This window comes from Litoreibacter janthinus (genome assembly GCF_900111945.1).
In the GTDB taxonomy this organism is placed as follows: domain Bacteria; phylum Pseudomonadota; class Alphaproteobacteria; order Rhodobacterales; family Rhodobacteraceae; genus Litoreibacter; species Litoreibacter janthinus.
Genome location: NZ_FOYO01000001.1, coordinates 1,835,579 through 1,891,097, shown reverse-complemented (window position 1 = coordinate 1,891,097; position 55,519 = coordinate 1,835,579). Strand labels below are relative to the sequence as shown.

Annotated in this window: 61 protein-coding genes and 1 tRNA gene (2 of these 62 cut by a window edge); 28 read left to right on the top strand and 34 right to left on the bottom strand. The window is 56.7% G+C overall.

What is annotated here, in order from left to right:
* The 4 genes in view from BM352_RS09525 to BM352_RS09510 are tightly spaced (at most 23 nt apart) and all read left to right on the top strand, a layout consistent with a single transcriptional unit that may run on beyond the window.
* Window positions 1-1,064 carry the 3' portion of an NAD(P)/FAD-dependent oxidoreductase gene (locus BM352_RS09525; protein ID WP_090215949.1) on the top strand. The gene continues 337 nt to the left of window position 1, outside the view, so the window shows 1,064 of its 1,401 coding nt (coding positions 338-1,401); its start codon lies off the left edge, out of view; the stop codon is at window positions 1,062-1,064.
* A complete protein-coding gene (locus BM352_RS09520) occupies window positions 1,061-2,164 on the top strand; it encodes an NAD(P)/FAD-dependent oxidoreductase (RefSeq protein ID WP_090215946.1) in 1,104 nt (367 codons plus the stop codon). Before BM352_RS09525 ends, BM352_RS09520 begins: the two co-directional genes overlap by 4 nt.
* Window positions 2,161-2,937 (top strand): SDR family NAD(P)-dependent oxidoreductase, encoded by a 777-nt coding sequence (locus tag BM352_RS09515; RefSeq protein ID WP_090215943.1) that lies wholly within the window; start codon window positions 2,161-2,163, stop codon window positions 2,935-2,937. The genes BM352_RS09520 and BM352_RS09515 overlap by 4 nt, the downstream gene beginning before the upstream one ends.
* 23 nt (window positions 2,938-2,960) lie before the next feature.
* Window positions 2,961-3,902: a hypothetical protein gene (locus BM352_RS09510; protein WP_090215940.1), complete on the top strand. Its 942-nt coding sequence runs from the start codon at window positions 2,961-2,963 to the stop codon at window positions 3,900-3,902.
* On the opposite strand, the gene BM352_RS09505 is transcribed toward BM352_RS09510, so the two are convergent.
* The 6 genes from BM352_RS09505 to BM352_RS09480 are packed head-to-tail and all read right to left on the bottom strand — an operon-like array spanning window position 3,899 to window position 11,064.
* Window positions 3,899-5,563, bottom strand: coding sequence for a sulfatase-like hydrolase/transferase (locus BM352_RS09505; protein ID WP_090215937.1), 1,665 nt, complete (start codon window positions 5,561-5,563; stop codon window positions 3,899-3,901). The two genes, BM352_RS09510 and BM352_RS09505, sit on opposite strands and share 4 nt — an antisense overlap.
* Window positions 5,563-7,116 carry a tripartite tricarboxylate transporter permease gene (locus BM352_RS09500; protein ID WP_090215933.1) on the bottom strand — a complete coding sequence of 518 codons (1,554 nt, stop codon included), beginning with the start codon at window positions 7,114-7,116 and terminating at the stop codon, window positions 5,563-5,565. The genes BM352_RS09505 and BM352_RS09500 overlap by 1 nt, the downstream gene beginning before the upstream one ends.
* A 9-nt stretch (window positions 7,117-7,125) precedes the next feature.
* Entirely contained in the window at window positions 7,126-7,554 is a 429-nt protein-coding gene (locus tag BM352_RS09495; protein ID WP_175500656.1) for a tripartite tricarboxylate transporter TctB family protein, read from the bottom strand.
* Window positions 7,555-7,613: 59 nt separating this feature from the next.
* A complete protein-coding gene (locus BM352_RS09490) occupies window positions 7,614-8,561 on the bottom strand; it encodes a Bug family tripartite tricarboxylate transporter substrate binding protein (protein WP_090215924.1) in 948 nt (315 codons plus the stop codon).
* Window positions 8,562-8,590: 29 nt separating this feature from the next.
* Window positions 8,591-9,547 carry an MBL fold metallo-hydrolase gene (locus BM352_RS09485; protein ID WP_217642999.1) on the bottom strand — a complete coding sequence of 319 codons (957 nt, stop codon included), beginning with the start codon at window positions 9,545-9,547 and terminating at the stop codon, window positions 8,591-8,593.
* Entirely contained in the window at window positions 9,544-11,064 is a 1,521-nt protein-coding gene (locus BM352_RS09480) for an FAD-binding oxidoreductase (protein ID WP_090215921.1), read from the bottom strand. Before BM352_RS09480 ends, BM352_RS09485 begins: the two co-directional genes overlap by 4 nt.
* An 88-nt stretch (window positions 11,065-11,152) precedes the next feature.
* On the opposite strand from BM352_RS09480, the gene BM352_RS09475 reads away from it, so the two are divergent.
* The 4 genes from BM352_RS09475 (at window position 11,153) to BM352_RS09460 (ending at window position 14,798) form a co-directional block, all read left to right on the top strand.
* Window positions 11,153-11,818: a GntR family transcriptional regulator gene (locus BM352_RS09475; protein WP_090215917.1), complete on the top strand. Its 666-nt coding sequence runs from the start codon at window positions 11,153-11,155 to the stop codon at window positions 11,816-11,818.
* A 179-nt stretch (window positions 11,819-11,997) separates the two neighbouring features.
* Entirely contained in the window at window positions 11,998-12,291 is a 294-nt protein-coding gene (locus tag BM352_RS09470) for a helix-turn-helix domain-containing protein (RefSeq protein ID WP_245780952.1), read from the top strand.
* 199 nt (window positions 12,292-12,490) lie between these two features.
* Window positions 12,491-13,666 (top strand): hypothetical protein, encoded by a 1,176-nt coding sequence (locus tag BM352_RS09465; RefSeq protein ID WP_090215912.1) that lies wholly within the window; start codon window positions 12,491-12,493, stop codon window positions 13,664-13,666.
* A gap of 244 nt (window positions 13,667-13,910) precedes the next feature.
* Window positions 13,911-14,798: a GIY-YIG nuclease family protein gene (locus tag BM352_RS09460; protein ID WP_090215908.1), complete on the top strand. Its 888-nt coding sequence runs from the start codon at window positions 13,911-13,913 to the stop codon at window positions 14,796-14,798.
* 304 nt (window positions 14,799-15,102) lie between these two features.
* On the opposite strand, the gene BM352_RS09455 is transcribed toward BM352_RS09460, so the two are convergent.
* The 8 genes from BM352_RS09455 to BM352_RS09420 all read right to left on the bottom strand — a co-directional run bounded on the left by BM352_RS09455 (window position 15,103) and on the right by BM352_RS09420 (window position 24,887).
* Window positions 15,103-16,488, bottom strand: coding sequence for an FAD-binding oxidoreductase (locus tag BM352_RS09455; RefSeq protein ID WP_090215905.1), 1,386 nt, complete (start codon window positions 16,486-16,488; stop codon window positions 15,103-15,105).
* Window positions 16,489-16,539: 51 nt separating this feature from the next.
* Entirely contained in the window at window positions 16,540-18,063 is a 1,524-nt protein-coding gene (locus tag BM352_RS09450; RefSeq protein ID WP_090215902.1) for a malonate--CoA ligase, read from the bottom strand.
* A gap of 11 nt (window positions 18,064-18,074) precedes the next feature.
* Window positions 18,075-19,364, bottom strand: coding sequence for a malonyl-CoA decarboxylase (locus BM352_RS09445; protein WP_090215898.1), 1,290 nt, complete (start codon window positions 19,362-19,364; stop codon window positions 18,075-18,077).
* 99 nt (window positions 19,365-19,463) lie between these two features.
* The gene (locus tag BM352_RS09440) at window positions 19,464-19,991 is read right to left on the bottom strand and encodes a TRAP transporter small permease (protein WP_090215895.1); all 528 of its coding nucleotides are present in this window, start codon (window positions 19,989-19,991) and stop codon (window positions 19,464-19,466) included.
* A gap of 57 nt (window positions 19,992-20,048) precedes the next feature.
* Window positions 20,049-21,023, bottom strand: coding sequence for a TRAP transporter substrate-binding protein (locus BM352_RS09435; protein ID WP_090215892.1), 975 nt, complete (start codon window positions 21,021-21,023; stop codon window positions 20,049-20,051).
* Window positions 21,024-21,046: 23 nt separating this feature from the next.
* Window positions 21,047-22,330: a TRAP transporter large permease gene (locus tag BM352_RS09430; RefSeq protein WP_090215889.1), complete on the bottom strand. Its 1,284-nt coding sequence runs from the start codon at window positions 22,328-22,330 to the stop codon at window positions 21,047-21,049.
* 4 nt (window positions 22,331-22,334) lie between these two features.
* Complete coding sequence (locus tag BM352_RS09425) at window positions 22,335-23,864, bottom strand: amidase (RefSeq protein ID WP_090215886.1); 1,530 nt, start codon at window positions 23,862-23,864, stop codon at window positions 22,335-22,337.
* A gap of 117 nt (window positions 23,865-23,981) precedes the next feature.
* Window positions 23,982-24,887, bottom strand: a complete 906-nt coding sequence (locus BM352_RS09420; protein WP_090220058.1) for a LysR substrate-binding domain-containing protein — start codon at window positions 24,885-24,887, stop codon at window positions 23,982-23,984.
* Between the two features lie 256 nt (window positions 24,888-25,143).
* On the opposite strand from BM352_RS09420, the gene BM352_RS09415 reads away from it, so the two are divergent.
* A complete protein-coding gene (locus BM352_RS09415; RefSeq protein WP_090215883.1) occupies window positions 25,144-25,350 on the top strand; it encodes a hypothetical protein in 207 nt (68 codons plus the stop codon).
* A 122-nt stretch (window positions 25,351-25,472) separates the two neighbouring features.
* Here BM352_RS09415 and BM352_RS09410 read toward each other — a convergent pair whose 3' ends face one another.
* From BM352_RS09410 to BM352_RS09385, 7 genes are all read right to left on the bottom strand, one after another.
* Window positions 25,473-26,594 carry a site-specific integrase gene (locus BM352_RS09410; protein ID WP_245780951.1) on the bottom strand — a complete coding sequence of 374 codons (1,122 nt, stop codon included), beginning with the start codon at window positions 26,592-26,594 and terminating at the stop codon, window positions 25,473-25,475.
* The gene (locus BM352_RS09405) at window positions 26,548-26,973 is read right to left on the bottom strand and encodes a helix-turn-helix domain-containing protein (protein ID WP_139229814.1); all 426 of its coding nucleotides are present in this window, start codon (window positions 26,971-26,973) and stop codon (window positions 26,548-26,550) included. Before BM352_RS09405 ends, BM352_RS09410 begins: the two co-directional genes overlap by 47 nt.
* Window positions 26,966-27,175, bottom strand: coding sequence for a helix-turn-helix transcriptional regulator (locus BM352_RS09400; RefSeq protein WP_090215873.1), 210 nt, complete (start codon window positions 27,173-27,175; stop codon window positions 26,966-26,968). Before BM352_RS09400 ends, BM352_RS09405 begins: the two co-directional genes overlap by 8 nt.
* 126 nt (window positions 27,176-27,301) lie before the next feature.
* A complete protein-coding gene (locus BM352_RS09395; protein WP_090215869.1) occupies window positions 27,302-28,258 on the bottom strand; it encodes a hypothetical protein in 957 nt (318 codons plus the stop codon).
* Window positions 28,255-29,145, bottom strand: a complete 891-nt coding sequence (locus tag BM352_RS09390) for a tyrosine-type recombinase/integrase (RefSeq protein WP_245780950.1) — start codon at window positions 29,143-29,145, stop codon at window positions 28,255-28,257. The genes BM352_RS09395 and BM352_RS09390 overlap by 4 nt, the downstream gene beginning before the upstream one ends.
* The gene (locus BM352_RS19130) at window positions 29,066-29,323 is read right to left on the bottom strand and encodes an integrase arm-type DNA-binding domain-containing protein (RefSeq protein ID WP_245780949.1); all 258 of its coding nucleotides are present in this window, start codon (window positions 29,321-29,323) and stop codon (window positions 29,066-29,068) included. The genes BM352_RS09390 and BM352_RS19130 overlap by 80 nt, the downstream gene beginning before the upstream one ends.
* Before the next feature lie 281 nt (window positions 29,324-29,604).
* A tRNA-Thr gene (locus BM352_RS09385) sits at window positions 29,605-29,680 on the bottom strand.
* 146 nt (window positions 29,681-29,826) lie between these two features.
* On the opposite strand from BM352_RS09385, the gene BM352_RS09380 reads away from it, so the two are divergent.
* Window positions 29,827-30,699: a hypothetical protein gene (locus BM352_RS09380; protein ID WP_090215865.1), complete on the top strand. Its 873-nt coding sequence runs from the start codon at window positions 29,827-29,829 to the stop codon at window positions 30,697-30,699.
* A 4-nt stretch (window positions 30,700-30,703) separates the two neighbouring features.
* Here the strand turns inward: BM352_RS09380 and BM352_RS09375 are convergent, their stop codons facing one another.
* The gene (locus BM352_RS09375; RefSeq protein ID WP_090215861.1) at window positions 30,704-30,964 is read right to left on the bottom strand and encodes a DUF2312 domain-containing protein; all 261 of its coding nucleotides are present in this window, start codon (window positions 30,962-30,964) and stop codon (window positions 30,704-30,706) included.
* Window positions 30,965-31,101: 137 nt separating this feature from the next.
* Here BM352_RS09375 and BM352_RS09370 point away from each other — a divergent pair, with 137 nt between their 5' ends.
* On the top strand, window positions 31,102-31,317 hold the full coding sequence (locus BM352_RS09370) for a hypothetical protein (RefSeq protein ID WP_090215857.1): 216 nt from the start codon (window positions 31,102-31,104) through the stop codon (window positions 31,315-31,317).
* Window positions 31,318-31,328: 11 nt separating this feature from the next.
* Here the strand turns inward: BM352_RS09370 and BM352_RS09365 are convergent, their stop codons facing one another.
* Window positions 31,329-32,066: an SDR family NAD(P)-dependent oxidoreductase gene (locus BM352_RS09365; RefSeq protein ID WP_090215854.1), complete on the bottom strand. Its 738-nt coding sequence runs from the start codon at window positions 32,064-32,066 to the stop codon at window positions 31,329-31,331.
* Between BM352_RS09365 and BM352_RS09360 the strand changes: the two genes are divergently transcribed.
* The gene (locus BM352_RS09360) at window positions 32,025-33,038 is read left to right on the top strand and encodes an NAD(P)-dependent oxidoreductase (RefSeq protein WP_090220054.1); all 1,014 of its coding nucleotides are present in this window, start codon (window positions 32,025-32,027) and stop codon (window positions 33,036-33,038) included. The genes BM352_RS09365 and BM352_RS09360 overlap by 42 nt on opposite strands.
* Here BM352_RS09360 and BM352_RS09355 read toward each other — a convergent pair.
* Together BM352_RS09355 and BM352_RS09350 are read right to left on the bottom strand one after the other, a co-directional pair.
* The gene (locus BM352_RS09355) at window positions 33,035-35,146 is read right to left on the bottom strand and encodes a 3-hydroxyacyl-CoA dehydrogenase NAD-binding domain-containing protein (RefSeq protein ID WP_090215851.1); all 2,112 of its coding nucleotides are present in this window, start codon (window positions 35,144-35,146) and stop codon (window positions 33,035-33,037) included. The genes BM352_RS09360 and BM352_RS09355 overlap by 4 nt on opposite strands.
* Complete coding sequence (locus BM352_RS09350; protein WP_217642996.1) at window positions 35,143-36,168, bottom strand: phosphotransferase family protein; 1,026 nt, start codon at window positions 36,166-36,168, stop codon at window positions 35,143-35,145. Before BM352_RS09350 ends, BM352_RS09355 begins: the two co-directional genes overlap by 4 nt.
* A 102-nt stretch (window positions 36,169-36,270) precedes the next feature.
* Between BM352_RS09350 and BM352_RS09345 the strand changes: the two genes are divergently transcribed.
* Genes BM352_RS09345 through BM352_RS09310 form a run of 8 tightly spaced genes read left to right on the top strand, consistent with a single transcriptional unit; the run spans window position 36,271 to window position 41,697 of the window.
* Window positions 36,271-37,491, top strand: a complete 1,221-nt coding sequence (locus BM352_RS09345) for an acyl-CoA dehydrogenase family protein (RefSeq protein ID WP_090215843.1) — start codon at window positions 36,271-36,273, stop codon at window positions 37,489-37,491.
* Complete coding sequence (locus BM352_RS09340) at window positions 37,491-38,198, top strand: dienelactone hydrolase family protein (protein WP_090215840.1); 708 nt, start codon at window positions 37,491-37,493, stop codon at window positions 38,196-38,198. The genes BM352_RS09345 and BM352_RS09340 overlap by 1 nt, the downstream gene beginning before the upstream one ends.
* A gap of 32 nt (window positions 38,199-38,230) precedes the next feature.
* On the top strand, window positions 38,231-38,641 hold the full coding sequence (locus BM352_RS09335; RefSeq protein WP_090215836.1) for a protein tyrosine phosphatase family protein: 411 nt from the start codon (window positions 38,231-38,233) through the stop codon (window positions 38,639-38,641).
* A 3-nt stretch (window positions 38,642-38,644) separates the two neighbouring features.
* Window positions 38,645-38,977, top strand: coding sequence for an SH3-like domain-containing protein (locus tag BM352_RS19235; RefSeq protein WP_281245112.1), 333 nt, complete (start codon window positions 38,645-38,647; stop codon window positions 38,975-38,977).
* A complete protein-coding gene (locus tag BM352_RS19230; RefSeq protein ID WP_281245111.1) occupies window positions 38,974-39,252 on the top strand; it encodes an SH3-like domain-containing protein in 279 nt (92 codons plus the stop codon). Before BM352_RS19235 ends, BM352_RS19230 begins: the two co-directional genes overlap by 4 nt.
* Window positions 39,242-39,883, top strand: coding sequence for a nitrile hydratase subunit alpha (nthA, locus tag BM352_RS09320; RefSeq protein WP_090215833.1), 642 nt, complete (start codon window positions 39,242-39,244; stop codon window positions 39,881-39,883). The genes BM352_RS19230 and nthA overlap by 11 nt, the downstream gene beginning before the upstream one ends.
* Window positions 39,883-40,746 (top strand): DMT family transporter, encoded by an 864-nt coding sequence (locus BM352_RS09315; RefSeq protein WP_090215830.1) that lies wholly within the window; start codon window positions 39,883-39,885, stop codon window positions 40,744-40,746. Before nthA ends, BM352_RS09315 begins: the two co-directional genes overlap by 1 nt.
* Window positions 40,747-40,749: 3 nt before the next feature.
* The gene (locus BM352_RS09310; RefSeq protein WP_090215825.1) at window positions 40,750-41,697 is read left to right on the top strand and encodes a lysophospholipid acyltransferase family protein; all 948 of its coding nucleotides are present in this window, start codon (window positions 40,750-40,752) and stop codon (window positions 41,695-41,697) included.
* Here the strand turns inward: BM352_RS09310 and BM352_RS09305 are convergent.
* The 3 genes from BM352_RS09305 to acnA form a co-directional block, all read right to left on the bottom strand.
* Window positions 41,649-42,353, bottom strand: coding sequence for a DUF1223 domain-containing protein (locus tag BM352_RS09305; RefSeq protein WP_090215821.1), 705 nt, complete (start codon window positions 42,351-42,353; stop codon window positions 41,649-41,651). The genes BM352_RS09310 and BM352_RS09305 overlap by 49 nt on opposite strands.
* An 85-nt stretch (window positions 42,354-42,438) precedes the next feature.
* A complete protein-coding gene (locus BM352_RS09300; RefSeq protein ID WP_090215817.1) occupies window positions 42,439-42,885 on the bottom strand; it encodes a methyltransferase family protein in 447 nt (148 codons plus the stop codon).
* A gap of 104 nt (window positions 42,886-42,989) precedes the next feature.
* Window positions 42,990-45,758 carry an aconitate hydratase AcnA gene (acnA, locus tag BM352_RS09295; protein WP_090215812.1) on the bottom strand — a complete coding sequence of 923 codons (2,769 nt, stop codon included), beginning with the start codon at window positions 45,756-45,758 and terminating at the stop codon, window positions 42,990-42,992.
* A 165-nt stretch (window positions 45,759-45,923) separates the two neighbouring features.
* On the opposite strand from acnA, the gene ccmA reads away from it, so the two are divergent.
* From ccmA to ccmD, 4 genes are all read left to right on the top strand, one after another.
* Complete coding sequence (gene ccmA, locus BM352_RS09290) at window positions 45,924-46,553, top strand: heme ABC exporter ATP-binding protein CcmA (RefSeq protein WP_090215809.1); 630 nt, start codon at window positions 45,924-45,926, stop codon at window positions 46,551-46,553.
* Complete coding sequence (gene ccmB / locus BM352_RS09285; RefSeq protein WP_090215805.1) at window positions 46,550-47,206, top strand: heme exporter protein CcmB; 657 nt, start codon at window positions 46,550-46,552, stop codon at window positions 47,204-47,206. Before ccmA ends, ccmB begins: the two co-directional genes overlap by 4 nt.
* A gap of 80 nt (window positions 47,207-47,286) precedes the next feature.
* Window positions 47,287-48,015 carry a heme ABC transporter permease gene (locus BM352_RS09280; protein WP_090215801.1) on the top strand — a complete coding sequence of 243 codons (729 nt, stop codon included), beginning with the start codon at window positions 47,287-47,289 and terminating at the stop codon, window positions 48,013-48,015.
* A 36-nt stretch (window positions 48,016-48,051) separates the two neighbouring features.
* Window positions 48,052-48,225 carry a heme exporter protein CcmD gene (ccmD, locus tag BM352_RS09275; RefSeq protein WP_090215799.1) on the top strand — a complete coding sequence of 58 codons (174 nt, stop codon included), beginning with the start codon at window positions 48,052-48,054 and terminating at the stop codon, window positions 48,223-48,225.
* On the opposite strand, the gene BM352_RS09270 is transcribed toward ccmD, so the two are convergent.
* The 3 genes from BM352_RS09270 to BM352_RS09260 form a co-directional block, all read right to left on the bottom strand.
* Window positions 48,222-48,719 carry a MarR family winged helix-turn-helix transcriptional regulator gene (locus tag BM352_RS09270; protein WP_090215796.1) on the bottom strand — a complete coding sequence of 166 codons (498 nt, stop codon included), beginning with the start codon at window positions 48,717-48,719 and terminating at the stop codon, window positions 48,222-48,224. The genes ccmD and BM352_RS09270 overlap by 4 nt on opposite strands.
* Before the next feature lie 93 nt (window positions 48,720-48,812).
* Window positions 48,813-49,091: a succinate dehydrogenase assembly factor 2 gene (locus BM352_RS09265; protein WP_090215793.1), complete on the bottom strand. Its 279-nt coding sequence runs from the start codon at window positions 49,089-49,091 to the stop codon at window positions 48,813-48,815.
* A complete protein-coding gene (locus tag BM352_RS09260) occupies window positions 49,088-49,480 on the bottom strand; it encodes a helix-turn-helix domain-containing protein (RefSeq protein ID WP_090215790.1) in 393 nt (130 codons plus the stop codon). Before BM352_RS09260 ends, BM352_RS09265 begins: the two co-directional genes overlap by 4 nt.
* A 92-nt stretch (window positions 49,481-49,572) precedes the next feature.
* Between BM352_RS09260 and BM352_RS09255 the strand changes: the two genes are divergently transcribed.
* On the top strand, window positions 49,573-50,775 hold the full coding sequence (locus tag BM352_RS09255; RefSeq protein WP_090215786.1) for a pyridoxal phosphate-dependent aminotransferase: 1,203 nt from the start codon (window positions 49,573-49,575) through the stop codon (window positions 50,773-50,775).
* Window positions 50,776-50,933: 158 nt separating this feature from the next.
* Window positions 50,934-51,821 carry a sulfotransferase domain-containing protein gene (locus tag BM352_RS09250; protein WP_175500654.1) on the top strand — a complete coding sequence of 296 codons (888 nt, stop codon included), beginning with the start codon at window positions 50,934-50,936 and terminating at the stop codon, window positions 51,819-51,821.
* Window positions 51,822-51,849: 28 nt separating this feature from the next.
* On the opposite strand, the gene BM352_RS09245 is transcribed toward BM352_RS09250, so the two are convergent.
* On the bottom strand, window positions 51,850-52,443 hold the full coding sequence (locus BM352_RS09245; protein ID WP_090215780.1) for a DedA family protein: 594 nt from the start codon (window positions 52,441-52,443) through the stop codon (window positions 51,850-51,852).
* Complete coding sequence (locus BM352_RS09240) at window positions 52,440-52,847, bottom strand: hypothetical protein (RefSeq protein ID WP_139229813.1); 408 nt, start codon at window positions 52,845-52,847, stop codon at window positions 52,440-52,442. The genes BM352_RS09245 and BM352_RS09240 overlap by 4 nt, the downstream gene beginning before the upstream one ends.
* 184 nt (window positions 52,848-53,031) lie before the next feature.
* On the opposite strand from BM352_RS09240, the gene BM352_RS09235 reads away from it, so the two are divergent.
* The gene (locus BM352_RS09235) at window positions 53,032-53,439 is read left to right on the top strand and encodes a hypothetical protein (protein ID WP_090215773.1); all 408 of its coding nucleotides are present in this window, start codon (window positions 53,032-53,034) and stop codon (window positions 53,437-53,439) included.
* Complete coding sequence (locus BM352_RS09230) at window positions 53,436-54,377, top strand: hypothetical protein (RefSeq protein ID WP_090215768.1); 942 nt, start codon at window positions 53,436-53,438, stop codon at window positions 54,375-54,377. The genes BM352_RS09235 and BM352_RS09230 overlap by 4 nt, the downstream gene beginning before the upstream one ends.
* Window positions 54,378-54,379: 2 nt before the next feature.
* Here BM352_RS09230 and BM352_RS09225 read toward each other — a convergent pair whose 3' ends face one another.
* On the bottom strand, window positions 54,380-55,519 hold the 3' portion of the coding sequence (locus BM352_RS09225; protein WP_090215764.1) for an MATE family efflux transporter. 210 nt of this gene lie beyond the right edge of the window; only the last 1,140 of its 1,350 coding nucleotides appear in the window; the start codon falls outside the window, past its right edge; its stop codon occupies window positions 54,380-54,382.

The window sequence follows — 55,519 nt, the reverse complement described above, 5'->3', positions numbered from 1 at the left end:
TTGCGACGGGGGCGCGCGAATATGTACAACCTATCCCCGGCTGGACGACACCCGGTGTGATTGGTTTGGCTGGGGCGACGTCGCTGTTCAAGCAGACGCTTTCCCTGCCCGGCAAGCGCACCGTTGTTAGCGGGACTGGCCCCTTGGTATTCTTTGTCGCCAGCGAAATTCGCCGTTTGGGCGGTGAGGTCGCGTCTGTCGTCACGCCAAACACCCGCACCGATTGGGTCCGCGCTGCGCCGTCGATGATGAGGCAACCCAAGCTGCTGGCCCGCGGCGCGGTCTGGATGGCGGACCTAATGCTTGCACGTGTCCCGATTATGTGGGGCCATGCGGTGTCTGAGGTTGCGGGCCAAGACCACGTCGTCGGCATCAAGACGGTCAATCTGAAACGTGGCGTAGCGGGCCCGGATTTTGCTACCGATAGCCTGTGCCTTGGCAATGGTTTGATCGCACAGATCGAGGCCGCGCAAATGCTGGGCGCGGCAATCCGCTATGATCCGTCCTTGGGCGGCTGGGTTCCTGTTGCAGACCCGGACGGGGCGACCAAGGTGGACGGTCTCTATCTATGCGGCGACGGCTGCGGGATTCGCGGCGCTGCGGCTGCCGCCTTACAGGGGACGTTGGCGGGTGCTCGTGTCGCCCGTGACTTGGGCTTCTCCGCGCCCTCACCGTCTGTGCGCCCCTGGCAGCGGGCCGAACGGTTTGGTCGCGCGATGACCGCGCTTAGCATTCCACGTGCCGACGCGCAGGCCCTGACCACGCAAGACACCATCGTGTGCCGATGCGAAAGCCTAAGTCGCGGGGACATCAGCGCCGAAGTAACAACCGGCGCCACAAGCACCAACGCCGTCAAATCCGGTAAGCGTGCGGGCATGGGCCCCTGTGGCGGCAAATATTGCCAAACGGCGATTGCCGCACTGATCGCCGCGCAAACCGGAAAACCAATCTTTGACGTCCCGCCCCCGACACCGCGCCCCCCCTTACGACCCATCCCACTTGGTCAAGCGGCAGGCAACTTTGACTATGACGATCTGCCCATTCCGAAACCGGCTCCACTATGACCCTCGACACCAAATATGACATCGCAATCATCGGCGGCGGGATCATGGGCTGTGCAACGGCACTGCGTGTTGCCGAAGGGGGAATGTCGGCAATTGTTCTGGATAAGGGCGACCTTGGTCAGGGCGCATCCGGCGTCAACGCTGGCACCCTCAGCCTGCAAATCAAACGCGTGAAACTGATGCCCTATGCGTTGAAAGGCCATCACCTGTGGGAACAGATGGGCGATGCCGTGGGATTTCAAAAGACCGGCGGCTACACTCTGGCCTTCAATGTCCGCGAAGCCGAAATGCTGTACGAACGTCAGACGCTCAAGGCGCAGGCCGGTGCGCCGATCGAATTTGTGTCCAACAATCGTCTGCGCGCAGCGGAACCAAACTTGACCGAGAAAGTTGTCGCGGCAAGTTTTTGTCCCGAAGACGGCTACGCAAACTCATCCCTCACCGGTCAGTATTATCGCGGACGTCTGCGCGATGCAGGGCTTCCTTACCGCGAGGGCTGCGTGGTCACAGCGATTGACCGTGACGCAGGTTTCAAACTGACCACCCCACACGGCACCGTCCGCGCGACGCGCATTTTGTTGGCCGCTGGTGCGTGGTTGAAACCCCTTGCCGCCCTTTTTGATGTGGAACTGCCCGTGAACGCACGAGTGAACACAGTCTCTGTCACCGAACGCATGCCCCCCTTGATGAGCGGTGTGGTCGGACATGCGACCGGACTTCTGACCATGAAGCAGAAGGCAAACGGGACGGTCCTGATCGGGGGCGGCTGGCAGGGGCGCGGCACACCGCAAGACGGGCGCGGCACGGTCGACGCCGACACCGTTCGCCCCAATCTTGCCTTGGCGCAATACGCTGTCCCCGCCCTTTCTGCTGCCCGCGTTACTCGCAGCTGGACAGGGTTCGAGGCCAATGTGCCAGACTTCTATCCACTGGCCGGCGCACTCCCAGGCATACCGGATGCCTTCGTTCTGGGCTGCGTGCGCGGCGGTTACACCATCGGCCCGTATATCAGCCAGTTGATGGGCGATCACATACTGGGCCGAGAGCCCGAAATGCCTCTGTTCGATCCGGGGCGCGATTTTGAAAAGGACACGATATGACGCAAGATCCAAGCAGATTGGACGGAAAACTAGCCGTAATCACTGGCGGCGGCAGCGGCATCGGAGAGGCGACGGCGCATGTTTTTGCCCAGGCAGGCGCCACGGTTGTCGTCGCCGGACGCCGATTGGAGCCGCTTGAAGAAGTCGCCAAAGCCGTTGGTGGCCACGCTATTGCCTGCGATGTGTCCGATCAGGCGGATGTGCGAAAGCTATTCGCCAAAGCCAAAGAGATCACAGGTAGCGTCGACGTGTTGCTGAACAACGCAGGCGGACCCGGCCCGATTGCGCCGGTGGCCGAGGTCGATATGGCTGACTGGGTTACCTGCATGAACATCAACCTCGTCGGGGCGATGTATTGCCTACAAGAAGCGGCCAAGATTATGTCTGCCCAAGGGTCAGGATCTATCATCAATATGTCCTCACTTATGGGCATTCAGGGCTACCCGATGCGGTCCGCCTATGTCGCTTCGAAATTTGCGCTGATCGGGATTACAGAAACCATGGCCCGCGAACTTGGCCCCGTTGGCGTGCGCGTGAATGCTCTGATGCCCGGTGCAGTTTCCGGCGAAAACATGGACCGTATTTTGGCCCGCCGCGCCGAGGCAGAGGGCCGTTCAGTGGCAGAGATCGAGCGCGAAAACTATACGGATGTCGCCGCCCTGCAACGCTGGGTTGGCCCTGAAGAAGTCGGGCGTGCGGCGCTATACTATGCCTGTGACCTAAGCTCCGCCATAACAGGCGACAAAATGAAAGTGGATTGCGGCCGTTTTTGACGCCGCCCGAGGAGGATCAAGCAATGAACGTTCAGACCCTGACACTGCCCCTGCCCCACGATTGGTTTGCAGCCCAAACCGCGCTGCCCAAGACCCGCTTTCGTATGTCCAAGTTGATGGAGCGCGGCAGCGCAATGCACGGTCTCGCCGCTCGCGCTGCACAGGTTGACGAAGCGCTTGATGTTTCCACCTCGGACAGCACGCTCGACAGCGCGCAGCGCTTGTTCGACAGCTACTTTTTGGTGCAACGCGCGGCGGGAGCGCCCGTTGCCATACTGCGTGCTGCCATGGCACGGGCCCTACCGGTTTGCGTCGCCGACATTGAAACCGGCGCGGACCTGAGCGACGCACAGCTTGAAACTCTCGCGCGGGGTCTGCACCGTCTGGCCGACTGGGCGCTGGTTCCTACCGACATGCCTGAATATACACCGCCCAAAACGCCCACTGATCCCCTGTTTCGTTGGAAACAACAGCACCAGTTGTTCTTCCTGATCATCCACGGAATGCTCTATTTGCTGCATGTATTGGAAGAGGCGCTTGACCGCGAACATGCCCCCGTAACACAAGCAATCCTCACCGACTTCGCCGACCTTATGGAAGCGTCGACCGTTGCGTTCCACCTCACTGCGGACTTTTCAACCGAAGCCTATGAAACTCGCATCCGCCCCGACATGATTGCCCATGACCCGCATTTCTCGGGGCTTTTCTACGCCGATCACAAAGAGCTTGTGACCAGCCTTAGGGTTCTCAAACGCGTTCCAGACGACTTCGAAGAAGAACTGACTAGAATTAGCGATGCGATTTCCGAAACTTACGATGCCCACGCACGTGTGTGCCTACGATTTGTCGGTGAAACAGCCAGCCTTGCGTCCAAGGACGACAGCCGCGTTGCCGCCGAAAGCATACGAGGAAAATACGTCAAACGTACCAAGGTCATCGCAGGACTTGCCAAGCCGCGCGGCTAACTGCCCCCGATAGGCGGAGCTTTGCGATTGCGGTATTTCTCGGTGAGGTCGGCGTCCGCGTCACCTTCACCGTAGGCTCCCAGTATCACCCCTTTGGTGCTGCGTTGAGATCGGTTCTGGATCAGGGCGTCATTGGTGATCGTTGTGCGCTGGGACGGGCGGCGCGCCCATGTGTCTAGCACTGATGATAGTCGCGTCCTCACGTGCTGATGCTCAGCGCTTTCGCCCAGATCAACCAGTTCATCGGGGTCTTCTTTGAGATCAAATAGTATGGAGCGGATGCCTCCGCCAAATTCGATCAGCTTGTAACGATCGTCGGTGACCATGAACAACCGTGCTTCAGCTGTGTCTAAGTCAAGCCGCTTTGCCAGGGGCGTCATCGAATAATCGTATTCACAAAAGGCATATTCACGCGTTTGACCTTGCCCGCGCAACAGCGGCAAAAGGGATTTCCCTTCAAGCACATGATCAAGGTTCGCCATTTTGCCCCCCGCCACCTCAACAAAGGTAGGTGCAAGATCGATCAACTGGACCAATGCATCGGACGCGGTGCCGCGTAGAGCGTCCGCTTCAGCCGACGGATCATAAACAATCATCGGCACTCGGACTGATGTGTCATGACAAAACGTCTTTTCGCCAAGCCAGTGATCTCCCAGATAATCACCGTGATCAGACGTGACGACAATCATTGTGTCTTTCATCCGGCCCGTTTCCTCGAGCCAGTCGAACAGAACCCCCATCTGGTCATCGCATTGTTTGATCAGGCCCATATAGGCCCCGAGAACCTTGTCGCGCACGTGGTCTTGGGAAAAGGCCTGCCCGACGGGTGCCTTCATCATCCCGCCAAACACCGGATGGGTTGTTTCGCGTTCTGCGGTGGCGCGGACAACGGGCAGGAAATGCTCTGGCCCGAACATGCCGTGATAAGGCGCAGGTACAATATAGGGCCAATGGGGCTTGATATAGGACAGATGACAACACCACGGCGCATCTCCTTGCCTTTCGATAAATTCAATCCCCCGGCGCGTCAGATAAGGGGTCTCGCTGTCTTGCTCAGCAATATTTGCAGGTTTGTCGCTGTTCTCCATGAACCAGCCCGACAGTACATTGCCCGTTCCGTCATTTGCGGAATTTGCATGGTCATGCCACGGGTTGTCCCCCTCGTATCCTTTGCTGCGTAAGTAGTCGTTGTACTTGAGAGCCCCGCCGTCGTCGTAGAACCCGTCCGGTCCCTCTGGCCGCATCCCGTCATCGCGTTCAAACACGTCAAAGCCGCATTCGGACACTCGTGCGCCAATAATGCTGTCCGGTTCAAGGCCAAGCTGAGCCATGCCTTCTGCATCGGCCTTCATATGGGTTTTGCCGACCAACCAGCAGCCCATCCCCAACTTTCGCAAATGGTCGCCCATCGTCCGCTCCCCGACCTTTAGCGGGACGTTGTTCCATGACGCACCGTGGCTGTGCACATAACGCCCAGTGTAGGTCGACATGCGCGACGGGCCACACAGCGGCGACTGAATATAGGCACGATCAAACCGCACGCCCTTGGCTGCCAGTTTGTCGATGTTAGGTGTCTGCAAATGCGGATGACCGTAACAGCTTAGATAATCCCATCGTAGCTGGTCGAACATGATGAAAAGGATATTTTTCGGGACTGACATTACGGGTTTTTTTGATCCAGGGTTTCGCCATCAGGCACGCCCAGATTGGTCGTGCCCGCCACCTCATTTGTACGCTTCGAAAGAAACCAGAAGACCGACACCACCGACAAGACCAAAAGCGCAACAGCGACAGGGCTTGTGTAAATGTTCAGCAAATTACCGTTCAGCAAAGCGATCGCTTGCGATAGCGATTTTTCAAATTGTGGCCCGAGGAAGAAGGCGATGATGAAGATGACCATCGAGTAGCCAAAGCTGTGCATCAGCAAGCCGAATACGGCGAAAATCAGCATGACGGTTACACCAAAAAGCCCGTTTGTCGCCATCGACACCCCGACAAAACACAGCAGCAGTGCAGAGGAAAAGATCACAGCTTCAGGTGCGGAAACGACTTTAACCCAAAGCCGCAGTCCCGCCTGCCCAACCCAAAGGTTTATGAAGTTCGCCATGATCATCGCACCGAACAGACCATAGACCAACCGACCTTGGTTCTGGAAAAGGAGCGGGCCGGGCTGCATCCCGTGGATCATGAATGCGCTGATGATCAGCGCGGCAGTGACGCTCCCTGGAATACCAAGGGTTAACAACGGAATCATGTTAGCACCAACCACAGCGGAATTGGCGGACTCGGTTGCTGCAATGCCATGCAGATTGCCCTTGCCGAAACTTGCCGGCTCTTTTGACGCGGCCTTAGTCATCGCATAGGACATGAAAGCGGCAGCGGTTGATCCAATGCCCGGCAAAGCGCCGAGAATGGTGCCAATCGTGGCCCCGCGCAACATCGTATAGCGACAGGCCCAATACTCGGCCCAAGAGACGCGGCGATCTTCAAGCTTGCCCGTATCTGGGACCAAAATACCTTGTCCCTCGATCCTGCGCCCTTCAGCCATCCGCCGCAGAATTTCCGAAATCGCAAGCATTCCGATCGCAACAGACGGCAGAGCCAACCCGTCAAACAGATCCCAAAAGCCAAAGATTAGGCGCGGGGTGAAATGTTCTGGGTCGGTTCCAATGAAGGAAATCATCAAGCCCAATGCGGCGGCAATGACCCCTTTGATCAAAGACTCGCCCATCAATCCGGAGATGATCGAGAATGCAAAAATCATCAGCGCCACGATCTCTACCGGCCCCATCTTGAGCGCCAAAATGGCCAGCGGTGCGGCAACTGTAATCAGAACAATATCGCTGAACGTGTCGCCCGTAATCGACGAAAACAGCGCCATCTTTGTGGCCTTCAGGGGTTTGCCCTGCTGCGCCAACGGATAGCCATCCATGGCAGTTGCTGCGGCGTCAGGCGTACCAGGCGTATTCATCAAAATCGCAGGCACCGCCCCCCCGACAAGCCCGCCTTTGTTGACGCCAACCAGAAAAGCGATGGCGGGCAAAGGATCAAGCCCGAAGGTGAAAGGAATGGCAATCGCCATCGCCATCACAGGTCCGATCCCTGGTACGGCTCCGACAAACTGTCCAAGCACAACACCGAACACCACGAACAATAGATTGAAGGGTGTGAATACATCCCCAAAACCTGCCAGAATTATTGAAAGATCGACCATAGTGGCGTCCTATCCGGGCAAGGCCCGTTCAAGAAGTTGCGTGACAAGAAACCAGATCGCAGCGGGCATGAGAACAACCCCTACCCCCAACCAAAGCGGGCGACGCTCGCCAATCATCAACATCAGGACCAGCGCCAAAACGGGGGCCACATAGAGGAATCCGACCAAAGACATCGTATAAATGGCTCCGCCAAGTATCGCGACATAAGCAGTTGTTTTTAAGAAGAACCGGGCATCAGGTGCCGCATGGTTCGTCGGGCGAAGGACCAAAAGACCACCGCATATCGCCAAGACCCATGCGACGATATTGGGCATGGTCTTTGGAGACAAGTTGCCGCCCTGCGGGTCTTCTACATATTCAGGGATGACGAGGAAAAACATTGCTAACCCGAAAACAAGAAAGAACGCACCTGATAGCCGGTCAGTCATATTGCTCATGCTCGGGCCTCCCCACCCTTGAAAAATGCCCCACCACTGATGTGGCGGGGCATCCATATTCAGTTGGCGAAAAGCCGTTCGGCGTTTTCCAGACCGTCGACCATCATCTGACGCGCCCCGTTTGGACCCATGTTGATCGGATCACCCTGCACCGCGTTGCGCACGATTTCCGCGATCTCGGGTGACTGAACAGCCTCATCAATTGCGGCGGCAATAGCTGCGGAAGCAGCAGGATCGCTACCTGCTTTCATTGCCAAAAAGAACACCGCATCGACGTAAGCATCCACACCGGATTCAATGAATGTCAGTGTTTCCGGCGCATAGCTCAGGCGCGCCTGATTGGCGCTTGCGATAACCTTCATGTCGCCAGATTCAAGATAAGGTGCATGCTCACCAGAAGCAAAGCCAGCCAGAACCTGACCACCGAGGATTAGCCGAATAACTTCGGCGCCACCGTCAGCAGTCACCAAGTTGAAGTCTACGCCGGAAACCTTTGTCGTTGCTTTCATCATCAGCACCTGAGGAGGCGCCATTGTCGCCAGCGGCATGTCTCCTTGTTCCTTGGCATAGGCGATCATTTCCTCCAACGTATCGAAAGGAGCATCTGCACTGGCCACCAGTGCCAGTTCGGCCTTAGCGATCGTGCCTAGATAATCGAAGCTGTCGATATCGAAGGGCAGCTCGTCACCACGCTGAACCAGTTGCACCAACACGGGAATACCCACGCCCATGCCGATGGTCTGATTATCCACCGGGCGCTGAGACAGGCTGGTGAACATTGCCACACCGCCACCACCCGGGCGATTCTCAACGATCACATTCCAGCCGGTTTGGTCTTTTATCACTTCGGCCAGCACCCGACCCATTGTGTCGGTCGACCCCCCGGCCCCAAAGCCGATCTCGATTGTAACAGGTCCATTTGGCTCCCAGTCTTGCGCCGCTACAGGTGCGCTGAATGCGATAAGTGCCGCAGCACCTACTGCCTTGAGTGTTGAAGTAAATTTCATTGGTTTTCCTCCCCATTTATCGTCTGTAGTTATTGGTTGTTTTCGATAGCCAACCGCTCCACCGCGCCTGAGCGCAGGGTTTCGATTTGTGCCAAAAGTCCTTCTGGATCGATCATCGCGTTGGGCTCTCCCTCGGAGCGCGCGGCCATCGCCTGGCGGTCCTCGTCAAGGCCATTGGAAAATCCATGCGTGGTTAAATGAACGTCGATGCCCATGTCCTGCGCTTCCGTCAGCGTACGCACACGATCAAGGCTCTCGATAAAGGCCTCTACCTGAGGCGGCCCTTCGATAGCATTTAAGCCTAATCCGCCAATCGTAATTGCGCGGTAAGTCTCATCGCCGTCCGCGACATCATACATGTAAGACGCAGTCCCCCACGTATGACCGGGCGTTTCTACAACCGTAAAGCCATTGTCCCCCAACGTGATGGTATCTCCATCTGCCACAACCATTTCCGGTTCGATCATGTCCCAAGCGCGCGGGCCAGTCTGTGATGCCTGAGACGACTCAACAGCCTCGTCCCAGCCCCCTTGCGTCATGACGAACGTCGCGTTTGGCAAAAGTGGCTTGAGCGCCGCAGCACCCGCCACATGATCAAAATGCCCATGGGTCATTAGTACGTATTTGATATCCGCCAGATCGGTGCCCGTCTTAGCGATATTATCCAGCAGCATCGGAGTGAAAGGACCATAGAGGGTGTCAATCAGGACCGTGCCGTCATCCGTATGCACCAACCAAGCTGACACCCAACAGATGCCCACATAATCGACATTGTCAAAGGGTGCCCAAGGCTCAACGAACTGGGCGTCCGGCGTGCTGAGCCAGCGCCCTAAATCCGGCGGCATCTGACCTGTGCGCCCAAATTCCACGAACCGCGAAAGGATCTGATCCGACGGGCATCCATCGAACAGCGCTTGCGCACTGGCAGGCATTGCCAGCCCGATCGCGAGTGCTGCACCAACTACTTTGGTGAAAGAATCTTTCATGATTTCTCCTTTGGTATGAACTTTCCCGGATTCATTAGGTCGTCTGGATCCAGCGCCTGTTTGATCTTGCGCATCACGTCTAGTTGGCTGGCTTGTTTGAGGTTGCGCATTACGTCCAGTTTGCTTTGGCCGATCCCGTGTTCGGCGGAAAACGATCCGTTCAAGCGCATCAAAAGCGCGAAAGCCTGTTCCTTTGCGCGGGTCAACGGTAAATCAGTCCAGTTCTTACCTTCCGCCGCACTCAGTGCGTAATGCAGGTTTCCGTCCCCCAGATGTCCGACGGTCAGCGGCACAAATCCCATGTCCGCCACCGCGGCATCCATGGTCGTGACAAACTCTGCGACCGACGCCAATGGCAGCGCGATGTCCATATGATAGGCGGGACCATTTGCCGTAATCGCCTCGAGGATGGCCTCCCGCATAGTCCATAAATCAATCCGTTGCTGTTCGGATTGCGCGATCATAGCGTCAAGGACGGTGCCCTCTTCCATCAATGCTTCAAGTCCTTCAAAGACCAGACCTTGCAAGCGCGTTTCGCCATCGTCGCCGCCTTTGGCATCATCCGGACGCGATGACGCGACCTCGAAAAACAACCCCGTTTCTGCTGGCACGCCTAACGGTCGGCGTGTCTTCGGAAACTCCCGACAGATCACCTCAACAGCCGCCGCTGGCATATACTCATACGCTTCGACTGCGCCGCCCGTTCGATCCTGCAAGGCGTTCAGAACTGTTGGTGCATCCGCAATGGACGCCAAAGACAGAAACCCTGTCGTGCGAACGCTTGGCATAGGGGAGAGCTTGAACACCGCAGCCGTGATAATGCCCAGAGTTCCTTCCGCCCCAATCAACAGATCCTTCAGATCATAACCGGTGTTGTCCTTGCGCAGCCCTGTAAGCCCATCAATGATCGACCCGTCTGGCAAGACGGCTTCAATCCCGATGCACAACTCACGCGTTGTTCCGTATTTCACAACGTTAGACCCACCAGCGTTTGTCGAAAGCACGCCACCGATCATGGCGCTTCCTTGCGCGCCAAAAGTCAGCGGAAACGCAAGACCGTGTTCGCGAGCCTGTTCCTGCGCGGTCTGCAAGACAACACCTGCTTCGAGCGTGATACTACGTGCGCCAACATCCACTGCGCGGACCGCGTTCATCCGCTCAAGTGATACAACGACGCTGTCACCATTCCCAGTTGGGACACCGCCACCGCAAAGTCCCGTCCGTCCGCCAGTGGGTACCATTGGGGTACCGTGATTATGGCACAGCTTTACAATTGCAGCGACCTGCGCTGTGCTCTCAGGCCGCACAACTGCGATCGGTGTTCCTGCAAATTGCCCCGTCCAATCTTTGCAGTAAGGCGCAGCCGCAACTGCATCGCCCATCAAGACCTGTGACGCGCCAACAATCTCTTTGAGGCCCGTCAGCATTTCCCCCGGCTGAATTATAGTCGAGCCAGTTGCCGCATACACATCCCACATTGTCCTAAAATCCGCTCCCAAAGATTCTTGAACTACCATGTTACATTCCCCCTCGACCGGTCAACAAAAATCTACCATGGTAGGATACCAAGCAAGGAAGCGTATTTAGATCAACGTCCGCAGGTACATGACCCAACACTCAACAAAAAAATCCGTAACCGAGTTGACCGCAGAAAAGATCCGCGAAGCGATCATCCTCGGGGCGTTTCCGCTTGGCACAAAATTGTCCGAGCAAAAGCTGGCCGATCTGTATCAAGTCAGCAGGTCCCCCGTCCGCGAAGCATTGGTGCTGCTGCAAATTGAAGGTCTTGTGCGGGTTTTTCCCAAACGTGGGTCATTTGTATTTTTGCCCGACGAATGCGTAATCCGAGACCTTTGTGAACATCGCAGCATTCTGGAAGTCGCCTGTTTAGAGTTGGCAGTTAGAACCAACCACGCAGGCCTCTTGACCGGCATGCAGGACGGAATAAGCCACATGCAGGACGCCATAAAAGACGGTGACACAAAGCACTATTCTCGCGGCGACCTGATGTTTCACCGCTCCGTCGTTGCAAACAGCGGCAACAGCTCGATGATCAAGTCGTATGAAACCACGATTGGACCGCTCATGGCGCTGCGAAGCCATTTGTTCACCATCAGCGGGATCAGCCTTGAACGGTCCATGCAGGAACACACCGAGATGCTTGAAGCCTGCACCGCTAGAGATGTGGCTAAAGCGCAGGCAATTTGCACACAGCATATTTACCATCTCGCCGAGCATTTTCACGAATTACAGCCTACCGCAGCATTGTGAAATGCAGTGGACCACTGTTCTGCTTGGCACTCAGGTTGTGGCTAAAGTGGGAACGGCATCAAAAGTAGATAGGTAGGGGTTCTCACCCTAAACTGTGTTCCCTCAATAAAATCTATGACACTATAGGCTTAGCTTCGCGTGGAGGTAGCGCAAATTTTGGTAAGAGTTATCTACAAGGGATGTCGCTTCGGCACTTGCGTGCTCTTGTTGCGTTATCAGACTTAAAACTGGTCGCACGGGTGTCTGAAGCGCTTGGGGTGACGCAGCCATCTGTGTCGAAACAAATTGCCGAGTTAGAAAAGATCGTGGGTGAGCCTGTCGTTACGCGAGATCGCAATAGGCTATATCTGACACCGATTGGAACGCGGCTCGCTGAACATGGGGCGTGGTGGAGAAAACGCACTAACCGACGAGGGCATTGGGCTTACTTTGCATTGTCAGAGTCTTGGCTTAGTTCTTCCGTTCCCAAATGATGAGTAAGAAATAAAAACGCCCGTTCTGCTCGATTATGCCTTCCGGCCCTTTCCGGACATTGACCGAGCCCTCGCGCGCTGCAGAGCAGCTTTCGCTTAGCAGACATTGACATGGTTCGTGACTAAAGCTTCACGCTAACGTAAACTTGGCGCAGCGTTTTCAATTGGATGATTTTTCGACGGCATTGGAGGAGTAACAATGGCTGACCCAGTAGAGGAAGCATTAGACCTCATTGCCAGCAAGTCGGCGTTACAGGGAGAGGAAAACGCAGACTTAAGAGCAAGGCTGATAGAAAAAGCCTACCATCAGCGTAGTCTTGACAGAGAATTTGAGATCTCAGTCCGCAAGCAGGATTTTGCGGAAAAAACGTTTTGGCAAAATACACCACTTGTCGTCGCACTAACCGGAGTGATTGCAGTCGGAGCAAATTTCGCTGCCGGCTATTTTCGCGCTGAACAAGACCTCACCGGGCTATTGACGAAGGTGGAATTTGAGGCCGCATTGGCTTCGAACGCTGCGACTGAAGCTCTTGCTAGAGACAATGAGAGGGAACTCCTAAAGGCAGAGTTGCAAGACAATCTAGCTGATGCCGCGGCGGCTCGAAACGAGCGCTTAAAAGAGGTTGAATTTCAGTATTCTGTTCTTAGCCAACTTGTTGACGAACCGAACGAAAAAACCAGAGCGAGATTGCTGTTGTTCTATATAAGGGCTGGAGCACTGAAGGGGCTAGATGTAGAGCAGCTGTCGGCAATGGCGGAGACCTCCATCCGAAATACCGGCGGAGACCCAAGCGCTCCAATGGGCGTTCCATCGAGACAAGCAATATCTACCGCAGCGGATGCAACAACACGTATTCAGTTTTCTGGAAGCAGTGGACAAACGGGATTCTGTACCGCCGTAAACATCTCGGCAGACTATGTTCTTGCTCCGAGTATTTGCGACAACAATTATCTGGGTGGATCGCATCCCTTTTCTGCGGCCCTAGCAGAAGGCGACGACTTTGTGCGCCTTAAGAAAGTGTGGAATGACGATGCCACTGCTCTATCGATATTGAAGCGAGAAATTGCAGGCGGCGAACCGGTATCATTGGTTTGGAATTCGATACGCGTACCGTCTATAGGCGAAGCCATTTACTTTGTTGCCTGGGATAATCAAACCGGTGGTAAGCTATCTCGGACCTGCTCTGTCACCGGTTTTGATACCGACCAATTTAGCCTTACACATGACTGTGATACTGGCCCGGGAGTGGCAGGCGCGCTGTTGCTGGCAGTGTCTGACGACGCACCAGTGGGAGTGCAACTAGGCCAGAATAGCGAGGGTGGATACGGCGCTAGTTTGGGTTCAATACGTGACCAACTAGCTCAGTTCTTCTAGCGGCCCTAAGCCGCCATTTACCGCGTCATGCTCCGCCGCATCGCAGCTTCACCAAACCAGACTTTCGCCGCGATCGCAAAATCAGGCAGTAGGTTAACCGAAGTCTGCGAGACGCAACTGTCCTTTGTTTGCACTCGCTATGCTCTTGAGTAAAGCTAACGAAAAATAAGCGTAGTTGTCTACAATTGGCCAATTGAGCTGTTCACTTGACCAATTCACAGAGCCCAAAAAGGAATTTAGTTGAATGAGAAATGAGGCCGATGCGGGGTTGTTCGACGATCTAGTCGCAAAGAAGCTTGGTCACTATGTGTACGCTCTTTTTGATCCCGCAACAGGTCAACCATTCTATGTGGGCAAAGGCGGCGGTCGCAAAGGCCTCGGGAACCGCCGGATTTTTGATCATTTCGATGAGGCTCGCAGCAACAGCGGCAAAGAACGAAACAAGATAGCGAAGATACAACAGATATGGAAAACTGCGGGCGATGTTCCATGGAAGATCGTTCGTTCGGGACTGGGAAGCGACCACGAGGCGCTTCTAGTTGAAAGTGCATTGATTGATATGTTGCGCGAGATGAAGGTTCCATTGACCAATAAGCAATCTGGTCACAGGTCAGCTGAGAGTGGGATGAAATCTCGTGCAGAATTGCGGGCTTGGTGTGCCCCTAAACTCGATCTTTTAAGTTTTCCGCCTTCTTTGATGAACCGTCCAATTTTCATTTTTAATATCGCGAAAGGCGTATCTGATCGGCTGTCAAGATATCCTGATGATGGTCCTGACCTGTACACCGAAGCCACCTGCCAGTTCTGGAAAGTTGCCGAGAAATACCGGTCTCTTGAGGGAGCACTAGCCGTCGGGTGCATAAATGGCATCACTAGAACGGCGCTTGAGATCGAAAGGTGGAAGCAAGTACCCGACAAAAGATGGGAGTTAATTCCACACAGTGCCGCGGAAAGAGCGCCAGATCTTGCCGCTCTGACGTTTAAGAACGTCTCTGTAATCGTCGATCACTGCAAAGGATTCTGGCAGCGAGGAAACTACTTGGTAGTTCGTGTTGCTGACAGTACCGATATCGGCGTGCTTCGGGGCAGCACCAACCGCACGATTTCGCTTCTTTCCAACGTGAGCAAATAGTCTGACCTGCACCGGCACGGCGAGTATTAGGCTCGGCCGGCTACCGCAACCACTCACGGCCCTTAGCGGACATCGGTGGCCTTTGCACCGAATGGCAGCTTCGAGCCCTAATCCACCTATGCCGTGCGGCGCATGAATGGTTGAGAACTGCGCATTGCTGACATTCGCTGAGAGCACAGATTTTGCGTGGTTTGGATCGCTCGCCTGGCGGAACAGGCGTTCAGAAGCTGCAAAGATTGGCTATTCTGGATGCTGTCAAGAAAACAACCGCCCTGCCGATCTCAACCACTCTCCCTATGATGTGTCAGTTGATATCGACGGTTTTCCCTGGATTCATGATATTGTCAGGGTCCACCGCACGCTTCAGCGTCGCCATTAGCGCATAGGCTGCGCCGTGTTCTTCGGCCATATATTTCTTCTTGCCCGTACCGACGCCATGCTCACCGGTTACGGTCCCGCCAAAAGACAATGCGACTCGGTTTACATCAGATGCAAGCCGCTTGGCTTTTGTCAGTTCTTCGGGATCGTTGGGGTCAAACAGGATCAGCAGGTGAAAATTACCGTCCCCAACATGCCCAACGATTGGTGCTATCAAACCAGCCTCGTTGATAATCTCCTTGGTGCGTGCGATGCAGTCCGCCAGCGCCGAGATGGGGACACAGCAATCAGTAACAACGCTCTCGCAGCCTTTGCGAAGTGACTTCCCCGCGTAATAGGCGTTATGTCGCGCCGCCCACAGGCGACCGCGATCCTCGGCCTTTGTCGCCCACGCGAAGCCCGAAACGCCGAATTCCTCACCGACACCTTCGAAAAGCTCCACCTGTTCCTTCACGCTGGCGTCTGAACCATGAAATTCCAGGAAAAGGTGGGGTTTTTCCGGCAGATTCAGATCCGGATTGAAGATGTTCATCCCCTTCATCTGGATCTCATCCAGCAATTCAATTCGGGCCATTGGAATACCCATCTGGATGGCCATGATGACGCTATTCACGGCGTCGTCGACCGTTTCAAATCCGCAGGTGGCGGCAAGTATCGTGTCAGGTTTGCCGAACAGGCGCACTGTCAGCCGTGTAATGATCCCAAGCGTGCCTTCTGAGCCAACAAAGAGATGCGTAAGATCATATCCGGCCGAGGATTTCCGCGCCCGCGATCCGGTCTCGATCACCGTGCCGTCGGGCAACACAACCTCTAGCGCCAAGACATTCTCGCGCATGGTGCCATAGCGCACGGTGTTGGTGCCGGACGCGCGCGTTGCGGCCATTCCGCCAAGCGTCGCATCCGCGCCAGGGTCGACGGTGAACATCAGCCCGGTGGCGCGCAGTTCCTCGTTCAGCTGTGTGCGTGAAACCCCAGGCTGCACAACCGCGTCCAGATCGCTTTCATGGATTTCAAGGATCTTGTTCATCCGGCTGGTATCAACGCTGATCCCTCCATGGGTCGGGATGACGTGACCCTCCAGTGATGTGCCGATACCGAACGGCACAACCGGCACCTTATGTTGCGCGCAGATCTTGACGATCGCCGAAACCTCGTCAGTGCTTTCCGGAAACGCGACTGCGTCCGGCAAAGCGGGTTCGGAATAGGCCTCATCCCTGCCGTGGATTTCCCGGATGGAATCGCCGGTGGACAGGCGATCTCCTAACAGGTCTTTCAAGGCGGCAATTGCCAAAGCGGTATTGTGCTGTGTCATACCAATTCCCTATTTCTCTTTCTAATGTTCCATCTGCGTTTTCGGCGCGATTTATTGGAATACTCCGTCATAAGCCTCGCGCAGCGCGTTTTTCTGCACTTTGCCCATGGCGTTCCGTGGCAGGGCTTCGACAAACTCGATGCTCTTGGGTTGTTTGAAGCGGGCCAGATTATCTTTGATCATGTTGGAGACGTCTTGCGCTGAAATCTCAACACCATCCTGGGCGACAATGACTGCCACGACGGCTTCGCCAAAATCCTTGTGCGGGACACCAATGACCGCGCTTTCAACGACGCCCGGCAGATCGTCGATCACCAGCTCGATCTCTTTGGGATAGATGTTGTAGCCGCCCGAGATGATCAGGTCTTTTCCGCGTCCTACGATATGAACATAGCCGTTTGCGTCGATGCGCCCAAGATCACCGGTGATGAAAAAACCATTGTCGCGCAACTCTTCCGCAGTTTTATCAGGCATCTTCCAGTAGCCTGCAAATACGTTGGGCCCGCGCACTTCCAACACGCCAGTTTCGCCCTGCGGCAAGGGCGCGCCGGTTGCCGGGTCGGTGACGATCAACTCAACCCCTGGCAATGGGAACCCCACCGTTCCGGCCCGCCTATCGCCGTCATATGGGTTCGAGGTATTCATGTTGGTTTCGGTCATCCCGTAGCGTTCCAGAATCGCATGTCCGGTCACATTGCGCCAGCGACTATGGGTTTCGGCCAGCAATGGAGCCGAGCCGGATACGAACAGGCGCATGTTGGCCGACGCCTTGCGCAGCCCTTCGGTTTCAAGAAGGCGCACATAGAAGGTCGGCACGCCCATCAGAACCGTGGCTTCTGGCATGTAATCAAGGATGTCATCGGCGTCGAACTTTGACATGAAAATGCAGGACGACCCGGCAATAAGCGTGATATTTGTGGCGACGAACAAGCCATGCGTGTGAAAGATCGGCAAAGCGTGGATCAGGACGTCATCCGCACTGAAGTGCCAGCTTTCCTTTAGAGTTTGGGCATTCGACGCCAGCGCCTGATGCGTCAGCATGGCCCCTTTAGACCGCCCCGTCGTACCCGAGGTATAGAGGATCGCGGCCAAATCGTCGGGCCCGCGTGGGACGGGGGTGAACCCGGGGGCTGCTGCATCGCGTCGCTCTGGCAGCGACCCACCTTCATCGGCGCCGATGGTCAGCACTTCGGCCACACCAGCGTCTTTTGCAACGGCTGACAGCTCATCCTCGCATTTTGAATCGCAGACAAAAATCCGCGGTTCCGCATCGGTCAGGAAATAGGTGATCTCGGCGGCAGTATAGGCCGTGTTGAGGGGTAAAAACACGGCTCCTGCAAGAACTGTTGCAATGTAAAGCTCCAACATTGCCTGCGTCTTTGGAGCCTGCACGGCCACTCGGTCGCCGGGCTTTACACCTGAAGCCACCAAGGCCTGCGCCATGCGTTCGGCGTTGGCAAAAAACGCCTTGTACGAGACCTCTTCGCCGGTCTGATGATTGCGCAGGAACAGATTGTTTTCTGCGCGCAGGCTAGCTGCACGCAATTTCTCGGCCAAGTGGTTTCCGTGATACATGGGTCGTCCTTTTACCCTTTGCTCAGTGCGATGATAATGGGTGATGCCGAAACATCGTGATGACTTGCGTAGACCTGATGGTTCTGTTCGATCGTCTCACCGTCATAGAGATAGTTGACCATCACACCCCACGAATTGGCGATGCCGCGCGGGCTTTGATCGGCGCCCGGATGAACGCGCAACAGGGTGGCCCCGTTGCCCAGATGGAAATGAGCCACGGGGTCAGCCGCCGTGCCCGACGCCCTTTTGGCTTCGGTCAGAAAGCGCGCAGCCAGCTTGGTGACGAAGTCATCCTGCGGCAGGTCGTTTTCGCCAAGCTCGCTTAGCGTCGCCTTGTCGGAATCGCTAAGCAAAGCGTCGCCATTCTGCAAGGATTGCTCCGCCCATTTCCTAAGGCCCGGCACCGGCGACAGCGTGACGAACGTCTCTAGGTTCGGGCGCAATTTTTGCAGCTCCGCGACAACCTGTTTGATCAGGAAGTTGCCGAAAGACACTCCGCGCAGCCCCGCGTGGCAATTGGAGATCGAATAAAAGGTTGCAACCGTGGCGGTGTCGAGATCGGTCTGCTTGCGATCGACCGCAAGGATTGGCCCTATTGCATTCGGAACCTCGATAAGCAAAGCGACTTCAACAAAGATCAGTGGATCGTCTGGCATCGCGGGGTGGAAAAAGGCGAAGAGCATCCGGTCAGGATCCCCGACGCGCTGGCGCAAATCATCCCAGTCGGCGATTTCGTGGACTGCCTCGTATGTGATGATCTTTTCCAGAATTTGTGCCGAAGTTGACCAATTGATCTGCCGCATCTCCAGAAAGCCGCGGTTGAACCAAGACTTAAAGAGGTGCTGAAAGTCCGAGTCCAACCCGCGCAGCTGTGAGTTCTGTTTTGCATGCACGAGCAAATCAGCCCGCATCGCGACCAATTCAGCAGTTGCGCCGGGGACCCGGTTGATGGTGCGGATCAACTCTTGAGTTTGGGGTTCTGCCACGAAATGCAGTGCGCGTGCAGCGTCGATGTCTCCGGGGGTCCAATTGGCGACGGCTGCGCTCAGCGCTGAATCGTCGGGTCCGAATTCCCGGCTGACAGCGAAAAAGAAGGCCGCCTTTTCTGCGACGTCTGCCGCCGCGTAAATGTCGAGAATTTGACGCGATATCTTCAGTCCCTCAGCCTCGCTTACATCGCGGACCAGGGAACGACACAGCGATATCAGGCTGGCTGCGGTATCTTCTACTGCTTGTGTCCGGCTGCGACCCGCCCCTGCGATCCTTGCAAGGATCTCGCTTAGAAAGCTCTGCTGCGTCATCGAGGCCAGTCCTCTGAATGAGTCAAGTTCGGATCAAGGGGCCACACGGCACCTGACAATCACTCCAAACGTGTTCTAGTTCTTGATTAATCAAATCGTTCAATCGAGCTGAGCGCCCGTTTTATCCAAAACGTCATCGCCAGCCCAACGGGCGAAAAGATGGATGAGAATGATGATCATGGACAGGGGTACGGCCAGTGAGATCCACACCATTGGTATCCCAAGGGTATCAGCTGTCAGCCCCGATTGGCGCGCGAGGTAGCCCTTTGCGAAACCGCCCCGCAGGCCGATGAAGCAGAAATAAACCACCGGCAAGACAAAGATCAGCACCGCCGCGCTTTGGATCGCCTCCGTGAGAAACCCAAGGTAATGTGGGCGTTTGGGAAAGACGCTGTCCATCAGAACAGCATCCGAGCGTGTCTTAAAGGACAGGGTCGCACCAAGCAATCCGGTCCAGACCATTGCATAGCGGGCGACATCTTCAGTCCAGACGGGGGGAGAAGAGAAGACATAACGCGCGATAATCTGCACGACGACCGTCAGGAACATCACACTGACCGCAAACACAGCCACGCGACGCATGATCAAGTGCAGGCGGTCGCTGGTGCTGATGATGAATTGTTGCATTTGACTTCCCCGGTTATGCAAGAGGCGGGCCACGTCGTGCGGCCCGCGCATATCGTTCTAGCGGTTCTCGTCAGAGAGTTTCTTCCACAGAGCCGTGTCCTCGGCCGACATCAGGTCGGAATTATAGACCGGCAAAGAGGCTTCGCGGAAGACAGCGCGCTCTTCTTCGGTCAGTCGCTGGACGGTCACGCCTTTTTCTTCAAGCGCTGTCAGGCCATTCTCAGACGCTTCTGCAAGCCATGCACGGGTTGCCGCATCGGCTGTTGCAACGGCGGCATCCACGGCGGCGCGGTCGTCATCGGACAGGCCGTCATACCACGATTTAGACACGATCACAGCGCGCAGCGGCCAGATTACATCTGCCGTGGCGAAGTTCTTCACGAAGTCGGTTTGTCCAAACATTACAGGGATGAAGGGCGAGTTCAGGTAACCGTCGATCACACCGGTTTGCAGACCCGCAGGCACTTCGCCCCAAGGCACGATGGTGCCGCTCGATCCCCATGCCTGATACATCGCGATCTGTGCATCATCCAAGGCGCGCATCCGCAAGTCCGACATATCTGCGGGCGAGCGCACGGCCTTGGTTGTGGTGATCACGCCAGAGGCAGGCCCGAGTGGCGCAAGCGCCAGCAGGATTGCGTCTTGATTGGCAAGGTTTTCGTTGATGCGCGTGTAGACATCCCCGGCAGCCATTGCCCGGTCCATATGGTCAATGTTGTCAAAGATATAGGGCAAGCGGACGCCATAAATGAATGGATCAACCTGCGCGACCGCGCGCACATCGGACAGCGAGACTTCAAGCAGACCAGTTGAGACCTGATCGAATTTTTCGGCTTCATTGCCCACAGAACCGCGCGGCATTTCCCGCACTTCCATGCCCGCCTCTTTCAGCGCATTGCCAAAGGCATATGCCCAGTTATACGAGCCAGAGGTTTCCAGATCCGGCTTGCTGTCCAATGCGATTTTGACCTCTGCGGACGCAGTTGTGGCCATCGCTAGCAATGCAGCGAGTGTGAATGTCTTGAGTTTCATTGGTAGTCCTCCCTTAGGTTTGATTAGTTCACAGAAAATCCGAACAAGCGCGGCAAGGTCAGGCTGAGCGAGGGCCAGTAGACCAGCGCCAGCAGAAGCAGCACCTGAACGAGAATGAAGGGCAGCACAGCGTAGGCCAGCCGCCAGTAGTTAAGGTTTGTCAGCGCAGAAACGACCACAAGGCATTTGCCCAAAGGCGGCGTGATCAGACCGATGCACAGATTGAAGCACAGCACGATACCAAGCTGGATCGAGCTGATGCCTTGCTCCATCGCCTGCGGAGCAAAGAGCGGAATCAGCAGAGTGAGGGCGACGGGCGTGTCCATGAACATTCCCGCAATCAGGAAGATGATCACTAGGAAAAACAGGTATTTCGTACCTGTCAGCCCGAAGGACTCCACCCAATTTGCCAGCGCCTGAGACCACCCAAGCTGCCCCGCCAGATAGCCCAGCACCGAAATCGCAGCGAGAATGATAAAGATCGTTCCGGTCATTTTTGCCGTGGCCTCAATCGCATCAACGATCATGCGCCAGCTTAGGCCCTTGTAGAATTGGCCCGCCACGAGCGCGAAAAACACGGCGATGGCCGACCCTTCGGTTGGTGTGGCCAACCCGAAGACCAGAGAGCCAAGGATAACAATCGGCAGGCACAAGGCGGGCGCTGCATTCAGCAAGCTTGGCACGAACCGCGGGAGGTCATCTGACTCGCCGCCCGGATGGCCTTTGACTTGCGCAATAATCGCATTCAACCCCATGAGCGCGGCAGCGAGCAACAGCCCCGGCACAACCCCAGCGACGAACAGGGCCGCGACGGAGGAGCCGGTCAGTCCACCGTAGATGATCATGATGATCGAGGGTGGAATGATCGGCCCTATCATGGAAGAAGCTGCTGTGATCGCCCCCGCGTAGTAAGGATCATAGCCGCGTGCCTTCATCTCGGGCACGAATGTGCGCGACAAGGCGGCACTATCGGCAATGGCGGATCCGGAGATGCCCGCGAAGAATACGCTGGTGAGGATATTGACGTGCCCAAGGCCTCCCCGGAACCGGCCCACGACGGACATGGCAAAGTCGATCAGGCTGCGCGTAACACCGGCGCGGCTCATAATCTCGGCCGTCAGGATAAACAGCGGCATTGCCATGAAGGCAAAAACGTCGAGCTGTGCAAAGATGCGCTGCGGCAGAACCGACAGAAACTGGGTTTTATCAACGGCGACAAACGTCAGGACCGAGACCGCCCCCATGAGATAGGCAAAGGCCGTGCCACTGATCAGCAGGATGATGAAAACTATCGGAATATACCACATCACGCTACACCGCCGTTTGCAGGGACGCGCGCGCCGATTGCCCGGATTCGGCTAGGATCGGCGGGTGCGTCACGATCGACCGCAGATCGATCTTCGAAAGGGCAAGGGTCTTCATATCGGCCAAGGGGCGTGCCGTTTCTGCTTCGGCAGCAAACAGACCTTCGATGGCCTTTGCTGCGCTGAGAAGCTGTTCGTCGCCTCGCACCGCTGCTAGCATCTGGAGTCCAAAGGGCATGCCAAAAGCATCGCGTCCGCAAGGCAGCGTAATCGCAGGCCCCCCGCTAAGCGAACCGCGATAGCACAGCGCCAGCCAGCGATAGTAGATGTCCATGTCCTGCCCGTCGATCCGGGCAGGGTGTGATTGGGTCCACGCAAAGGGTGACACCGGCGATGTCGGCAGCACAATCACATCAACTTCGCGCATCAGCGCGTTGAAACGGCGCAGAATGTGAGTCTGCTCATTGTGCGCCCAACCGCGATCCGCCAGGGACATGGTCTGACCGAGCGCAACATTCTCTTTGATATGCGGGCCGAAGCCGTCGGGGTCTTCTTGGACACCCGCGCCAAAGGCTGCGCCAAAGCTTTCGGCCCGCAGTACATCAAAGCAGCGATCCATATCACCAAGATTGAGGTCAACAAGGCGGCATTCTTTGACGTGCGGGCGCAGCAGATCAAGGCGGGCACGAAATGTCTGGCGGATGGTCGGTTCGACAGGGGCGCCACCAAAATCTTCGCTGAATCCTACACGCAGGTCTTTCAGGGACACTGGAGGCAATGCTTCGAAGCGATCCGGCACTGAAGAAACGGACAAAGGATCGTCCCAATCATGCCCCTGACAAACCCCTAGCATCAACGTCAGGTCATCCATTGTACGCGCCATTGGACCCAACACCGAAATCCCTGACCACCCCAAGGGGCGCGTTGGGTGGGCGATCACACCAACTGACGGGCGATAGCCAACGATGCCGCAAAGGGCCGCGGGCATCCGGAGCGAGCCGCCCGTATCAGAGCCGGTGCACAGCGGCAGCAAGTTGGCCGCCAGCGCCGCGGCCGAGCCACCCGACGAGCCACCCGCAATCAAATTGGCATCAAACGGGTTGCCTGTCGCACCCCAGACGGGATTACGACTGTTTCCTCCGGCCCCCACCTCGGGAACGTTTGTCTTGGCAAAAATAATGGCGCCCGCCGCGCGCAGGCGTGCGACCATTGGCATATCATCGTTAGGCACATGCCCCCTTGCGCGGATGCTGCCATGCGTGGTCAGCAATCCCTTCGTGTCCTGCAAATCTTTGACACCAATTGGCAGACCATCCAGCGGCCCCATGGGTGTGTCAGACTGCCAGCGCCGTGTCGCCTCTTCGGCACGGACAACAGCTCCTTCGACGTCCATCGCCGCCAAGGCATTAATTTTAGGATTGAACTGTGTTATCTGCTCTAGGCACGCTGCCAGATATTCGCTCGGCGTTAGGGATTTGGCCGCAAAAGCGGCTAGAACCTCACCAGCGGAGAGCGCGCAAAGCTTGGAGCCGCTCACGAGCGCGCACGATTCATTAACTTGAGACTAATAGACACAATAGCCCTCCCAAACCGTGTGTTTGGTTAAGCTAAGAGATGATCTTGGCAATTAATAATGAAAAATATGTCGGAAACCCTAACCGAATGGAATGGTATTGATATCTTGCGTCGCATGTTCCAGGCACTTCAGGAACAAGACAAGCGCCGCATTCTGTGCAATCTGATCTGTTCGCCAGAAACACCGCACCTCTGAAAGCAAATCATGCGTATCCAGCGGCAGCGTGACCAACTCGCCGCGCCCAGCCTGCGTCTGCGCCAGCCGCTGTGGCAGCAGCCCAAGAGCGGGCATGGCTCGTAATAGTTCGGTATTCAGCGCCAGTGACAAGGATGAAACTGTGTTCGTGGGCGGCGATAATCCATTTGCGGCAAAAAGCGCATCCACGGCTTGTCTGGCGACCGAGTTTGGTTTCGGTAGTATCCAAGGGAAATTTGCAACATCCGCCCATTCGACGCTCGTCCCTTGTGCAAGCTGATGATCTCGCCCCGCGACAACGACGACTGGTTCAGAGAATAAAGCCATTTGATCAATACCAGCCAATTCTTGAGGCTGCCAAACCCGCGCAATCAACAGATCCAGTGCGCCAGCTTCAAGTTGCGGCAATAGTTCGACAAAATGTCCTTCGGAGACCGAAACGTTTGCCTGTGGTGTGCTGCGCTTGAACAAGGAAATCGTGCTGGGCAGGAGTGTCGGCGCAACGGAACTGACGACACCAACCGCAACAGAGCCCGAGACACCGCTTGTCATCGCCTCGATATCAAAGGCGGCGCGATCAAGTTGCCCAAGCGCCTGACGCGCATGTTCAGCAAGCCTCGTGCCAATTGGCGTCAGGTAAAGCCTGTTGCGATCCCTGGTCACGACGGGCACGCCAACGATCTTTTCCAACTCGGCAATTTGTTTTGACACCGCTGGCTGCGTCACCCCAAGCGCTTCAGAAACCCGCGCGACCAGTTTCAGATCCGACAACGCAACAAGAGCACGCAAGTGCCGAAGTGTGATCCCCTGTTGAAAACCCTTTCGCAAAATTTGCGCTACCTCCGCGTTCATAACTTGCGCCAACTCCGCTCTTATATGGTCATATGCTATCTTGGACAGGCAAATGATTGGTTTTAGCACCTCTGGAGCCAACCATGTCTAATAGACTGGAGTTCAACACCACACTATGCGTCGCCAGCGCTTGGTTCATAACTCGCCTGGGTACACAAAGTGGCAAAGCCAGCTTCTTCTATGGCGACAGCTGATGAAAGGCTTGGACGTCGTCACCATCAACTCGAAGTCAATGTGCGCCAATTCAAACTTCAATCCGGCAAAAGTCTCATATGAATTTCAGCTTGCACTGACGCGGTCAGGGCGCATCATAGCCGCAGAGAAAGTCGGGTTCCCGAACGTGGTGTTTCTCGCTGCCGCCGCGAACCAAACAAAGCGGACCTTGATGACAATCCACTGAACGGCGGTTGAGTCCCACAAAGAAGTCCCATGTGCGAAATGCAGCGAATGGCCGCTCTCCGCCATCTTATCGGTGCTCAGGTCACCAAGAGTAAGATTTGTCCCGGATGGAAACAATCGCAATCAAGCTTTGCGTGGCGACTTAATCAACTCGCCCTGCCTCTCAATCGAGACCGGGCAATAAGCACTAATTGTCGTGACCTCGCTAGAATGACCGATGTTTTGCGAGAAGGCCTTGAACGCCTCGCGTGTCGGGTATGCGGTATCCGCCCACTTCACCAAGCTCTTGCGGAAAGCGTGAGGGGTGAATGGCGGTAAATCGGCTCGCCGGAAAGCCTCTTTGATCACAGCGCGGATGGCGTTGGCGTTTTTATAGATGTGGCGTTCAAAGCCAACTACTTGGAACTCTCCCTCAACGGGCTCGATCTTGAGCGGTGGAATCAGTGGATCGTCGGGGCCAAACAGCGCGACCTCTTTGAGATACACGACCCAAGCTTTGAGGCAAGTCAGATAGTCAGTATCGATCGGCAAAAAATATGTAGTGATCGATTTAGAGGCCTTAGTCTTCACCTCCCGCGCGTCCTGATAAACGCACTTATCGAACATGTTGATATGGTTCAGACGCAAGGACGCCACCGCCCCGTCCCGCGCGCCCGTCAGCATCAGAAATGCAAAGAGAGCTTTGTTGCGGCGATCAATGTCGGTGACCTCAGGCATGTAGGAAAATGCATGACGCGCCATCTCCATTGACGGATATGGAGTTTCTCGAGAAGTGCCGGCAACACGAGCTCCCTTGGCGTCCATGTTGAAGTAATCTGCATCAGAATGGCGGATGCGGCTCTTATAACCGCTTTCCCCTGCCAACCAAAAGAACAGGTCTTTGTTAGCGGCCAAGATGCTGCGAATAGATGACTTGGACAGAGGCTGGCCAGTCGTCTTACTCACTTCCTCGTTCAACCGTTCCTGAAATTTGACGGCTTGCTCGATGCGAAAGCGTTTGAAGCTGGCAAAACCTGTGCTGGATTCAAATCGCAATATGCCTTCAGCCGCTTTCAGAACCGTGCTGGAATCCTTGCGCTTGGCAGCCTTGAGGTACTGCAAATAGCGTCGTTTGATGCGTTCGTTCTCTTCATTGAATTTGCGCATGGATGGGCGCTCCTGTGTAAGTGTCAATTTAGGTGGGAGGTTGTGGTATCTGTTAGGCATCTCTGTTCTCGCCTTCTTTGAAGTCGAAGGTTTGGGCAAATGCGTGGGCTTTGGAGTTCGAAATGATACGGGTTGAAACGGCCCCACAGCACTCACACCGCCCCCTAAGGCGAGTTGTTTTGGTGTTATTCGGGATCACCTCAACCGTCAGTCTGACGGGCTTTCGCCCAGCCCGGCAGGACAGGCAATACAGCTCATCATGTGATAGCTGCGACTTGGCTTTGCGGTATTTAGCTCTGAGGTAGTTTCGGATAGCCTCGCCTGAAATCAGACACGGCTTTTGCCTTGCCATGACGGGCAAACCGTCCTTGATCCAATTTCGGATTGTCGCAGGGGATTTACCTAGCGCCTTGGCGGCTTCTGAAACATCATAAGTCAGTGCCGACTTCACCGCCATCGGGTTTGCGCGTTTACTCACCCGCCTGCCCCTCAAATAGCGCGCGAATGTCCTCTACCTTCCAGACAGTCGTCCGTGGTCCCAATTTCTGAGGTCGTGGAAACCGTCCATCTTTGACACCTTGCCACCACGTCGATTTCGACACCGGAATCGGCCCCCCCGGCGCTAGTATCTGAGAAAGCCGGACGAAGCCTGTTCGTGGGAAGTGATTGTTGTCTATCATGATGTAACCTCATCTTTTGCGATGCGATCAAGATCATTGAAGTTCGACTGAAAACTTGGTGGTCAAAATAAAAAAATAAGCTGTTGAATTTATACAGTAATCAATATTTCCATCACACATTGACGATTAATCATCGCCGCGATTGGCGCGTTTATACAGCTCAAAGCCCGCCCGGAGTTCCTTGACCATAGTTTTCTTGTCTAGGTTAAAACCAATTAAGTCACCGGCATCTACAATTGCCTTGGCCACCTTTCCCGCATCAGATGACGTCTCCATCTTGTACTTATCCATCGCCATCGCGATCAAAGCTCTCCGAAACATGGAACGAGTATTGCCGTGCATGTTTTCAGTTTGGTCAATCAAAGGAAATCCGCCCTTGGGCTTTGGAGAATTTTTGTCTCCTAACTTAATCTCAGAATAGGGCCCAGCGCCCAGCTTCCTTTCTACAAGCCTCTCAAATTGAACGGATACTTTCAGGTTGCTATCTGCAACCCATTTATAGAGTTCCACTGTTGCTATGCCCACTGGGGGTTCAGTGAGCTCTCCAAACCGGCGATCGAGAAGGTCAAAGTACTCTTCCAAAAAATAGAGAACTTCGTCAGTTCGCGGATCAAGACCATAGGCTTGAAAAAGTGCCTCGAAATTTGCTCTTCTGGGATCAACGCCAACAAGCATTAATGCCGCTTCTCTGATCTCCACGGTCGCCGCGGCGACCCAGTAGTCGACATCTAAAAGATGGGCTCGTTCACTCCAGCCCGCGCCAAACCAAGGAGGGCGAGTTTTTCTGATGCCCTTCAGCTCGTTGACGAGCTCAAAGTGGATGCCGTGAGGCTTTGTCAGTGGATTCAATGTGCTTCCCACACTCATCAGATAGTCAGACTTGAGTTCTTCAATAGGCTTGCGGCTCAGCATCAAGTTGACGTTGGAGCGGTATGCCGCCAGTCTTTCCTTGAATTCAAAGTGGACCTCCGGGTGTTGCGGCCCGATCCCTGGCATTAGAACTGCGGGTGTCCAATCATACAGATCCTCGAGAGTCCGCCTTAGTATTTCTTCAACGAGTACCTCTTTATCCCAAACTTTCATGTTTTCGCTCTCTTTTCATAACTTAACAACTGGTCTGCCCACCAACTAGCTAGCCGCACCCTCTCCTCCCAATGCTCGCCCCGCGCATAGGCCCGACGAACTTCATTCTTCTCGACATGGGCCAAGGCGCGCTCAATGGCGTCAGGGTTCCATAGGCCGCTTTCGTTAGCGAGAATTGAGAACGAGGCGCGAAAACCATGGGCAGTCATTTCATCGCCGGCATAGCCCATTCGGCGCAGCGCGGCGTTTAGGGTGTTTTCAGACATCGGACGGGTCCATGTGCGCAGCGATGGAAACAAATAGTCGCCTTCGTTGTTCATAGCGCGCAGCTGGTCTAGCAACGCCAAGGCCTGCTTGGGCAACGGAACGTTGTGATCTCGACGCATCTTCATTTTTTCGGCGGGGATCGACCAGACGGCTTCGCGCGGATCGAATTCTTCCCACTTGGCATTGCGGACCTCCCCCGGCCTTTGTGCGAGGATGGCGAGCAGCTTTAAGGCAATCCGCGTTGTCGCTTGCCCATCGAAACCGTCGATCTCGGCCATAAGCCTGCCCAGCGCCTTGGGTTCGATGATGGCGGCGCGGTGCACGCGGGTCGGACGGATCAGAGCGTCGCGCAGCGCATAGGTCGGGTCTGTCTCGGCTACGCCACTCGCCACCGCATAGCGAAAGACCGATCCGATACGGGCGCGCAGGCAGTGCGCGGTTTCATAATTGCCCTTAGCTTCCACCTTGCGCAGGGTTTTAAGGATCATGGGCGCGGTGATTTCGGTTACAGGCTTGCGGCCAAAATCACGGTTAGCAAAATTAAGGTGATATTCTGTCTTGGAAAGCGTAGCCACCGACCTCCCCTCTTTTGCGTTGCTTGGCCAGAAACGCCGCGCCAATCTTCTCGAAAGTTTGGCCCTTGGCCTCAAGCCGCAACCGCTTTGCTTCTTGTTTAGCTTCGCTGGGGTCGATGCCTTCCGCTACACTTGAACGTGCGCCCTCTTTAGCCTTACGCGCCTGCGCCAAACTAACTTCGGGATACACGCCTATAGATAGCAGCCGCTCCTTGCCACCCATCCGGTACTTGAACTGCCAAAGTTTTGACCAAAACAAATAAACCTTCGAAATCTGAGACTTTGTAGGCCTTTTCGCGGGGCTTTAAGTTGCGAACTTGAACATCTGACAATGGCATCGTTGGGGGTATCACTTTTCCGACTCAATCTCGATACCCCCACAAACACCCCCAAACTGGGGGTATCACATCAAACACCATTGGACGGCGCCGGACAAAGGGGCAGCGCAAACCCCTTATAACACAGGGCTTTTCGGATGTCATCGGACAAATCTGGATATGGAAATGGTGCCCCCACACGGACTCGAACCGCGGACCTACTGATTACAAATCAGTTGCTCTACCAGCTGAGCTATAGGGGCACTGCGCGCGCTTATAAATCGACCTGCGCTGACTTCGCAAGGCCGTAAATGCAACAATCCCGGCCTCTCGTTGCTTTCGCGTTTGATTGCCAGCTGGGGTACCGATAAAGAAATGCTACCCTAGAAAGACGCAAGGCCTTGCTCGCATGGAAATCGTTCTGCACGTCGGCGCTCACAGCACGGACGAAGACAACCTCTTAAAGTGCTTGTACAAAAACAAGGACCAACTGAGTGCGCTTGGCATAGTGATCCCGGAGCCGTCGCGCTATCGGCCTGCCATTCGGGAGACCATGCAAGCCTTGGTCGGAGATGTGGCTCCGATCGAGACGCAAGAAGCGCTCTTGGACAGTATTATGGACGAAGATCATGCTGAACGGGTCATCCTAAGCCATGAAAGCCTGTTCTGCGTCCCTGGGCGCAGCATCGGCAACGGCCACCTCTACCCGACCGCCAGCTTCAAGGCCGCGCGCCTGCGAAATCTGTTTTCGCGTCAGGATGTGCGCTTTTGCATCGCCGTCCGCGATCCGGCAACCTTCATCCCTGCCGTGTTCGAGCGGGCGAAGGATCCCAATTTCGAAACATTTCTTGATGGATCTGACCCGATGACCTTGCATTGGTCCGATCTGATATCGCGGATGCGCACGATGGTGCCGGACGCCCCGATTACTGTTTGGTGCAACGAGGATACGCCATTGCTTTGGCCACACGTGCTAAAAGCAATCTCCCGAACGCCGGACGGTTTTGCTTTTGACGGAGTGAACGATTTTTTGGGAACAATCATCGGCCGTGGCGGACTTACCCGCCTAGAGACCTATCTGGACACCCATCCACCGCAGACGGAAAACCAGCGCCAGCGGATCGTTGCCGCGTTCTTGGACAAGTTCGGTGGGGATGCACTGGAACAGGAAATTGACTTGCCCGGTTGGACCGAACCTTATGTGGCCCAATTGTCAGAGCTATATGAGCGGGATCTGGAAGCCTTGGACAAGATGCCCGGCGTCAGCTTCCTGACCCCTTAAACCATCACATCCCAAGCGCTTCTTTGTACAGTTCAAGAACCGCTTCTTCTTCCGAGATGTCCTGAGGATCCCGCTTGCGCAGCGCCATAACCTTGCGCAGCACCTTGGTGTCGTATCCACGACCTTTGGCCTCGGCCATCACCTCTTTTTGCTGGTCGGCGATGTCTTTCTTTTCCTGCTCAAGGCGCTCGAAGCGTTCCACGAACTGGCGCAGCTCATCTGCGGTGACACGGTAGGTGCTATCGATGACGGAGGTGTCAGACATGGGCTCGGTTCCTTGGGGCTTGAATGGGTCAGAGCCCACGAGATACTAAGCCCCGCCCCCGCCTTCAAGGTGCAAACGGTTGCGATGTAGCCCCGACTAGGCTAGGCCACCGCCACGCACACCAAGGAGCTTGCGCCATGTCCAATCTGATCCCCCTCGGGGCCGTGATTACTCTGATGGGGCTTGTCGGCCTGATCTGGTGCATCCTTAAGGTCGCGCGCGCCCGTAAGAAGGGCCTGAACGACGAAGAGTTGCGCGCCGTCATGCAGACCACCGTGGGCCTGAACCTAGGCGCTTTGCTTCTGTCTGCGGTCGGTTTGATGATGGTTGTGCTGGGAATTATCCTCGCCTAGAACCACCTCGCTTAGATTGAGCCTGCTTCGACCATGAAGTTGTTGGCCGAACACATTGCGGCATCATCTGACGCCAAAAACAGCACCATACGCGCCACATATACCGGATCAATAAGATCCGGCAGGCACTGCCTTTGACGCTGCTTTTCCAAAGCCTCCGGCGTGGCCCATAGCTGCTTCTGTCGCTCTGTCATGATCCACCCGGGCACCACAGTGTTCACGCGGATACGGTGTCCGCCCAGATCGCGTGCCATCGTTCGGGTCAGCCCGTGGACCGCTGCTTTGGCGGTGGTGTAAGCCGGAAAACCGCCGCCCGCTTCCCACCAAGAGTTGGAACCAAGGTTGACGATACTGCCACCGCCCGCCTCAATCATGCCCGGAGCCACCGCCTGTATCGCAAAGAACATGTGGCGCAGATTGGTTTGCATGCGCTCGTCCCAGTATTCTGGTGTCACGTCCCGCCAGTCATGCCGATCATCGCGGGCAGCGTTGTTGACCAGCACATCGAAGCTGCCCAGTGACGCAATCGCCGCCTGCATTGCCTCAATATCGCGCAGATCGCACAGCGCGTGTTGCGCGCCCGTTTCTTTGGAAACCTCTGCGCTCGCTTCGGCGTCGCGATCCAAAAAACTGACCTGCGCGCCCTGCTGGGCAAAAGCCGAAACCGTAAGCGCCCCAATGCCTGATGCGCCACCCGTGACCAGCACATGTTTGCCGTTCAGGCTGGGATAGATTGCAAATTCGGACATCGGGAACTCCTTGATTGGACAGGTTGCACGGGGCGTCGGCAGCGGTCACACTCCCCCGCAAAGGGAGGAATTGCAATGAGCAAAGAGAGTGTCGGATTCGTTGGTGTCGGCCTTATGGGGCATGGCATGGCTAAGAATATTATGGCGGCGGGCTATCCACTTACAGTGATTGCACATCGCAGCCGCAACGCGGTGGAAGACCTTGTGGATAGTGGCGCGACCGAGGTGCAAACCCTGCCTGACCTTGCGCGGGCGTCCAGCATTATTCACATCTGCGCCCCCGGCTCACCGCAGGTAGAGGCGATAATTGCCGAGCTACTGCCAGCGATGGCGAAGGGCACGGTCGTCGTCGATTGCTCAACCTCGGATCCGGGTTCGACAGAAAAGCTGGCGGCGCTGCTCGACGCGCAAGGCTGCCACTTGGCCGATGCGCCTTTAGGGGGAACGCCGGTGCAGGCCGAAGCGGGCCAGCTTGCAACTATGGTGGGTGCAACCGACGAAATCTTCGCTCGGCTTGAACCAGTGCTAGATGCGTGGGCGGGCGGCGGCGTTGTGCATTTGGGGGCTATTGGCAAAGGCCACCAGATGAAACTGCTGAACAACTTCCTAGCAATGGGCTATGCCGCCATGTATTCCGAGGCCTTGGCGCTGTCGGAAAAAGTCGGGATCACCACAGCGCAATTCGATAGCGTCATTCGCGGCTCCCGCATGGATTGCGGCTTCTACCAGACCTTCATGGGGTACAGCCTAGAGGGCAACCGAGAGGCACATAAGTTCACCCTCACCAACGCTTACAAAGATATGCGGTATCTGGCGTCGATGGCAGATGGTGCGGGCATCGCCAATCCGGTTGGAAGTGCTGTGAAGAATAGCTTCGCTCTCGCCCTCAGTACTGGTGGCGACGGGCCAGAGGACTACGTCCCACATCTGGTCGACTACATCGGCAAGGCAAACGCGGTCGAAAAAGCCTAGGCGGTGTTCAAGTCTGCAAATTTCTGGCGTTCCTGCGCGAGCATCGTCAAGACGGGCGCAGCGCCCCAGAGCGTCGGTTCTTCCGGCGCCAAAATCGACAGGCGCGACGCGATGATCGACGGGGTCGTTGCGTCGGCGTCCATCATCGGCCCACCTCGCCCGCGCGGGTAACCGAACCCGTGAATCATCACCGTATCGATATCACTCGGGCGCGCCGCGACGCCTTCGCCCAAAAGGCGCGCCCCAGCGTTCACGATAGCTAACAGAATACGATCGCGAATGTCGCGGTCGGTGAACTTGCGCGGAGTGATCCCAAGTTTCGCCCGGTGCTCCGCGATGAGCTTGAGGACGTCGCCATTCGGCACGCCCTGGCGCTGCCCGTCGATATAGATGTAGTAGCCGCGACCGCTTTTCTGTCCGAGCCACCCTTGCTCGACCATTTTATCGGCGATCTCGACATATCGGGCCTCAGGGTCGCGCGGTTTGGACTTGCGGCGTGCATAGGCAATATCGAGGCCGGACATATCTGCCACCTGATAGGGGCCAAGCCGAAACCCGAAGGATCGCATCGCGCCGTCGATTTGTGCAGGTGTCGCCCCGTCTTCGAGCATGAGGTCCGCCGCGTGGCGATAGGCTTCAAGAATCGCGTTCCCGATATAGCCAGAGCCAAAGCCAGCGTGGACCCGCGCACGCACAGCCGTTTTCCCCAAGGCCCGCACGAAGCCCAATCCCGTCATGACGGCTTGCGGCGATGCGGTGTCGTGGACGCCGATTTCTACCAAGGCGTTGGACTGTGCAGGCGCGAAAAAATGCAGCCCGATTGTGTTCGCTGCGCGGCCAGTGGTTGCCGCCAAAGCCGCGAGATCCAGATAGGACGTATTGGTAGCGATCACCGCGTCGGGCTTCGCCAGAGAGCCAATTTCCGACAGAATGCCCGCCTTAAGATCAAAATCTTCGGCCACGGCCTCGATAATAAGATCAGCTTCACCCAACCCATCCAGCTTGTTAGTCAGTTGTAGATGCGTCAGCGCGGCGGCCCCTTGGGCTTCAGACAAGCGGCCCTTCGCTACCGACCGCTCATAAAACGCGCCGATGCGCTCCAACGCGGCATTCACGCCACTTTCGCCTTGCTCGACCAGTGTCACTGCAAAGCCGCTCTGGAGGGCTGCGATGGCAATTCCGCTCCCCATTAGTCCGCCACCGACAATTGCAATCCGGTCAACAGGTTCGGGCTTCGCTTCCGCAGCTTCAGGAAATTTTGCGGCCGCTCGTTCGGCAAAGAAGGCGTGTCGCAAGCCCGCGCTTTCCCGTGACGCGATGCAATCCTCAAAGGCAGAACGTTCGACCTGAAGGCCCGTCTCAACGGGCAGAAGCAATGCAGATTCGACACAGTCGATGATCTTGTTCGGCGCAAGCGCATCTGCACCAAGCTCCATCTTCACCTGCGCACGGCGCGCGGCAACAGTCGCCATATATGCAGATCCATCGCTCAAATGGGTTCGGTTTTGCGACGTGGGCCGCGGCTCTTTGACCGAGCGTGCAAAGGCCACCGCTTCCGCCCGCAGGTCGTTGCTGGTCACAAGATCAATCAGCCCCATTTCAGCGGCAATTCCTGCGCTGACCTGGCTACCCGTCAACATCATATCGAGCGCCAATTCCGGCCCGATAAGTCGTGGCAAGCGTTGTGTGCCCCCTGCCCCCGGCAAAGTGCCAAGCTTGATTTCGGGCAAGCCCATCCGAGCATCCTTCGACGCGATCCGGTAATGCGCGGCCATGGCCAATTCCAGCCCGCCGCCAAGCGCTGTTCCCTGAATGGCAGCTATGACTGGCTTGCGGGCGTCTTCAACCAAGCTGCACAATTGGCTCAACGAGGGCTGCTGCGGTGCCATGTCGAACTCGCGGATGTCGGCGCCAACTGGAAAGGTGCGCCCGTTTGCGGCAATGACCACGGCGTCAGTCTTGTCGTTGGACAAGGCTGCGTTCAGCGCTGCTGCAATGCCACGACGCACGGCTGCGCCCAGCGCATTGACCGGCGGATTTTCAATCACAATAAGGGAGACATTTCCTTGTCGCTCCAGCCGGACGGGGTGTTTTGGGGCCTGTTTCATAAAGCTTTTTCGCTTGGTTCGTGGGCAGTGTCTACTGCCTGTTTGATCAGGATGGGGATTGCAGCGGCGTATTTTTGCGCAGCTTCGGGATTGGAGGCATTCCCGCCCTGCGCCCGTGCGACGACGCCTTGCAAAATAGCTGTCAGCCGGAAGTAGCTGAACACAAGGTAGAACGGCCAGTTTTCAGGTGGCGTGATGCCGCGCTGTGCGCAATAGCGCGCGATGTAGTTACGTTCCGTCGGAAGCCCCAATTCAGCGCGATCCAAGCCGCCAAGCCCGCGCATACCGCCCTCGTAAGGCAGACGCCATTGCATACATTGATACGCTAGATCGGCCAGCGGATGGCCTAATGTCGCGAGTTCCCAATCAAGCAAGGCTATCACCTCGGGCGTGTCGCGTGCGAAAATCATATTGTCGAGCCGATAGTCGCCGTGCACCAAAGCGATTTGTCCGTCATCTTCGGGCAAGTGAAGATCCAGCCATGCCATGATCCCCGTCATGCCCCGATCCGGTGTATCGACCGATGCGAGGTATTGTCGCGACCATCGGTCAATCTGACGCGCGAAGTAATTGCCGGGTTTGCCAAAATCGCTCAGACCCACCTCTGCCACATCGACGCTATGAAGGGCGGCCAAGGCATCAGCCATCGCGTCATAGATCGCGCCACGTTCAGTCTGTGGCATATCTGGCAAGCTTGGATCCCAGAAAATCCGCCCATCCAAATATTGCATCACGAAGAATGCGCGCCCCAAGGGGGATTGCTCGTCGTTAGCCAAATGCAGCATTCTAGGAACAGGAACGCGCGTCTGCGCCAAGCCCGCCATCACCTCGAACTCGCGCTCCACAAGGTGGGCGGATTTTAGCAGCAAGCCGGGGGGCTTGGTTCTCAGAACGAAAGTCCCTGCGTCGGTGGTCATTTTGTATGTAGGGTTAGACTGCCCGGTCCCGAATTTTTCAAGACGTCGGACCGCCCCCAACTCGGGCGCATGCGCCTTAAGGTAGGGGGTTAAACTGGCTATCATTAAATCTGTGGTCCCGCCCATATCACGACCTTACTCCGCTTTGTGCGATTGACAAGCACCGCTCCGCCGCCGACTTTCAATGCAACTTGGAGGAGGCACGATATGGACTTGGGAATTAGCGCGAGGCTCCGGCCAATTCGCGACGCGGTTGCAACCATGGTCCGCGACAATATCGCGCCGCTGGATGCCGAGTATTTCGCCGAAGTCGAGGTTGGTGATCGCTGGCAGTTCACGCCGCGCCAAAGCGAGATTATCGAAGGTTTGAAGTCGAATGCCAAAGCGGCAGGGCTATGGAATCTCTGGTCACCTGTTACGGGTCACGCGCTGTCGACCGTTGAATACGCCTATCTGGCCGAGGAGATGGGAAAAGCCCATCTCGCCCCAGAAACCTTTAACTGCAACGCGCCGGACACTGGCAACATGGAGGTGTTCGAGAAATACGGCACCGAAGCAATGAAACAGCAGTGGCTCGCCCCGTTGCTCGCGGGCGAAATTCGCTCCGCCTATCTGATGACAGAGCCTGACGTGGCCTCTTCCGACGCCACCAACATTGCGCTGTCTTGCGTGCGCGATGGCGACGACTTCGTGCTGAACGGCGAAAAGTGGTGGGCCACAGGCGCGGGTGATCCGCGGTGCGCGGTCTATATTGTCATGGTGCGCACGTCCTCCGAAGGCCCCAAGCATCAGCAGCATTCCATGATCGTCGTCCCGTCTGATGCGCCCGGCATCGAGAAGCTCCGCGCGATGGAAGTTTACGGCGACGACGAGGCCCCGCACGGCCACATGCATATCCGTTTCACCGATGTGCGCGTGCCTGCAGAAAACATGCTCTTGGGCGAGGGGCGCGGGTTCGAAATCTCGCAGGGTCGCCTTGGGCCCGGTCGCATTCATCACTGCATGCGTGCCATCGGCATGGCGGAAAAGGCCTTGGAACTGATGGTTCGACGGTCTCTGGCCCGCGAGGCGTTTGGCAAACCGCTGGCGCAACTTGGTGGCAATTTCGACTACATCGCAAATGCCCGCATGCAGATCGAGCAGGCTCGGCTGTTGTGCCTCAAAGCCGCGTGGATGATGGATCAGGGTGACGCGCGCGCTGCTGCGCCGTGGATCAGCCAGATCAAAGTCGAAGCGCCACGCATCGCGCTCGAGATTACCGACCAAGCCGTGCAAATGTTTGGCGCGCAAGGCATTTCACAAGACACCCCCCTCGCCCGCCAGTGGGCCCACCTTCGCACCCTGCGCTTGGCCGATGGCCCCGATGCCGTTCACCGCCGTCAAGTGGCCCGCGCAGAGCTTCGCAAATATACACAGGAGAAAGTCTGATGTCAGAACTTCGCTATACCGCTGGCGACACCACCTGTGTCGGCTATGTCGCCTACCCGAAAGGCGCTGGCCCGCACCCCGTTGTGATTGTCACACCTGCGTTCGGTGGGCTCGACGATTTCGCGCGTGGTAAGGCCGACTGGTTGGCAAGCTTGGGTTATATCGGCTTCGCCGTGGATTATTACGGTGAAGGCCGCACCGCCCGCGACGAAGCCCATGCGTCCGAGTTGATGCATGTTCTTCAAGCAGACCGCGCCACGCTGCTCGTGCGGATGCAGTCGGCATTGGACACTGCGCGCGCGCTGCCCGACGCCGATGCGAACCGCGTGGCCGCGATCGGGTTCTGCTTTGGTGGCAAGGCGGTTCTGGACCTCGCCCGCTCCGGCGCGTCGCTGTCCGGCGTCGTACCGTTCCACGGCATATTCGACGCCCCACCCTCTGGCTGTTCGAAAATGAACACCTCGGTTCTGGTCTTGCACGGTTGGGACGACCCCCTTGCCAAGCCGGATCAGGCCGTTGGTCTTGCCACTGAGCTGACCGAGCATTGCGACGATTGGCAAATCCTTGCCTTCGGGCACACAAGTCACGCCTTCACCAACCCGAATGCGCAAAATCCGAAAGCAGGCATGGCCTATGTCCCGTCCTCAAACGACCGCGCATTTGCCGCCATGCAAGCTTTCCTGACGGAACGCTTCGCACAAAGCTAGACGTCCCCCTCATACCGCAGTAATTGGTAGACATGGACATTCGTACACTCTCCCCCGACTTCGCTGTAACGCCGCAAATCCACATCTCGGATATTGAAGCTATCAAAGCCGAAGGCTTCACTCATATTATCTGTAATCGCCCCTCCGCCGAAAGCGCGCCCGGTGACAAACCCGACGAAATCGAGGAAGTCGTAAAAGCCGCCGGATTGGGCTTTTCCAACAATCCTGTCGTCATGGGGCAACTCACCATGGACAATGTCGAGGCGCAGAAAGTCGACGGCAAAACGTTGGCCTACTGTGCGTCCGGAACGCGCTCTGCAATCGTTTGGGCCTTGGCAGTTGCCGGCTCTCAATCCACTGACAAAATTCTGGACGCCCTAGCCGGCGCCGGATTTCCGATGCCGCAGCTTGGTCCCCAGATCGACGCGCTCGCGAAAGGCTAGGACATGGATGATCCCACACACCGCTGGCACGATATGGGAGGCGCCGCCGCCGGGCCTATCCCGATGGACGGGCACGACTTCGCCATCTGGGAAAAGCGTGTGGATGCTTTGGTCATCCTTGGCCAGCAACGCGGGCATTTCACCGTGGACGGGCTGCGCCGTGCGTTGGAAGACATGGGCGAAGCTGCCTTCGAAAGCATGACATACTACGAACGCTGGGTTGCCGCGCTGAACCAGAATTTGGTCGAGGCAGGCGTCTATTCGCTCGAAGAAATCGGCACCAAGATGGAAGAGATTAAGGCGCGTGGCGACACCTACGGTGCGGTGCAATCGTGACCTATCCAGTGGGCGCAAGGGTTCAAATCAAGGCAATGTCGCCCCTTGGCCACATCCGCACGCCGCATTATCTGCGCGGCAAAACCGGGGTCGTGGAACGCGTGCTTGGACCCTTCAAGAACCCAGAACAGCTGGCCTATATGGTCCCTGCCCCGACGCGCACACTGTACCGCGTGCGGTTTGAAATGGGTCATATCTGGCCCGACGCGGAAGCCCCGCAAGATACGCTGGACGCCGAAATCTACGAGCATTGGATCGACCAAGATGCCACATGATCATCACGACCATGACCACCTGTCCCCTTCGGGCCATCCGTACCGCAAGGACAATGACGGGGCACTGAGCTATTGGCAGACCATGGAAGTCGCCATCCGTGAATTGATGGTAGAAAAGGGCGAACTGACCGCGGCGCAAATACAAGCGCAGATCGACGCGATGGACGCACGTAGCCCTGCGAACGGTGCAGCCGTCGTGGCGCGCGCGTGGACCGAGCCTGACTTTAAGGCGCGCCTGCTTGAGAACGGCTCCGATGCCGCACGCGAAATGGGGTTCGACATCGGCCCTATGCATCTGGTCGCCGTCGAGAACACCACCGACACGCATAATCTGATCGTTTGTACGCTATGTTCTTGCTATCCGCGCAACTTGCTGGGCCTGCCACCAGATTGGTACAAAACCCGCGAATACCGATCTCGTGCTGTGCGCGAACCGCGTGCAGTCTTGCGCGAGTTCGGCGTCGACTTACCCGCCGATATGACCCTACGCGTTCACGACAGCACGGCTGACATGCGCTATATCGTGCTTCCCGCGCGACCTGAAGGCACCGACGGGATGGACGCCGCGCAATTGGCTCGACTGGTCACACGCGACTCTATGATCGGCACTGGCCTGCCTAAAGCGCCCTGATGCCCGCCAATAACGTCGCCCGCGGTATCGCTTTGATGATCGCGGCCACCCTTATGTTCACGCTGATGGATGTCTGCGCCAAAGCGCTATCCACCCGTGTCGATACGGTGCAAACTCTTTGGGCGCGCTACACCGTGCAGATGGTGGTCGTTACCCTAATCATTTCGCCGCGATTGCGTTCGGTCGTTCAGACGCAACGACTTGGCTTGCAGGTGTTCAGAGCCTTCGCGCTTCTTGGCACAACCGGATTTTTCTTCTTCGGCTTCAAGAAGATGTCCCTGATCGAGACCACCGCACTAATGCAGATCAGCCCGATTTTCATCATGGTCGGCGCGGCGGTCTTCCTTGGTGAAACTTTTGGGGCACGCCGTGCGGCTGCGGCGGCCGTGGCCTTACTCGGGGCGATGATCGTGTTGCGTCCCGGAACCGAGGCTTTCACGCCCTACGCCCTACTCACGATTTGTGGGACCATCTGCTACTCCACCTATGCGCTCGCCACCCGCTATGCCGGACGGGGTGAGGACGTCTGGACGTCCCTGTTCTACACCGGAACAGTCGCCACGCTGGTTCTGTGCCTGATGGTGCCGTTTTTCTGGCAACCTCTGGAGCCATCCGACTTACCCTACATGCTGGGCGTTGGCCTCTTGGGCACTATGGGCCAGCTCCTGTTGATCCGTGCCCTCTCAATGGCGCCGGCGTCGATCCTCGCACCATTTACGTACGTGGCGCTGATATTCTCCAGCGTGTGGGGCGTGGTGTTCTTCGGCAATTTCCCAGACGGCCCGGTTTACATCGGGGCGCTTGTTATCGTCGGGGCCGGGCTTTATGTCTGGCACCGGGAAACACGGGTTAAAACCGGTTAACACATGGCACTAGGCAGCACAGCACAGGGACGTCGCGGAGTAAGCGAATTCGTCTCATACCTCGCTATTCGTGGCGTTATCGGCTTGGCCTTAGCGGTGCCGTATAAGTGGCGTGTACCGTTGGCAGGTTGGATCGTATCACGGATCGTCGCCCCGCTGGCTGGCTACTCCAAGCGCGTGCGCGAAAACCTCGAATATGTCTGCCCTGAGCTGTCTCAAGCCGAAGTGGACCGCCTTGCCCGCGCGGTGCCGGACAATGCTGGCCGAACGCTGATCGAGATCTATTCGGGCAAAGGCTTTACAGACCGCTTCAAACACGCACCTCTGACTGGCGAGGGCGTTGAAGCGCTGCGCAAGGCTCATGCCGAAGGACGCCCGGTTGTCCTGGTGACTGGTCATTTCGGCAACTACGACGCGCCCAGAGCGGCTTTGATTGCCGCTGGCTTTAATGTGGGCGCGCTGTATCGCGAGATGAACAACGCATTCTTCAATCCGCATTACGTGGCTGCGATCAGCAAAGTGGGCACCCCCGTCTTCCCGCGCGGGCGGCAGGGTTTGGCTGGCTTGATCAGGTTCTTGCGCTCCGGCGGTATGGCTGGTTTCTTAATGGACCAATATATGTGGGATGGAGAAGATCTGACATTCTTCGGCAAACCCGCGCCGACCGCATTGTCAGCCGCCGAACTTGCACTCAAATACGATGCTTTGGTTGTGCCGGTTTACGGCGTGCGTCAGCCGAACGGGCTAGATTTCGTGGTCATTTGCGAGGCCCCTATCCCACATTCGACGCCAGTTGAAATGACACAAGCTCTCAACGACTCGTTGGAGGCATTGGTGCGCAACCATATGGAGCAGTGGTTCTGGATTCACCGTCGCTGGAAACCAGAGCAAGCGGAATTGCGTCAGTCGATCCGCGCGGCTGCCAAGATGGGGCCGGACGACCCTTCCTGAATCAATACTACGACGGGGTTCTCACCAGCGGCGTCGGCTTTCACGTCAAGCTGCGTTTTTCCATCCCAGTCCGCCACAGATACAATGCTCTCGACGATGTTGTGATAGGTCATCGATTTGCCTGCGTTCTCGCCCGAGCGAATGTCCACGATCTTTTCGGGCATGTAACGCACGACCTGGACCAACATTTTGCGAGTTACCTCGCCCGCCGCCTGCGCCAAAATGCGCACTTTTCCAGCCCCGTCGCGGTTCAACGTCAATTTCACACGTGACGGGCGCGATTTGTGCCTATCGATATGCTCGGCAAGCTTCATGCCTTTGGTGCCAACGATCTGCTCCTGACCTTCAACAACCATCTGGGGGGTGTAGATCATCGTGCTGTTTGCAGCGCGCGCATATCCGCGCTGGCGGGCGGTGTGCGCAGGTTGGGCAAACTCGTCAACCCAACCCAGATAATCCCAATAGTCGACATGAAGCGCCAGTGCGATCACATCTTGCCTGTTCGCCAATTCCCCCAACAAGACATCCGCTGGCGGGCAGGACGAACAGCCTTGAGACGTGAACAGCTCCACAACGACTGGGCCATCAGCATGGGCTGGCACCGCTAGCGCGATGGTCAATGAGGTTAGTGCTGTAGAAGTCAGTCGTTTGATCATCTCAATCTCGGTGTTCCATTGGGCCCGCTTGTTTACTTAGGCTGTCACTCAACCACGCGCCAATCAACCCTTTGCGAGCAGTATGTCAGATCCATCGCCGCGTCGCCTGCAAGTAAGCCTCTGCAGAGGTGCCAAAAACCTTGCGCAGCATCGCTTCTTCAGGGATCACAAAACGACGATTGATGACGGTCACGAAAATCGGGATCAGGATAAAGCCAGCAGCCTGCCCCATCCATACGATTACACCGCTCAAAATCAAAGCCATTCCAAGATAGATCGGATTGCGGGACAGCCGGTACGGGCCTTCAACTATCAAGGCCGTAGGCGCATGGTGCGGTTCAATCGTCGTTTTTCGACGCCAGAACCAAATGGCTGACCAGACGATCAGAAGCAATCCAACGGCCATCAAACCCCAACCCAGAGCGCGCGGCAGGCCATAGCTAAAGCCTGCAGGGGCGAGCCGCGCCAAGAACCAGCTCAAAGCAATGAACCCTGTCAGCCAAACAGGAGGGATATCCGGGAACTTGCTCATGATCCGTCACTCAGTTTCGTTTGCTTGGACACAATATATACTTGGAACACAAAAAGGCCGCCGCGACTCTCTCGCAGCGGCCTTTTTTGGTTTTTCTATCTAGATCAGGCCGCAGCCAGATCGCGTAGCACGTAGTGAAGAACGCCACCGTGCTCGATGTATTCCTTCTCGATTGCGGTATCGATCCGGCATTTCAGCGTGATGGTTTTTACCGTGCCGTCTGCCATCGTGATTTCGCAAGGCACTTCGGACAGTGGCTGCAAGTCACCTTCGAGACCAGTGATGTTCACAGTCTCGTCGCCCGTTAGACCCAGAGATTTGCGAGTGTCGCCGCCGGTAAACTCAAACGGGATAACACCCATACCAACGAGGTTGGAGCGGTGAATACGCTCGAAGCTTTCGGCGATCACAGCCTTGACGCCCAGCAATGCAGTGCCTTTGGCAGCCCAGTCACGCGAGGATCCAGCGCCGTATTGCTCGCCCCCGAAGATGACCAGCGGAGTGCCTTGTGCCTGATATTCCATGGCCGCGTCAAAGATCGACTCTTGGTTGCCGTTTGGCCCTTTGGTGTAACCACCTTCCACGCCATCCAGCATTTCGTTCTTGATGCGGATGTTGGCGAACGTGCCGCGCATCATGATTTCGTGGTTACCGCGGCGCGAACCGTAAGAGTTGAACTCGCGTGGGGCCACCTGGCGGTCGGTCAGGTATTTACCAGCAGGGCTGGATTGCGCGAAAGAACCCGCCGGAGAAATGTGGTCGGTTGTGATCATGTCTCCCAGAACCGCCAGTACCTTTGCACCCTTGACGTCAGAGATCACACCCGGCTGTGCCGCCATACCTTGGAAGTATGGTGGGTTTTGCACATAGGTGGATGTCGCAGGCCAATCGTAAGTCAGGCTGTCCGTCGTCTCCACACTCTGCCACTTGTCGTCGCCTTTGAACACGTCGGCATATTTTTCGCGGAATGCTTCGCGGGTTACGGTTTGTTCGACCAGATCCGCGACTTCCTTAGAGGTTGGCCAGATGTCTTTCAGGTAGACGTCATTGCCGTCCTTGTCTTGGCCCAGCGGGTCCTTCGCGATGTCGATATTCATGTCGCCAGCCAGTGCGTAGGCCACAACCAGCGGGGGTGAGGCGAGGTAGTTTGCACGCACGTCGGGGCTGATGCGCCCTTCGAAGTTGCGGTTCCCCGACAACACCGAGGTTGCAATCAAGTCGCCCTCGTTGACGGCTTCCGACAGTTCCGGCGCGATGGGGCCGGAGTTGCCGATACAGGTGGTGCAGCCGTAACCGACGAGGTTGAAGCCGATGGCGTCCAGATCCTCTTGCAGGTTTGCGGCTTCCAGATAGGCCGAAACCACCTGAGATCCGGGTGCCAGCGACGTCTTCACCCAAGGCTTGCGGGTCAGACCCAACGCACGCGCCTTGCGTGCAACAAGCCCTGCCCCGATCATCACATAGGGGTTCGAGGTGTTGGTGCACGATGTGATCGACGCAATCACGATGGAGCCGTCATGTAGCCGGTAGTCCTGACCTTTAACGGCGTGGGATTTGTGGTGACCCACATCACCCGGGATGTGCGCGGGTGCCGGTTGTCCGCCCTCGTCTGTCCATTCATTTTTCTCGTCTGTCGGCGCGCTTTTCTCGGGGCGTTGACCTTTGATGTATTCGCCGAATGCTTTTGCCGCTTGATCAAGCGCGATGTAGTCCTGCGGGCGTTTCGGGCCCGAGATTGCCGGAACGATGGTGCCCATATCAAGGCTCAAAGTATCGGTGTAGATCGGCGCGTAATCGTCGCCGCGCCAGAAGCCGTTCTCTTTGGCATAAGCTTCAACCAGCGCGATCGTTTCTTCTTCACGGCCCGTATTGGTCAGGTAGCGCAGCGTCTCGTTGTCGATCGGGAAGAAGCCACAGGTCGCACCATATTCTGGTGCCATGTTCGCGATGGTCGCACGGTCTGCCAGTGGCAGCGTGTCGAGGCCCGCACCGTAAAATTCCACGAACTTCCCAACAACACCCTTGGCACGCAGCATCTCAACCACTTTCAGCACGAGGTCGGTCCCGGTGGTGCCCTCCACCATAGCGCCTGTCAGTTCGAAGCCGATAACCTCTGGGATCAACATCGAGATCGGTTGGCCCAACATCGCGGCTTCAGCCTCGATACCGCCAACGCCCCAGCCCAGAACAGCCGCGCCGTTTACCATGGTGGTGTGAGAGTCAGTGCCAACCAGAGTGTCAGGATACGCAACCATCTCGCCGCCTTGGTCTGTGTCCGACCAAACGGTCTTGGACAGATATTCAAGGTTGACTTGGTGACAGATGCCGGTGCCGGGTGGAACAACGCGGAAGTTGTTAAACGCTGACTGGCCCCATTTCAGGAAGGTGTAGCGCTCCATGTTGCGCTCGTATTCGCGGTCGACGTTCATCTGGAACGCGCGCGGGTTGCCGAACTCATCGATCATCACCGAGTGGTCGATGACCAGATCAACCGGGTTCAGCGGGTTAATCTTTTCTGGGTCGCCGCCAAGGTTTTTCAAACCGTCGCGCATTGCGGCCAAGTCAACCACTGCGGGAACGCCAGTGAAGTCTTGCAGCAAGATGCGCGCAGGGCGGTATGCGATCTCTTTAGGGTTCTTGCCGCCTTTTTTGGCCCACTCCGCAAATGCCTTGATGTCTTCGACATGCACTGTCTTGCCATCTTCAAAGCGCAGCATGTTCTCCAGCACCACTTTCAATGCCGCAGGCAGCTTCGAGAAATCACCCAAGCCAGCTTCTTCAGCTGCTTTGATGGAGTAGTAGGCGAAGGTTTTACCACCGGCACTTAGGGTGCGGCGGGTCTTGGCGGTGTCTTGTCCGACGACGATAGGCATAGCTGGGACTCCCGAAATTGACATAGAAAGTGGTTTCTGGCGCGGTCATGCCCCAAGTTTTATTGGCGATCAAGGGGGCATAATGCCCTTGTAGCATTTTTTGTATACTATTGCATACATTTTTACCTGTTTTCGCCGCGCAACCGATGCGCTAGGCCTGTTTTGATGAGATTTGGTGTCGAAAATCTGGCATGCCGACGTGGCGAGGTGACCGTGCTCACCGGGGTAACCTTCCAGGTCGCTGCCGGTGAAGCGTTGATCCTGCGCGCGCCGAATGGCGCAGGTAAGACGACATTGCTACGCTGTTTGGCCGGCCTCACGCCGCCTGTTTCTGGACGCTTGGGATTTTCGACAGAAGATGTGGCCTACGCCGCCCATGCCGACGGGTTGAAAGCGCAATTGAGCGTCGAGGAGAACCTGCAATTTTGGGCCGACATCTTTGGAACGGGTGACATTCTACCCGCGATTGATGCCTTTGACCTTGCCCCGTTGCTCACCCGACGCGCGCAGGATCTGTCGGCTGGACAAAAACGGCGGCTGTCCTTGTCGCGACTGATGCTGACAGGCCGTGCGATCTGGGCCTTGGACGAACCAACAGTGTCTTTGGATGCAGAAAACGTGGCCCGCTTCGCCGCCGCAATCACGCAGCACTTGGCACAAGGCGGCTCTGCCATTCTGGCAACGCATATAGACCTTGGATTGCCCAATGCGCGTACCCTCGATCTGTCGCCCTTTCGCGCAGTGCTGCAAGACGCCCCCTCCGATGATCCGTTTCTTGACGAGGCATTGCAATGATAGCCTTGCTCCGCCGCGACCTGAGACTTGCGATCCGAGCAGGTGGCGGTTTTGGCCTTGGCCTCGCATTTTTTCTGATCTTGGTTGTGCTGGTGCCGTTCGGGGTCGGACCAAACTCGGACATCCTGTCTCGCATCGCACCGGGCATCCTGTGGGTCGGCGCATTGCTGTCCTGCCTTCTTTCTCTCGACCGTATTTTCCAGCTCGATTACGAGGATGGCACACTTGATCTGCTCGCCACTGCGCCACTTCCGCTCGAAGCCGCCGCCACACTGAAGGCATTGTCACACTGGTTGACCACCGGATTGCCGCTGACCCTTGCGGCGCCGTTTCTTGGGGTTTTACTGAGCATGCCAAGCGGCGCAACCTTCTGGCTCGTGGCCTCTTTGGCCTTGGGCACGCCTGCACTCTCTATGCTTGGCACATTTGGCGCAGCCCTAACCGTCGGCCTGAAACGTGGTGGTCTGCTGGTCTCGCTATTGGTTCTTCCGCTTTACATGCCGACGTTGATTTTCGGTGCCGAAGCGGTTCGGCGCGGCACCGAAGGGCTGTCAGCCACATCGGCCCTGTTATTCCTGGCCGCGATCACTGCAGGATGCGCCGCCCTCCTGCCCTTCGCGTCCGCCGCCGCTCTGAGGATGAACCTGCGTTAGGCCTCGCCCCACACAGACGTGACATTTGGCCCGCCTGAAATCCCATTGCCCCGCGCAAAGCCATCCAATAACAGTGTCATATGTCGATCTGGGAATATGCAAATCCGACCCGCTTCATGCAGACGTCAGGCAAGCTTTTGCCTGCGGTCACTGCATTATCTCTGGCGTGCCTGATTATCGGGCTCGTATGGGGGTTCTTCTTCACGCCTGATGATTACCGCCAAGGCTCTACCGTTAAGATCATCTACCTGCATGTGCCAAGTGCACTGATGGCGATCAATGCCTGGCTTATGATGCTGGTCACTTCGCTTATCTGGCTGGTGCGCCGCCACCATGTCTCGGCACTTGCTGCGAAAGCGGCGGCACCAATCGGGCTGACCATGACCCTAATCGCACTCGTCACTGGCGCGATCTGGGGCCAACCGATGTGGGGCACCTACTGGGCCTGGGACCCGCGTTTGACGTCGTTCCTGATCCTGTTCCTCTTTTATCTAGGCTACATGGCGCTTTGGGCCGCTATCGAGAACCCAGATACCGCCGCCGACCTCACGTCGGTCTTGTGCCTTGTGGGGTCAGTCTTTGCCTTGCTGTCTCGGTATGCCGTGAATTTCTGGAACCAAGGACTGCACCAGGGGGCGTCATTGTCGCTGGATAAAGAAGAGAACGTCGCTGACGTCTTTTACCTGCCACTTCTTGTTTCCATAGCTGGATTTGTGTTGCTGTTCTTGGCATTGGTTTTGCTGCGCACACGGACAGAAATTCGCACTCGGCGTGCAAGCGCGCTAATCTCTCGGGAACGCTTGAGCTAGGCCGATACCGCCGGACAAATCATGTAAGGACACAGAATGCCTGATCTTGGAAAATACGCAGATACAGTTTTGTCCGCCTACGCCATTTCCATTCTGATCCTCATCGTGCTTGTCGCTTTGTCCTTCTGGCAATCCCGTCAGGCCAAAGCCCGCCTTGCGGAGATCGAAGCACGGCGCGAAAGCGCGAAAGCAGCCGCGCCAGCCTCCTAATAGATGTACCGGATTTGATCCGACCAATACCGCTCCATCCTGTGGAGCGAGTGATTGATGGTATCAATGCCATCATTGCCAAGGATGCCATTTTCTTCGAGCCCGATTGCGTGTCGCTCAAACAAGTCCGTGACATGCTTACGCACTTCGCGCCCTTTTTCGGTCAGGCGCACCCGCACGGATCGGCGGTCTATCTCACAGCGTTGGTGGTGCATATACCCCATCTCAACGAGCTTCTTGAGGTTATATGAGACGTTGGAGCCCTGATAGTAACCGCGCGATTTAAGCTCGCCCGCGGTCACTTCGTTCTCCCCGATATTGAACAACAGCAGCGCCTGAACAGAGTTGATGTCCAGAATTCCCAATCGTTCAAACTCGTCCTTGATGACGTCCAGAAGAAGGCGGTGCAAACGCTCCACCAGCGCCAAACTTTCCAGATAACCCGCCATGAATATGCGGGCCTTTGGGCTGGCAACGGGGTTATGAATGCTCATGTTGTGTCTCCGACTGCATCTGCTCGCACAGTCGAACTAGCCGGAGAATCACCAAGAAACGGTTAAATGCGCAAAACTTCTCGAAAACATTCGCTAAGCGATGTTCGCCCCTTTGACCGCTTTTTCTATCAAAGCTGCGAAGCGCTCCGGCGCAGCGGTCTGCCCGGATGCCCATTGGTACATGTCGTGATCGCTCTCGCTTAGCATCTCGTCATACAGGGCAAGTTCCCCGTCCGAGAGCGACTCCAAACCATGTGTCGCGAAGCCACCCAAAATCAGATCCATCTCTTTGATTCCGCGGCGCATAGAGCGCAGCTTCAATCGGCGAATCTTCGTTTCACGCAGCTCACCCTCTGGGCCCAACTCTTTCATTCCGGCGTCCTCAATAGCTTGCCTAATTTCTTCTCCAAACGGCCGAGATGGTCGGACAGGCGGCTGAACTCGGCCTTGGTGCGGCGCATCTCCAGCAAGACGTCCTTCACATCACCCGAGACTTCCACGTCGCCTTCAGGTGCGCCCAAGCCGTCGCCTTCCCCCGTCAACAACCAGCGCATGGAGACGTTGAGCATGCCCGACATCATTGACAATTTGTTGGCGCGCGGCTCATCCACATCGTCTTCCCAGCCACGCACAGTCTTCAGTTTCACACCCAGCTTTTTCGCAAACTCCTCCTGCGATAACCCTTGGGCGTCACGAGCGGCTGCGACACGATCTCCGAAGGTGGCGTTCTCGTTGCTGAAATAGGTGTCATCGACGACCATATTGAACTCCTAGCATAGGCGTTATCGCTTGATTGCGTTGGGCCCTATCCGTAAGACCCTCATGTCCAATGTTCAACCAGACGAGGCGTCACATGTCCTTCCTCTCCGAGACCCTTTCCCGTGTAAAACCGTCGCCGACCATCGCGGTGACCCAAAAGGCAGCGGAACTGAAGCGCGCAGGCAAAGACGTGATCGGCCTTGGCGCCGGCGAGCCTGACTTCGACACGCCTCAAAACATCAAGGACGCCGCGGTCGCGGCAATCTCTGCTGGCAAAACCAAATACACGGCCCCTGATGGCATTCCCGAGCTGAAGGAAGCGATTTGCGCCAAGTTCAAGCGCGACAACGGGCTGGATTACATCCCGGCGCAGGTGAGTGTCGGCACGGGCGGAAAGCAGATCCTCTACAATGCGCTGATGGCGACGCTGAATGAGGGCGACGAGGTCGTAATCCCAGCCCCATATTGGGTGTCCTATCCTGACATGGTGCTGCTGGCTGGCGGCACACCGGTGATCGCAGAAGCCTCGATCCAGACGAATTTCAAGTTAACGGCCGACCAGCTTGAGGCTGCGATCACACCCAAGACCAAATGGTTGATCTTCAATTCCCCCTCCAACCCGACCGGCGCGGGCTACACGTGGGAGGAGCTGAAAGAGCTCACCGACGTGCTAATGCGCCATCCTCATGTCTGGGTGATGACCGACGACATGTACGAGCACCTCGCCTATGACGGGTTCGAGTTCTGCACACCTGCTCAGGTCGAACCCGCACTTTATGATCGTACGCTGACCTGCAATGGGGTCTCCAAGGCCTATGCGATGACGGGCTGGCGCATTGGCTATGCCGCGGGCCCCGAGAAACTGATCGGTGCTATGCGCAAAATCCAGTCGCAATCCACGTCGAACCCTTGCTCCATCTCGCAATGGGCGGCGGTTGAGGCCTTGAACGGCACGCAGGATTTCCTTGGGCCGAACAATGAAACTTTCGTCCGCCGTCGCAATATGGTCGTGGAAATGTTGAACGCGGCAGAAGGTATCTCCTGCCCGACCCCAGAAGGCGCATTTTACGTTTACCCGTCCATTGCAGGCTGCATTGGCAAGACCACAGCCGCTGGCACCAAGATCGACAACGACGAGATTTTCGCCACCGCCTTGCTGGAGGAATACGGCGTTGCCGTCGTTTTCGGCGCCGCATTCGGCCTCAGCCCGAACTTCCGCGTCAGCTATGCGACCTCCGACGAAAACCTCAAAGAAGCCTGCACGCGCATCCAGAAATTCTGCGCCGCGTTGAACTAACCGAAAGTAGGCCTAAGCTGATTGCGCTGACCGCTAGCCACTTTGGCGCGGTCGGCGCAATCAGGTCTGCGAGCCCCCCAGCGGGCGATTTCTTTACCGTTGTTTTCTGCACGTGCTTCGCATTTGATATAGGCCATGCCGCGCAGGAGATGCCCGATATGACCAACCGCAAGCTCTACCTCGGCCCGCTGACCGATAACAGACGTTGGGACATGGTCAAGATCCGGCCCGATGACATCTTTGTCGTCACACCTCCAAAATGCGGAACGACCTGGATGCAGACGATTGTAGCTCTGCTTTTGTCTGGCAATCCTGACGTCGAAACCGAGTTGTCGGTTAGAATGCCATGGGTTGATATCCGCATCCGCGAGATGACTGAAGTCGCTGCCCGTCTTGAGGCAATGTCGCATCGGCGCAGTATGAAAAGCCACACACCGATGGACGGGCTACCGCAGCATGATCAGGCACATTACATCTGTGTGTTTCGTCACCCGCTCGACGCGCATTTCTCGTATCGCAAGCATGTGCGAAACATCCCGATGCCGTGGTTCGACTTGTGGTATCCAGAGGACGATACTGATGGCATCACGTTTCGCCGTTTTCTGGATGGCGGGGCCGAGGGGTTCGATACTGATGCAATGCCACTCGCGCATATCCTTCAGCATTACAAAGCGGCCGCCGCCCTTGCGGATAGGCACAATGTGACCCTTTTCCACTACGCGGATATGACTCGCGACTTGTCGGGCACGTTCAGCAAACTGGCTGACTTACTGGGCCTCACGTATTCAACTTCTGTCATGGAGCAACTGGTTCAGGTGGCGACCTTCGATAACATGAAAGCCAATGCAGAACGGTATGCGCCATCTGGAGGCAAGGGTTTCATGAAATCCGACTCGGAGTTTTTCCACAGCGGGAGCAGCGGGAAATGGCGCGGCAAACTGACAGACCAAGAAATTGCCGCATATGACGCTATGATGGATGCGCATCTGGAACCCGCGGAACGGGCATGGTTGGAATATGGGTCAAATGAACACGCGGTCACGTAGATCGCGGCGACACGCTGTCACTGCTCTGCTAGCCTCTGTTCTTCCCAAGCTTCATCAATCCAATCGCGGCGGCAACGGCAATGACGACCGCCGTTAGCAATACGCCCCAATCCGCCAGCAAAGACGCCAACGCGTCCAAGTTCGATGCGAAAGAATACCCGAGCGCCACGTAGATGCTGACCCAGATCGCCTCACCCAACGCGTCAAGGATGGTAAAACGCCACACGCCGAGTCCGGCAGCCCCCGCAGCAAAGTTCACCCACGGCCCAAGTGGCGCGACTGCCCATGTGCTGAAAAAAACTGCCGTGCCACCCCACTGGTCAACGGCATCCTTTGCCCGCGCGTAAAGCGCCGCGCGCCTCGGCATGGTTTCCACACGCGCGTTCAGCCAGTTACCACCGAGCCTGCCAAGCTGAAAGCCCGTCTGGTCCCCCGCCAACGCGGCGATATAAGCCGCAGCGCAGACTTGCCAAAGCACCATATCCCCCGCGGCAGCGAACGCCCCGCCAGCCAGCATCACCGCCGAGGTTGGGACCGGGACGGCAAGGCAGGAAAAGTATGCCGAAAGGGCGACGATCACCAATCCCCAACTGGCGACGAGAGCGAAGAAGTACTCGGTCATTGGCGCTCTGCTTTGTGGGCAGAAATCGCGTCATGCAACGACATGATGATCGCCTCAAGATCGGCTCCACGCGCTTGTGAAATCTCGTCTAGCGAGATCCGGCCTTGCCCCCCCGCCAACGGCAATTCAAGCGCATTTGACACGACCTCTGGCGGGACTTGCCACGATCTTGCGACGTAGCGCGGTGTCATCCAACCCGCAATCGGCTCAAACTGGTGTGCCTGATCATTCCAATAAATAAAGGACGCCACAGCGCGGAATCCGAAAACCCCAGCAACCAGTGCCGCAGCGACCAAGATGCCGATGAGCGCGCGGCGCAACAGCAACAGGTCGCGCTCCGCCATTCTACCTTGTTTGTCCGGCATCTGCTTCACCTGTTTGCTGGTCTCATGTCCGCTCAGCAAAGCAGAGGCAAGCGCGAGTTTCTAGTGCCTTTCCAAACTGCCGTACTGCGACACCCTCGGCCTTCGCACCAAAGCACTGTTGTGCCTTACGTGACGGGCAATTTCACGTGCAAATCCCTGTTCCCGAACTGCCCCTGCTTGTGGTAGCGTCATCCAAATCAACAAGGCGGGTCAAACCGAACATATGTCAGCCGAGCTTCCAGAGTTTTATTTCAGAGTTAGAGAGAACGGTGCCACGGTGTTTCGTGTGGACACCGAAAACCGCCAACGCCGCATCGAAATGTCCGAAATCGCCGTGGTCAATATCCGCAATGGGCAGATCAAACCCCATGGTGACCATGAGTTGAGCGAGGAAGAGCTTGAGGTCATTCAAGACTGGATGGAAGAGCGTTTGGCGGTGCTCGCGACCCGTGACATTGACGACATCTACCGTGCCATCGACTACCTCAACCTGACGACACACTGGGCGCAAACCCGCGCAGAGGAGGATCAGTTGGATGAGGTCACTGACTCACTATTGCTTGCTATGCATGACCTGCGCACCGTGCTCGTGCGCAAGAAGGCCGACCGCCTTATGAAAGGTCAGGAGTGATCTGGCCATTCCGGCACAAGTCCTCACTCCCAGAAGCCCGCCTCTGGAACCACCTCGATGCATGCGCAATCCCGTTCCGCGCCCCGCTTGGCGATTGGGTCGCGCAAATGCACCTCACCGCCTCTGGATGGAGCGACGGGCTGGATTACTGCATCCCTGACACCCAGACGCCACTATTTGCCGGTCTAGATGTGCCGGTGCGCGCGCAAATATCTGAATACACCAATTTCGATGCGCCTCCCGACTACCTCTGGGGCGCGGTGCAAGGGGCGAAAGATCATCGGTTGAATTATGCCAAGGCACTTGCGGGGCTGACAAAGGTTTTTGGCAAAGGCACAGCTTCCAGTGCGTCCAACACAGTGTCGCGCAATTGGTCCTTCGGGTTGGCGCGGGTGAGCTGCACCGTGTGGCCGCCGAATAAGAACCGACATGGGACAAATTCGCGGCACCAGATGTTTCCCGAAACCATTGAGGAGGCCTCTATCGCCATCTATCCGGCATGGCGCCCACCGCTGGAGGAAGCCGAGTTTGCTGCTTGCGCGACTGCAACCAACTTCTGGATTGATCCCGAGCCGCACCAGAGGGCCAACCTAACGAGCAGAAGTCGCGACTGGCCCACGACGCTGCCGCAACTACCTCAAGGCCTTAGTATGACACCAAGGGGAGATCTTTTGGTGACCTGCCCACTAGGGATCGTAGACATCTACAAAGCTGGGAGGGTTAAAGCGCTGAAGCTCGACCGGCTGACTCCCGCGCGCGGCGGGGCGTGCGCGCACCTGAACGCGGTCACCACAGTTACAGCGCGCGACGGCCCGATCGATAAGCCTCGCGGAATTGCAACGCTCGGCGCACGTAGCGACGGGTTGGATGCGGTGGCGCAGGATTTGGCGGCCAAGCTTGGGGTGCCGCTTGATATCTGGACCGGAGCGAACGACTGAATTCAGCCCGCGCGCAACTCTCTTAGCCTGCGGCCAAAGCGCCACCACAGCGCCGCGCTGGCAAACAGCAGGCCTATCACCAGCCCCAGCCAGACACCGACGCCGCCAAAGCCCAAGGTAACTCCCAGCACATAGCTGGCCGGAATGCCCAGGCCCCAATAGCTGATCGCGGCCGCATACATTGGCCAGCGCGTGTCCTGCATCCCGCGCAGCAGCCCTAGAGCCATCACCTGCCCCGCATCGACCAGTTGGAACAGCGCTGCCACGGCAAGAAGGCTTGCACCAATGGCTAAGATTGCTTCACGGTCAGGACTTTCGGGGTCCAAAAAGCCCGACATCAACATCTCAGGCACGGTTAAAAAGGCGATTGTCGCCAAGACCACCGCACCAAAGGACAACAGAACCACTGCGCGTGCGCCTCGCGCCAGCCCGGACCAGTCCCGCCGCCCCATTGCGCGGCCCGCGCGCACGGTCGCCGCTTGGCTCAGCCCGACATGCACCATGAAAGTCGCCGCGGTGATTTGCAGCGCGATTCCATGTGCCGCCAAAGGCAAGGTGCCGATCAATCCGATGATCAACGCCGAGGCGGAAAACATCCCGCTTTCTGCCAAGTTGGTCAGGCCAATCGGCCACCCCAATCGGAAAACCTCGCGAAAAGCTTCGGGATCAGGCCGCCAAATGCGCTGGAACAAGGCATGTTCCCGCGTCGCCGATCCTCTGGCCACATAAGCCCCTAACACCAGCAACGACGCTATTTGTGCAACAACAGAAGCGATCGCCGCCCCCCGAAGCCCCATTTCAGGCGCGCCAAATTTGCCAAAAATCAACACGTAGTTCATCGCGCTGTTTAACAACACTGCAAGGATGGTCACCCAAAGCACGACGGCCGTGCGCTCCAGCGCCGCGAGGTAACTTTTGATTACCATGACAAGCAACGCGGGGATCAACCCGAAGCCCACAATGGCCAAGTAGTCCTGCGCCAGCAGCGACAGCTCAGGATTTTGCCCAAGTGCGCGCAGCACTGGTGCCGACCAGATCATCAAAGGTAGGAAGACAAGGGCGAACAGGACTGACAACCACAGCCCCATGCGCGTCACCCGACGAATACGTGTGGCATCGTCGGAGGCAGCAGCCTCGGCAAC

Coding starts and splice junctions, on each gene's coding strand:
- BM352_RS09495 (WP_175500656.1), bottom strand. CDS start 7,554: ATGAGCAATATGACTGACCGGCTATCAGGTGCGTTCTTTCTTGTTTTC.
- BM352_RS19130 (WP_245780949.1), bottom strand. CDS start 29,323: ATGGGTGGCAAGGAGCGGCTGCTATCTATAGGCGTGTATCCCGAAGTT.
- BM352_RS09475 (WP_090215917.1), top strand. CDS start 11,153: ATGACCCAACACTCAACAAAAAAATCCGTAACCGAGTTGACCGCAGAA.
- BM352_RS09315 (WP_090215830.1), top strand. CDS start 39,883: ATGCCCGCCAATAACGTCGCCCGCGGTATCGCTTTGATGATCGCGGCC.
- BM352_RS09440 (WP_090215895.1), bottom strand. CDS start 19,991: ATGCAACAATTCATCATCAGCACCAGCGACCGCCTGCACTTGATCATG.
- BM352_RS09270 (WP_090215796.1), bottom strand. CDS start 48,719: ATGAGCATTCATAACCCCGTTGCCAGCCCAAAGGCCCGCATATTCATG.
- BM352_RS19235 (WP_281245112.1), top strand. CDS start 38,645: ATGGATGATCCCACACACCGCTGGCACGATATGGGAGGCGCCGCCGCC.
- BM352_RS09430 (WP_090215889.1), bottom strand. CDS start 22,330: ATGTGGTATATTCCGATAGTTTTCATCATCCTGCTGATCAGTGGCACG.
- BM352_RS09370 (WP_090215857.1), top strand. CDS start 31,102: ATGTCCAATCTGATCCCCCTCGGGGCCGTGATTACTCTGATGGGGCTT.
- BM352_RS09480 (WP_090215921.1), bottom strand. CDS start 11,064: ATGGTAGTTCAAGAATCTTTGGGAGCGGATTTTAGGACAATGTGGGAT.
- BM352_RS09445 (WP_090215898.1), bottom strand. CDS start 19,364: ATGACGCAGCAGAGCTTTCTAAGCGAGATCCTTGCAAGGATCGCAGGG.
- BM352_RS09300 (WP_090215817.1), bottom strand. CDS start 42,885: ATGAGCAAGTTCCCGGATATCCCTCCTGTTTGGCTGACAGGGTTCATT.
- BM352_RS09515 (WP_090215943.1), top strand. CDS start 2,161: ATGACGCAAGATCCAAGCAGATTGGACGGAAAACTAGCCGTAATCACT.
- BM352_RS09490 (WP_090215924.1), bottom strand. CDS start 8,561: ATGAAATTTACTTCAACACTCAAGGCAGTAGGTGCTGCGGCACTTATC.
- ccmA (WP_090215809.1), top strand. CDS start 45,924: ATGAGATTTGGTGTCGAAAATCTGGCATGCCGACGTGGCGAGGTGACC.
- BM352_RS09280 (WP_090215801.1), top strand. CDS start 47,287: ATGTCGATCTGGGAATATGCAAATCCGACCCGCTTCATGCAGACGTCA.
- BM352_RS09260 (WP_090215790.1), bottom strand. CDS start 49,480: ATGGTCGTCGATGACACCTATTTCAGCAACGAGAACGCCACCTTCGGA.
- BM352_RS09365 (WP_090215854.1), bottom strand. CDS start 32,066: ATGTCCGAATTTGCAATCTATCCCAGCCTGAACGGCAAACATGTGCTG.
- BM352_RS09245 (WP_090215780.1), bottom strand. CDS start 52,443: ATGACCGAGTACTTCTTCGCTCTCGTCGCCAGTTGGGGATTGGTGATC.
- BM352_RS09340 (WP_090215840.1), top strand. CDS start 37,491: ATGTCAGAACTTCGCTATACCGCTGGCGACACCACCTGTGTCGGCTAT.
- BM352_RS09360 (WP_090220054.1), top strand. CDS start 32,025: ATGTTTGCCGTTCAGGCTGGGATAGATTGCAAATTCGGACATCGGGAA.
- BM352_RS09505 (WP_090215937.1), bottom strand. CDS start 5,563: ATGTCAGTCCCGAAAAATATCCTTTTCATCATGTTCGACCAGCTACGA.
- BM352_RS09375 (WP_090215861.1), bottom strand. CDS start 30,964: ATGTCTGACACCTCCGTCATCGATAGCACCTACCGTGTCACCGCAGAT.
- nthA (WP_090215833.1), top strand. CDS start 39,242: ATGCCACATGATCATCACGACCATGACCACCTGTCCCCTTCGGGCCAT.
- BM352_RS09255 (WP_090215786.1), top strand. CDS start 49,573: ATGTCCTTCCTCTCCGAGACCCTTTCCCGTGTAAAACCGTCGCCGACC.
- BM352_RS09435 (WP_090215892.1), bottom strand. CDS start 21,023: ATGAAACTCAAGACATTCACACTCGCTGCATTGCTAGCGATGGCCACA.
- BM352_RS09465 (WP_090215912.1), top strand. CDS start 12,491: ATGGCTGACCCAGTAGAGGAAGCATTAGACCTCATTGCCAGCAAGTCG.
- BM352_RS09400 (WP_090215873.1), bottom strand. CDS start 27,175: ATGATAGACAACAATCACTTCCCACGAACAGGCTTCGTCCGGCTTTCT.
- BM352_RS09265 (WP_090215793.1), bottom strand. CDS start 49,091: ATGAAAGAGTTGGGCCCAGAGGGTGAGCTGCGTGAAACGAAGATTCGC.
- BM352_RS09250 (WP_175500654.1), top strand. CDS start 50,934: ATGACCAACCGCAAGCTCTACCTCGGCCCGCTGACCGATAACAGACGT.
- BM352_RS09395 (WP_090215869.1), bottom strand. CDS start 28,258: ATGAAAGTTTGGGATAAAGAGGTACTCGTTGAAGAAATACTAAGGCGG.
- BM352_RS09335 (WP_090215836.1), top strand. CDS start 38,231: ATGGACATTCGTACACTCTCCCCCGACTTCGCTGTAACGCCGCAAATC.
- BM352_RS09485 (WP_217642999.1), bottom strand. CDS start 9,547: ATGAAAGATTCTTTCACCAAAGTAGTTGGTGCAGCACTCGCGATCGGG.
- BM352_RS09310 (WP_090215825.1), top strand. CDS start 40,750: ATGGCACTAGGCAGCACAGCACAGGGACGTCGCGGAGTAAGCGAATTC.
- BM352_RS09305 (WP_090215821.1), bottom strand. CDS start 42,353: ATGATCAAACGACTGACTTCTACAGCACTAACCTCATTGACCATCGCG.
- BM352_RS09380 (WP_090215865.1), top strand. CDS start 29,827: ATGGAAATCGTTCTGCACGTCGGCGCTCACAGCACGGACGAAGACAAC.
- BM352_RS09470 (WP_245780952.1), top strand. CDS start 11,998: ATGTCGCTTCGGCACTTGCGTGCTCTTGTTGCGTTATCAGACTTAAAA.
- BM352_RS09350 (WP_217642996.1), bottom strand. CDS start 36,168: ATGATAGCCAGTTTAACCCCCTACCTTAAGGCGCATGCGCCCGAGTTG.
- BM352_RS09460 (WP_090215908.1), top strand. CDS start 13,911: ATGAGAAATGAGGCCGATGCGGGGTTGTTCGACGATCTAGTCGCAAAG.
- BM352_RS09500 (WP_090215933.1), bottom strand. CDS start 7,116: ATGGTCGATCTTTCAATAATTCTGGCAGGTTTTGGGGATGTATTCACA.
- BM352_RS09345 (WP_090215843.1), top strand. CDS start 36,271: ATGGACTTGGGAATTAGCGCGAGGCTCCGGCCAATTCGCGACGCGGTT.
- BM352_RS09415 (WP_090215883.1), top strand. CDS start 25,144: ATGAAAGGCTTGGACGTCGTCACCATCAACTCGAAGTCAATGTGCGCC.
- ccmB (WP_090215805.1), top strand. CDS start 46,550: ATGATAGCCTTGCTCCGCCGCGACCTGAGACTTGCGATCCGAGCAGGT.
- BM352_RS09520 (WP_090215946.1), top strand. CDS start 1,061: ATGACCCTCGACACCAAATATGACATCGCAATCATCGGCGGCGGGATC.
- BM352_RS09450 (WP_090215902.1), bottom strand. CDS start 18,063: ATGTATCACGGAAACCACTTGGCCGAGAAATTGCGTGCAGCTAGCCTG.
- BM352_RS09235 (WP_090215773.1), top strand. CDS start 53,032: ATGTCAGCCGAGCTTCCAGAGTTTTATTTCAGAGTTAGAGAGAACGGT.
- BM352_RS09355 (WP_090215851.1), bottom strand. CDS start 35,146: ATGAAACAGGCCCCAAAACACCCCGTCCGGCTGGAGCGACAAGGAAAT.
- acnA (WP_090215812.1), bottom strand. CDS start 45,758: ATGCCTATCGTCGTCGGACAAGACACCGCCAAGACCCGCCGCACCCTA.
- BM352_RS09510 (WP_090215940.1), top strand. CDS start 2,961: ATGAACGTTCAGACCCTGACACTGCCCCTGCCCCACGATTGGTTTGCA.
- BM352_RS09455 (WP_090215905.1), bottom strand. CDS start 16,488: ATGACACAGCACAATACCGCTTTGGCAATTGCCGCCTTGAAAGACCTG.
- ccmD (WP_090215799.1), top strand. CDS start 48,052: ATGCCTGATCTTGGAAAATACGCAGATACAGTTTTGTCCGCCTACGCC.